The sequence below is a fragment of the Bartonella sp. AA89HNZF genome (assembly GCF_042196905.1).
Classification (GTDB): Bacteria; Pseudomonadota; Alphaproteobacteria; order Rhizobiales; family Rhizobiaceae; genus Bartonella.
The window spans coordinates 106,424-163,042 of sequence record NZ_JBHIRD010000004.1 but is presented as its reverse complement, the minus strand read 5'-3'; the positions used below and the strand labels follow the sequence as shown (position 1 = coordinate 163,042).

Below are 56,619 nucleotides of genomic sequence, written 5' to 3'. Positions count from 1 at the left end.
ATTGCCAGCACCGCGCCGGCAGATAAAAACAGCCTGACCACAGGAAGCATTAGCACCAGTGATATCAGCAACAGTGCGCATGCGCAAGCTAGCAGCCATGGGGTTAGCATTTCTGGTGGCGGTGCTTTGCAACAGGGGAAATATGGCATCATAAAAAATATTGCTAAAAATGCTTTGAGTCATGGCAAAGCTAAGGATGCAGCAGAAGGGGAAACCAAATCTGCTATCAGTGATGGGAGTATCATCCTTACTGATATAACTGGATAGAGGGCGATGGGGCAAGATGCTGGACAAATCATTGATGCACTCAACCGCAACACCGCAGCAGCCCACCAAGCAGTAGAACAGCTAGATGTCGCACCGCTTGAGGGAGCCGTGCATAATCGCGTAGGTATGATCCAATGATTTATCGGATGAAGGATTGGGATACCTTGATAAAATTTATAAAATCACAAATGTCAAAGAGCACCCAGTAGGTGAGGTTGCGCATGATGAAAATGGCAATGTCCTCTATTTAACCGATGAAAATGGAGAACCTATAAAAGGCAATGATGGAAAATATATCACTCTGTATCACTTTTTAAAGCCAGAGGAAGAAAAGCATTTACAAAAAGGCCCTAATGGTGCTGTTTATATGTTCTACAATGGCATTTTTAATTCACCAGATGATGCTGCGGGTAATGCTGTCCAATTGGCTGTTAATAAAAAAGGCCCCCTTTATTTTACATACTTCCCCCAAGCTGACGATGCGCTAGTAGAGTTAGGGATAGCGTTTTATCAGAAGTTTTTTGAAGGGAGCACTTGGGGTTTGAGTAATTCGACGAAGAAATTCCAAGACTTTATCACTCGTTATGGCAATGACAAAGCGATTATTAGCATGCATAGCCGAGGTAGCTTTACAGGGGGCAATGGATTGCGTGACCTTAAAAATCGTGGCATCCATGGTATAGGAGAAAAAACAGATATCTATCTTTTTGGACCAGCTGATAACTCTCTATCGATAGCGAATGCATTCTATTATGTGAGTGATGGTAAAAAAGATCATGTTTATTTACAAAACCATGTATTTGATCCCATTGGTATAGGAATTGGTCATAATCCACCTACTGCTTATAAGGTACCCTTGAAGTTCTCTTATGTATTATTTCCATCAGCAATTCCAATGAGAGAGCAAGGGGGAGCTCTCATTGGCCATAACCCTAGTACCCATAATTGTTATGGTGATGCAAGTAAAGAGTGTAGTGGGCGCTATGGAACATATCATACAATAGCAGTTTATGCACCTCATGCAATTTTAGATAATTTAGGTTTAGGTAATTTATGGAGAAAAAAATGAATACACGGTTTAAATTATTCAGCGGGCTTATTCTGTTAAGTATCGCTGGATGTGACTCAAAGCCTCCTTCAAGATACTTTGTTATATGGCAAAAGCCAGATGCAGATTCTACTGAAGTAGCAAAAGCATTGTTAGAGTGTGGTAAGCCAACTCCTTATAATGCCGATACAGAAAATAGTGGATTAGGTTTCGGTGAATGGGCAATAATTCATACTTTTATGCTTCAATCTGGCTTCCACTATAGAAGTGAAAATGGAAAGTGGTGTGAAAATTGTCAAGATGATAGGATTCCGGTGTATCCTCTTAGTGGTTCTATCACGCCTCAACGAAGTGTTGAGAGACGCTTAAATAGCCCTTATTGTAAAAAGCATTCAGAACAACTTGAATGCAAACCTTAGGTCTTGCTTCAGCAGAGAAAGCTTTGAATTTACACCAAATAAAGCTCCAGGTTGATGAGCTTGAGAAAGCCTTGTCCGTTCTTACGTGACAAGGTTTTCTTTTTATGCCGCGTCGTTATAACGTTGCTGTTTTGCTTGCTCGATGACATTCAAAAGATCTGATTGTAACCAACGCGATAAAAAACCAAATTTTAGGGGTTTGGGGAGAGAGCCATTAGTTACATGACGGCGGAAAGTTGAGACACTCATATGAAGCAATTTTGCACTTTCACGGTCTGTTAAAAGAATATCATTTTTTGTCATTCTAAAATCCTTTCACTATAAAAAATGGTAACAAATCATAAGTATTTATTAACCATATCTTTGAATCATTGGAAAGGTATTTTATTTATAGAAAACAATATTTTATCATATAATTTCTAATGTGATACGTGATGAATCTTATTGAGAAAGCATGAGAGAAAAGAGAGAGAAAGTTATCCACAGATATGGGGTTATGCACCCCATATCTTAAGATTGATCTGTGACATAAGCCGCCCATTTATTCATATAGACACGGCGCTGTTCTAGATAGTCAGTACGACGATAGGAGCGCTCTACTTGCCCTCCGGCCGTATGACTGAGAATGGTTTCAGCGACCTCATAAGGGACATCGGTTGTTTCTGCTAGCCAATCGCGTAAACTAGAGCGAAAACCATGCGGGCAAGCTTCAATTTTATTTTTTCTCATATACGCCGCCATCATCGTATGTGAAAGAGGACCACGACCGGTAAAGATGAAATCACTTTTAGAGATACAGCGGGCTTGTTCAATTACTTTTATTGCTTCAGATGATAAGGGCACGCGAAACTCTGTTGTGGCATCACGCTTGCCTTTCATATTCTCAGCAGGGATTGTCCAGATATCATCTTCAATCTGATCTTCACGAATATGACGCAAAGGATTGCTACGAACCCCTGTAAGGATAAGTAGACGCAAAGCTAAATGTTTTATAGTTGTTGTTTTGCAGAGAAATTGGTAAAAAGCCGGCACATCTCTCCAATCCATGGCTGATAAGCTTTGTTTTTTATGACGTTGTTTGCCTAAGAGAGCACGTGCTTTTTCTACTGCTTGTAAATCAACATCTAACCCTAATGCAGCCGCATGTTTGAGACAAAGATTAAGACGCATCAGTGCTGTTCGAGCAGTTCCAGCTTTTGTATGCCAAATAGGGGCAAGGGTATCACGTATCTCTGTTTGTGTAATCTCTGAAACGGGGAGACAGCCTAATTTAGGGAGAATATGGAGGCGTAGATGTAAAAACCAATTACAAGCCTCACCATCATTTTTTAATTCAGCTTTACGGCTTTCAAAAGCATCTAGAGCAATATCTTTTAAATAATGGAGATTGCGCATTGCCTCACGCTTTTGTTTGTTGCGTTCTTTAATAGGGTCAGGCCCCTCACGTAAAACAGCACCCCACCCAATTGCCAATTCACGGGCTTGTTTTAAAGAAACATCTCGCAAGTCACCCAAGCCCATTTCGCGGCGCCGACCATGAATGGTATAACGATAAAGCCATTGAGCACCACCATCTTTACGTTTGTGAAGAAGCAAGCCGGCACCATCATTATATTTACCAGCTCCCAATGTTGCGACAACCCTTGGCACTTAAGACGATTCATAAGAACCATTTTTACTCCTTTCTTGTACAATTTTTACCCACACATCAACCCCGCTTGTGATGTGCAAGTAAGTGGTTTTGATTGATTCAAGATAAACAGATTTGAAATGAGAGAATCCTACGTTATTCGAGACTCTCATTCAACATACAAAACAGTGAATTATCATTATAATTCAATGCGTTGTTACAATCATAGACAGCGGTAAGCACGTCAGAAGAGGCAAAGGCTCTTTCAGAACAGACAAAGGATGCGTGTGATAAAGTTAAAGCATCCGTTTCCTCTGTTAAGATAGTTGCAGAAGCTGTTCAGAAGAAATCAGAGGAAGCCGAGAGAGTTGCACAGACAAGTAAGAGAGTCTGTGGAGAAGCCAAGCAACTTGCAACAGAAGCCAAAGACGCTTCCACTAATGCGCTTACCTCAGTCAATGATGTCAAGAATATTTCAGAAGAAGTGAAAGGTATTGCAGAAACGGCATTATCGACCGCGACCATAGCTAAACAGACTGGTGATGAGATCGGGCAAAAAGCTTTAGAAGCGTTAACGAAGTCGAGTGAAGCTAAGAGTTTAGCAGAAACAGCTCATAGCACAGCAGTAAGTTCACAGCAGACAGCCGCTGATGCAAAAGCGAAAGCCGAAAGTGTAGAGACAGTTGCTAATGCAGCGAAGACCACAGCAGAAGAAGCCAAGAGTGCAGCGGATAGAGCAACAGCGACGGCTCATCAAGCTCAACAGGATGCAGAGGAGGCTACAAAATTAGCTTCTGAAGCGAAAGCGGTAGCAGAGTCTGCGGCGCGTTCAGGAGAGATGGCAGGGCAGGTGTGTGGGGAAGCGGTGAAGGGCATAGCACAAGAGGCGAAGCGTAAAGCGGAAGAAGCAGAAAGAATTGCACAAGAATCTAAAGATGCTTTGGATGATGTAAAGCAAGTAGCTGATCGTGCGAAGTCGACGGCAGAAGAGGCAAAAAAGGTTTCTGAAAGCGCCCAGAAGAAGGCAGTACAGGTAGAGACAGTAGCGGATGAAGCCGAAAAAATAGCTAAAGAAGCCAAGGAGTCTGCTGGTTATGCAAGACATGATGCGACGCAAGCGCGCAATCAGGCAGAAAATGCAGAGAAAATAGCCTCGTCTGCGAGGAGTAGGGTTATCGATATCAACCAAGTAGTTGAGAATTTTAAAGCCCCCGTAAGTTTAGCGCGAATGTACTCAGACGAAGCCAAGAAAAAAGCCGAGTCGGCAGATTCACAAGCCTATCAAGCCAAGAGCGAAGCCGAAAAAGCCAAAGAAGTAGCCGATAGAGCGAAAAGGACAGCAGAAGAAGCCAAAAAAACAGCCGATACGACGAAACAAGAGCTTGGAGGTATCAAGAGTTCCCTAGCAACGGCAACAACAGCCCATACAGTAGCTTCACAGGCAAAAGCGCTAGCGGAAGAGGTAAACAATTTACTGAAACAGTCCAATTTAACGGTTTTTTCAATTTCCACACCGTTTCTTATTGCAACAGGGAAAAAACAGCTCACATTGAAGAAAGGAACGCGTATAACCTTGGCAAGAAAAACAAACGGCAAAAGCAAACAGAGCATGCTTTAAAGACAGCAACAACCCGTTTTGAGGTAGAAAATGAAGTTAATCGAAAAAGTGATGTTGGTGTGCGCTCTGAACTTTCTCCTTGGGGGGCGCAACAAATAGGTCTATTTTTTGTGGTGGCTGGTTGCCCATTTATTTGGATAATAAGGATGTTGAGGTCATCAGTTCCAACCTTGCAAGAGATATTTTGAAGCATAACAAGCAGAGGCACATTTATGTGGTTGGAAAGATGGTCAAGAAACGAAGCAGCAAAGATAAAGATCTTATCCTTCACGAGATGATAGAGACCTATCAAGGCTTAAAGATGATGTCACGCATCATGAAGTGGTTATTACTGATTATATTTGTGTTTATTCTCGATATTGCACGCCTTATAGATGCGCTAGATAATATCTTCTCACATTTAAAACAGTGTTTTTCAAAGAATTGAAGAACAGAATACTTGACTGTCTTGCTTTTATATTCCCAATAACAGCACTTGGAGATATAACTTGTACAAATGCATTCCCCCTAGAAAGACTTTCCTAATAACATTTTCCTTCTTGAGAAAAAACTTCTATGAAATGATTTGTATCAAGCAATGTATATGCAAAATCATCATCTATTTCAGCTATTAAATATAAATATATCTCATTAACACCATATGCTTTAAGGAATCTGGCATAATTACTTAATTCTGCAACGCCTGAATTTTTGTAATCTGCCGTGGGCTTTTTTAATTCTATTAAGACAACACATTTTTTTCTTCAGAGTCGAAATAGATAGCTATATCAGATCGGCTACATAATTCTGTTTTTTTCTTTCAGAATTAATAGATAACGAATCAACATTTGAAAGAAGTTCTTGTATTGTTTTCTCACTTTGTAAATGGTTATAACTCATAAATTTATCAGCTGTTTTTCCTTGGTGAATAAATAAATAAATTATGAATGTCTTTTTCTAAAGTTTTTGGTGTTAATAATTTAGAGAATTGATTCAAAATATCATCTCGGAACTGAATGTATTGTGTTAATTCTAAACTAGCAATTTTTTGTGCTTTTTGAATATTTTTTTCCGCGTTTTCAATAAATGAATTTTCTTTGAAGACGCCCCCAATTACATCTTTTGTATCTAGGAAGTCTACTAAATAAGGATATTCTTCAGCAATTTTTTTGAGAAGAGTGCTCTTTTTTTTCTTTAATTTCCGGAAATTGGCTGTTAATATTTTATTTAAAGTGTTTTTTAACGTTTGATTAATATCATCCCAAGTTAGTTGGGTTTCTAAGTCAGGATCTATTTTATTAATTTCAAACTCATTCCTTTCGTCGTTAACATACTTATCCAAAATAGGCGATTCTAATAAAAATATCATCATCACATTGTTTATTGGATTGATATTTATAAACTTTGAAAAAGGCATAACAGTACGATTATTAGCACAATAGTAAGCCTCTACTTTAGTTTTAGAATTTGTGTTCTCTTCAAAATAATAAGAAAGGCTGAAGGGAATATTTGAAAGACCGATTTTGAGAGTTTTATTTTCTAAGTAAGGTAAATCTTGCGTATTGATTGTTCTTTTCTCTAAGCTTTCTACATTATGTACATAAAAGTTAATTTGGATATTTTCATCTTTCTTTTAAAAAAGTAAAGGAAGAAGATGATAGTAAATTTCATTATGAACTAGGTTTATATCTAACACATTTTGTTTATAAGATCCTTCAAAAGATAAATGTGTATTCCACCATTTATCTTTTTCGCCATTTTCTTTTTTAAAAGAATCTTGTGTAAACTGTTGAGTGAAATTCAGTGAAATTTGAGCATGATGTTCATCTTTGCTAAAAATAATGATTTTAACTTCTTCGAATATTTTCAAGTAAGTAATACGTCTAACCCCTTTACATCCTTCTTGAATTTTATAATCACTTTTATAAGTAGAGAAAGATTTGATATTCTCTTTTGTAAATCCATCTCCATTATCAAAAACACTTATAGAAAAAATTGGTTGATTCTCCCACAAATCTGCATTGCCATAAAGTTGGAATAAAATATCAATTTTTGTTGCATGAGCTTGTATAAAGTTAACGATAGATTCCTTAAGAACTGTAACGATATTCGTTTATGAAGAAAGATCGCGGATTATAGCATTAAGATTGACAAGCATAAGTACACCAATATATTTTATTTATATATCTCGTTGTAATATTTAAATTTTATAATGATATTAAACACACTATTCCTGATGAAAAGTTAATAATTTCTCGCCATAAGAGATATTGTATATGCTTGATAACGGTTTTTGTATAGAGATATTGGACAAGATCTCCACACACTAAAAATAAAGACTAACCAAAATTTGAAAAACTTTATTAGAATCAGAATAAAATACTTATTCTTTCTAAAGGATTTTTTAAATGTTACCCCCTTTGGTAAAACTTTATGCAAACTTCGTATTGATCACTCAGAACGCCTCTTAGATATGGCTAAGAAATTAGATATATCTGTATCATTTTTATCTTCTGTAGAAATTGGCAAAAAATCTGTTCCTGTAGGACTGGAGGAAAAGATAATTGAACTCTATGCTTTAGATTAAGAGAAGGCTTTACTCTTAAGAAAAGAAGCTTATGTTTGACGCAAAAGTTTTACAATCAAGACTTCTGATCCGTTGAGGCGTGAAGCTGTTGGTGAGTTTGTTAGAAATTTAGAGAATTTTTCACAACAAAACTTAGCAGAATTAAAAGATGTTCTTGAGAAAGTTTGCAAAAAAAGAGGCGTTCTATAGAGATAGGTTGAAAAATCCTATTCCCCTAACTTTATTTAGGCATCCCTTATCTTTAAAAAAATATATGAAGAATCAAAAACTTAATAGGAATATAAAACAGAATGGTGGGCGATGAGAGACTCGAACTCCCGACATCCTCGGTGTAAACGAGGCGCTCTACCAGCTGAGCTAATCGCCCAATGCAATGATCAGCAATTGAATGGAGACTATTTAAGGAAGAATTTTTCTAAACGCAAGAATAAAGATGAGATTTGATAATTTTTTTTAAAAATGCATAATCCTTCTTGACATAAACGCATGAACCCCTTACACGACCGCTTGTACCAAATTAATATTGGTTCGAAAAAAATGCGCGGGTGTAGCTCAGTTGGTTAGAGTGCTGGCCTGTCACGCCGGAGGTCGCGGGTTCGAGCCCCGTCACTCGCGCCATTTCATGATTCCTTATGAAATTTCCTTTATTAAAATATCCATATGCTATGAGTAATGTGGTGGAGTATTTGATTGGGGAATAAATATATTTTTTCTTTCTTTTTATATGGTTTATAAGATATAGGGCTTGCGTCTTTCTTTGCTCTGCGTTACCTATGCCGATAAGAAAAGTATCGCTCTGTATGCCTTTGAAGCAGTATGAATAGAGTTAATAGAGCGATTGTTAAATTTGTCTGTTTAGTCTCGCAATATTGAATCATTGTGTTAAACTCAGGCATTTCGTTATGATGGAAGAGGGTTATGGCTTATTTATTGAGCTCTTATTTACCGGTCTTGATCTTTATTATTGTTTCGGCAGTTATTGCTGGAGCTTTATTGATTATGCCTTACATTGTAGCATATCGTTCCCCCGATCCTGAAAAGTTATCGGCTTATGAATGTGGGTTTAATTCATTTAGTGATGCTCGCATGAAGTTTGATATTCGTTTCTATTTGGTATCAATTTTATTTATTATTTTTGATCTTGAAGTTGCTTTTCTTTTTCCTTGGGCTGTTTCATTCGAATCAATAGGTATGTTTGGCTTTTGGTCGATGATTGTGTTTTTAGCGATTTTGACTATTGGATTTATATATGAATGGAAAAAAGGAGCTCTTGAATGGAATTAAGATCTAATAATTCAACGATTGAGGCTCCAAAACCAAAAGGAATCATTGATCCAAATACTGGTGGGCTAATAGGATCTGACGATAAGTTTTTTCGTGATATCAATGCTGAATTATCAGATAAGGGGTTTTTAGTTACCTCGGCAGATGCTTTGATTACTTGGGCACGTACCGGTTCTTTAATGTGGATGAGTTTTGGTTTGGCTTGTTGTGCTATCGAAATGATGCAATGCTCAATGCCTCATTATGATAATGAGCGTTTTGGATATGCACCACGAGCTTCACCCCGCCAGTCAGATGTGATGGTGGTGGCAGGTACTCTAACAAATAAGATGGCTCCTGCTTTAAGAAAAGTGTATGATCAGATGCCAGAGCCGCGTTATGTGATTTCTATGGGATCATGTGCAAATGGTGGGGGATATTATCATTATTCCTATTCAGTGGTGCGTGGCTGTGATCGTATTGTGCCTGTCGATATTTATGTTCCAGGGTGTCCACCGACAGCAGAGGCATTATTATACGGCATATTATTGTTACAGAAAAAAATCCGTCGTACCGGATCCATAGAGCGATAGAGAGTTTTCTTGTCATGATGAATGAATCATTGGTTGAACTTGCGGCTTATTTGGAAAATAAGTTAGGAAATAAGCTTGAAGAGACTGTTCTTGCTTTTGGTGAATTGACTATTGTGGCACATCTTGATGCAATTATCGATGTCTTAATGTTTGTTCGTGATGATTCTCGCTGTCAATTTATTAATCTCACAGACATTAGTGGTGTGGATTATCCTTCCCGCGATAAGCGCTTTGATGTTTCTTACCAATTATTATCCCCTCGTGAGAATTTACGCTTACGTGTAAAAGTTCGTACGGATGAAAATACTCCCGTTGCTTCAGCTTGTACGGTTTATCCTGGTGCAGAGTGGTATGAACGTGAAACGTATGATATGTATGGGATTTTATTTTCAGGACATCCGGATTTAAGACGGATTTTAACAGATTATGGTTTTGAAGGATATCCTTTACGTAAAGACTTTCCTGTGACAGGATTTGTTGAATGCCGTTATGATAATGAAGCAAAGAGGGTGATTTATGAGCCTGTTGTTTTGCGCCAAGAGATGCGTAATTTTGATTTTCTTTCTCCTTGGGAAGGAGGACAATATATTTTACCGTGTGATGAAAAAGCAGACGGTAAAAAATGATATTGGTTTTGATAAGGCGTTCTATTAGAATAGCATATTTTTAAAATAATTAATGTTTTTAATATGATAGATTTTTTTAATATTTGATATGAAGTTTTTAAAAAAGCAAGGGGTTGATTGTGGCTGAGGTCAATGTTCGAAACTTTAATATCAATTTTGGTCCGCAGCATCCTGCCGCGCATGGGGTTTTGCGCATGGTTCTGGAGCTGGACGGTGAAGTTGTTGAGCGTGTAGATCCACATATTGGGTTGTTGCATCGCGGTACTGAAAAATTAATGGAAACAAAGACTTATCTCCAAGCGGGTCCTTATCTAGATCGTTTGGATTATGTTGCTCCTATGAATCAGGAACATGCTTTTGTTCTTGCTATTGAAAAGTTATTAGATATAAAAGTTCCTAAAAGAGGGCAATTAATACGTGTTTTGTTTTCTGAAATTGGGCGTATTCTTAATCATTTGCTTAATGTAACGACACAGGCAATGGATGTTGGTGCTTTAACACCACCGCTTTGGGGATTTGAGCAACGTGAAAGATTGATGATTTTTTATGAGCGTGCCTGTGGTGCTCGTCTTCATGCAAATTATTTTCGCCCCGGTGGCGTGCATCAAGATTTACCAGAATCTTTAGTTGAGGATATTGGTGATTTTATTGATCCATTTCTTGTTTCTCTCGGAAAACTTGATGCGCTTGTGACCCCAAATCGAATTTTTAAGCAGCGTAATGTGGATATTGGCATTGTAAGTATTGATGAAGCTTGGGCACGCGGTTTTTCTGGGGTTATGATTCGTGGAGCTGGTGTTCCATGGGATTTGCGTAAAAGTCAGCCTTATGAATGTTACGATGAAATGGAATTCGATATTCCTATAGGTAAAAATAGTGATTGTTATGATCGCTATCTTATTCGTATGGAAGAAATGCGTCAATCAGCTAAAATTATGCGTCAATGCGTAGAACGGTTACTGGGGACTGAAAAGAATGGACCAGTTTCGAGTTTGGATCGCAAAATTGTACCACCAAAGCGGAGCGAAATGAAAAGCTCAATGGAGGCACTGATTCATCACTTTAAACTCTATACGGAAGGGTTTCACACGCCCCCTGGAGAAGTGTATGTTGCTGTAGAGGCTCCAAAGGGTGAGTTTGGTGTTTATCTTGTTTCTGATGGAACCAATAAGCCTTATCGTGTCAAGTTGCGTGCTCCTGGATTTGCTCATCTCCAAGCTATGGATTTTTTAACCCGAGGCCATATGTTGGCGGATGCTACAGCTATTTTGGGTTCGATTGATATTGTTTTTGGGGAGGTTGATCGCTAATGTCCGTACGCCGTCTTGCAGATGATATCTATCAGCCCGCAGAGTTTTCTTTTACAAAAGAAAATCAAATATGGGTAAAAAATACTATAGAAAAGTATCCTGTCGGGCGTGAGCAATCAGCTGTCATTCCATTATTAATGCGTGCACAAGAGCAAGATGGTTGGGTGACACGTGCTGCAATTGAACATATCGCTCAAATTCTTTCTATGGCATATATCCGTGTCTTAGAAGTTGCTACTTTTTATACTCAGTTTCAGCTTAAGCCTGTTGGAACAAAAGCGCATATTCAAGTTTGTGGAACAACGCCTTGTATGTTACGTGGTTCTGATGAATTGATTAAAGTTTGTCAGAAAAAAATTCATCACGAACCTTTTACGACAAATCAGGATGGAACATTGTCATGGGAAGAGGTGGAGTGTCTTGGTGCTTGTGTTAATGCTCCCATGGTTATGATTTTTAAAGATACTTACGAAGATCTTACAGCTGAACGCCTTGAAGAGATTATCGATGCATTTGAGGCAGGAAAGGGTCCTGAGATAGCTGTTGGTCCGCAAAATAGTCGTAAATCGTCGGAGCCAATTAGTGGTTTAACATCTCTTCTTGATGATGAAGAAAAAAGTAAATCTCTCAAGGGATCAAAGAAAAAGGATAATAAGGGAATGGAATCTTAGTAAAATTCTTTTTTGAAAAGATATTCCATTATGTCACTCATTTATAACAACATTTGATTAAAAGTAGAAAGTTTCAAGATTTTTTTTAAATTGCATTTGAGGAAAAGCTAAAAATGCTACGGGCAATAGAAAAAAAAGGTGGGGTATGCTAGCTGATAAAGATCGTATCTTCACCAATATTTATGGTTTAAAAGACAAATCATTAAAGGCTGCGATGTCGCGTGGACATTGGAATGGTTTGAAAGGGATTATTGACAAAGGTCGTGACTGGATTATTGATGAGGTGAAGGCGTCGGGTTTACGCGGTCGTGGTGGTGCTGGTTTTCCTACCGGAATGAAATGGTCCTTTATGCCCAAGCAGAGTGATGGGCGTCCTCATTATTTGGTTGTCAATGCTGATGAATCAGAGCCTGGGACATGTAAAGACCGTGATATTTTACGGCATGATCCCCATACTTTGATTGAAGGATGTGCAATTGCTACTTTTGCTATGGGAGCCAATGTTGCTTTTATTTATATTCGTGGTGAATATATTCGTGAGCGTGAAGCGCTACAAGCTGCCGTTGATGAATGTTATGATGCAGGTTTGCTTGGCAAAAAAACAAAATATGGGCATGCTTGCGATATTATCATTCATCATGGAGCCGGTGCTTATATTTGTGGTGAAGAAACGGCCCTTCTTGAAAGTCTTGAGGGAAAAAAGGGACAACCTCGGCTTAAACCACCATTTCCTGCTAATATGGGGATTTATGGTTGTCCAACAACAGTCAACAATGTAGAGTCCATTGCCGTTGTTCCAACAATTTTGCGGCGGGGAGCTTCGTGGTTTTCATCAATTGGGCGGGCGAATAATGTTGGCACAAAATTATTTATGGTTTCAGGGCATGTTAACGCCCCTTGTACATTTGAAGACGCTCTTGGTGTTTCATTCCGTGAATTGATTGAAAAACATACGGGTGGTATTCGTGGTGGATGGAATAATCTTTTAGCAGTTATTCCAGGGGGGGCTTCTTGTCCAGTCGTCCGTGGTGAGGATATGATCGATGCGATCATGGATTTTGATGGGATGCGAGATGTCGGGTCTTCTTTTGGCACAGGGGGAATGATTGTTATGGATAAATCAACCGATATTATCAAAGCAGTTTGGCGTATAGCTGTTTTTTTTAAGCACGAGAGTTGTGGTCAGTGTACACCGTGTCGTGAGGGGACGGGTTGGATGATGCGTCTTTTAGGACGTATGGTTGAGGGAAGAGCGCAAAAACGCGAGATTGATCTTTTATTTGAGGTTTCTCAACAAGTTGAAGGGCATACTATCTGTGCTCTTGGCGATGCTGCAGCGTGGCCTGTACAAGGGCTGATTCGTAATTTCCGTCCAGAAATTGAACGTAGAATTGATGAATATACGCGAAATGTCGTCCAAAGAAAAAATATTGCTTTGGAAGTCGTGGGATAGAAAATTTTTTAAAGAGCAACCGAATGCAAATTTTAAGTGGATTATCCGCAGGTTGGATGGGTGATGATAAATATCAAAGTTGATGGCAAAGAGATTGAAGTTCCTGATTACTACACGCTGCTTCAGGCTGCCGAGGCAGCTGGGGCAGAAATACCACGTTTTTGTTTTCATGAATCTTTGTCAATTGCTGGAAATTGTCGCATGTGTTTGGTTGAGGTTAAGGGTGGTCCTCCAAAACCTCAGGCTTCTTGTGCTATGGGGGTTCGTGATTTACGGTTAGGACCTAACGGTGAAGCGCCTGAGATTTTTACCAATACGGAGATGGTAAAAAAAGCACGTGAAGGTGTTATGGAATTCCTTCTCATTAATCATCCTTTGGATTGTCCAGTGTGTGATCAAGGGGGAGAGTGTGATCTTCAAGATCAAGCAATGCTTTATGGACGAGATTGTTCTCGTTATACAGAAAATAAACGTGCTGTAGAAGATAAATATATTGGACCTCTTGTCAAAACTGTTATGACACGGTGTATTCATTGTACACGATGTGTTCGTTTTACAACGGAAGTTGCAGGTATTTCTGAGCTTGGTTTGATCGGTCGTGGTGAAGATGCTGAAATTACGACGTATCTTGAAAAAGCTATGACATCTGAATTACAGGGAAATGTTATTGATCTTTGTCCAGTGGGGGCTTTAACCTCAAAACCTTATGTATTTCATGCCCGTCCGTGGGAATTGGTCAAAACGGAATCGATTGATGTGATGGATGCGCTTGGTAGTGCTATCCGTATTGATAGCCGCGGTCGTGAAGTTATGCGGATTATGCCGCGCACGAATGAAGATGTAAATGAGGAATGGATCTCTGATAAAACGCGTTTTATTTGGGATGGATTACGGACTCAGCGGCTTGATAGGCCATATGTACGCAAAGATGGAAAGCTTCAACCTGTCAGTTGGACAGAAGCTTTTGCAAAAATTAAAATGGTGATCTCTAAAATTTTTCCAGAAAAAATTGGAGCCATTGCTGGAGATCTTGCTTCTGTTGAAGAAATGTACGCCCTTAAGGCATTATTGAGTTCGTTGGGCTCAACGCTCTTTGATTGTCGCCAAAGAGGGGTTGCTTTATCGCCTGAGTTTGGGCGTTCGAGTTATATTTTTAATCCTACAATTGCAGGTATTGAACAGGCTGATGCTCTGCTTATTGTGGGATCTAATCCACGTCATGAAGCGGCTGTTTTAAATGCACGCATTTTAAAGCGCCAACGAATAGGAAATTTTCCTATTGCATTAATTGGAGAGAAAGTTGATTTACGTTATCCTTATTCTTACCTTGGATCTGGAAGTGATACATTAACGACACTTATTCGGGGAGAGGATGCTTTTTTAAATGTCTTAAGAGAAGCAAAGAGGCCCCTTATTCTTATTGGAGAGGGAGCAATTTCAGGAAATGAAGGTTTACCTGTTTTAAAAAATCTTGCTAAATTAGCGGATGATATAGGTGCTCTTAGTGAGACATGGAATGGATTTGGAGTTCTTCATAATGCAGCATCAACTGTTGGAGGGTTGGATATAGGCTTTACTTCTAAGCTTGGGGTTGCCAATATTCTAAAAACCTGTGAAATTTTATTTCTACTTGGTGCTGATGAAGTAGAATTAGCTGATACAAAAGCTTTTATAGTTTATATTGGTAGCCATGGTGACAATGGTGCGCATGCTGCTGATGTTATTTTGCCTGCATCTGCTTATACTGAAAAATCAGGGCTTTATGTAAATACAGAAGGGCGTGTTCAAATGACAAATCGGGCTGGTTTTGCTCCAGGTGAAGCAAAAGAAGATTGGGCTATTTTACGTGCTTTATCGGATGTTTTAGGACAAAGGCTTCCTTTTGATTCTCTTTCTCAATTAAGACAATGTTTGTTTAATGATTATCCACATCTTTGTGCCGTTGATGATATAGTGCCTTCTGATATAAGTAATCTTAAGGTGCTTGGTTCAAAAATGGTTTCTCTAGAGAGTCAAACATTTACTTCTATGATTAAAGACTTTTATTTGACAAATCCGATAGCACGTGCTTCTGCCGTTATGGCTGAATGTTCATCTCTTGCAAAAAACCGTGTTACGCAAACTGTAGAGTAAAGGCAAAGGAAAAGGAATAATGATGTATGATTTCTTTATGACTTGGCTGTTGCCATTACTTATTATCGTTGGAAAAACACTGCTTCTTTTAGTCGTTCTTTTGATCTTAGTTGCTTATCTTCTTTACGCAGATAGAAAAATTTGGGCAGCGGTACAATTGCGTCGTGGACCAAACGTTGTTGGCCCATGGGGTTTGTTACAGTCTTTTGCAGATTTAATTAAATTTGTTGTTAAGGAGCCTATTATCCCTGCAGGTGCAAATAAGGGTGTTTTTCTTTTAGCTCCTTTTGTTTCAGCGACACTTGCTTTATCAACTTGGGCTGTTATTCCTGTCAATGAGGGCTGGGAGGTTGCAAAGATTAATGTTGGCTTGCTTTATATTTTAGCCATTTCATCTCTTGAAGTTTATGGTGTTATTATGGGGGGATGGGCATCAAATTCAAAATATCCTTTCTTAGGAGCTCTTCGTTCGGCGGCACAAATGGTTTCTTATGAAGTTTCCATTGGTTTTGTGCTTGTGAGTGTCATTTTAATAAGTGGTTCGTTAGATCTCACAACAATTGTTTTTAAACAAACGCACGGGCTTGGTACAACTCTTGGTCTTCCTTTTAACAGTTTTCTCGATTGGAATTGGTTGGTCCTTTTTCCAATGTTTATTATATTTTTTATTTCTGCGCTTGCAGAGACAAACCGTCCTCCGTTCGATTTGGTGGAAGCAGAATCTGAACTTGTTGCTGGTCATATGGTTGAATATTCTTCAACGCCTTACATGCTCTTCTTTCTAGGTGAATATGTTGCGATTGTTTTAATGTGCGCATTAACAACCATTCTATTTCTGGGCGGTTGGCTGCCTCCTTTAGATGTTTGGTGGCTTAATTGGGTTCCTGGTATCATTTGGTTTGTTTTAAAAGTCTGTTTTGTATTTTTTTGGTTTGCTATGGTTAAAGCTTTTGTTCCACGTTATCGCTATGATCAGCTCATGCGGCTTGGTTGGAAGGTTTTTCTTCCTCTCTCACTAGCAATGGTTGTGATAACTGCTTCTTTTTTAAAATTTACGGATTTCGTTTAAGAGGAGATTTTACGATGTCAGGTTTCATTCAGGCGGCAAAGTCACTTCTTCTATTGGAATTCGTGAGTGCTTTTTTCTTAGCTATGCGTCAATTTTTTTCACCAAAGCCCACAATTAATTATCCTTATGAAAAAGGTTTTGTATCTGGCCGTTTCCGTGGTGAGCATGCATTGCGTCGCTATCCAAATGGTGAAGAACGGTGTATTGCTTGTAAATTATGTGAAGCAATTTGCCCTGCACAAGCGATTACAATTGAGGCAGGTCCGCGGCGTAATGATGGTACACGGAGAACTGTCCGTTATGATATCGATATGGTTAAGTGTATCTACTGCGGTTTTTGTCAAGAAGCGTGTCCGGTAGAAGCTATTGTTGAGGGACCAAATTTTGAATTTGCAACAGAAACACGTGAAGAACTCTATTATGATAAAGAAAAACTTTTAATGAATGGAGATCGTTGGGAGCGAGAAATTGCTCGAAATATATTGATGGATGCACCTTATCGTTAAGTGTATCATTAAATGAGGTGTCGGATAGTTTTCCGATAAATTGTAATCTGGTATGAAGTTTATACCAATTGTTTGAATAATTAAGGAGAAGCCTATGCTAACAGATCTAGCGGCGGCATTTTTCTATTTGTTTGCTTTTATTATGCTAACAAGTGCAGTTATTGTTATTACAGCACGCAATCCAGTGCATTCTGTTTTGTTTTTAATCCTCGCATTTTTTAATGCTGCGGCTTTATTTTTACTTGCAGGAGCAGAGTTTTTAGGACTTATTCTGCTTGTTGTTTATGTTGGAGCTGTCGCTGTTTTATTTTTATTTGTCGTTATGATGCTTGATGTCGATTTTGCTGAGTTAAAGAGTGGAACTCTTCGGTATGCTCCTATTGGAGCTCTTATTGGCGTTATTATCGCTGTAGAATTGATTGTTGTTTTTGTAAGTAGCTATTTTTCTCCAGTCTTGAGAGCGCATGTTACGCAACCAATGCCTGATTTAGCGCAGCGAACAAATACACAGGCATTAGGAGATATTCTCTATACGGATTATGTTTTCTATTTTCAAATTGCTGGAATAATTTTATTGGTTGCAATGATTGGTGCTATTGTTTTAACACTTCGTCATAAATTAGGAGTAAAGAGGCAATCTATTGCAGAGCAAGTTTCTAGAACGGTAGAAAGTGCCATTGAAATCAAGCAAGTTGAATCAGGAAAAGGTATTTAAGGGGGGCTATATAGATGTATATTGATATTACGCATTATCTCACAGTTTCTGCTTTGATGTTTACAATTGGTATTGCTGGAATTTTTCTCAACAGAAAAAATGTGATTATTATCTTGATGTCTATTGAGCTTATATTACTCTCAGTTAATCTTAATTTTGTTGCATTTTCAGCGTTTCTTCATGATCTCGTTGGGCAGATATTTGCTCTATTTGTCTTAACCGTAGCAGCTGCTGAAGCTGCCATTGGTTTAGCAATTCTTGTCGTTTTTTTCCGTAATCGTGGTTCCATTGCGGTTGAAGATGTTAATGTAATGAAAGGCTAACCAGTGATGTATTATACGATTGTCTTTCTTCCGCTTTTGGGTTTTCTCATTGCTGCACTAGGTGGGAAAACGATAGGAGATCGTGCGAGTGAATTAATAACATGTAGCTTTATGGTGATTGTTGCCATATTGTCGTGGGTGGCTTTTTTTAGTATTGCACTTGGTCATACTCCAGTGATTGATGTATTGGTACTACATTGGATGACTGTTGGTGACTTAAGCTTTAACTGGGCTTTACATATTGATACATTAACAGCAGTCATGCTTATTGTTGTAAACAGTGTTTCGGCATTAGTGCATATTTATTCAATTGGTTATATGCATCATGACCCCTCAAGGTCACGTTTTTTTTCTTATCTTTCTTTGTTTACATTTATGATGCTTATGTTAGTGACCTCCAATAATTTGATCCAAATGTTTTTTGGATGGGAAGGTGTAGGACTTGCTTCTTATCTGTTAATTGGTTTTTGGTTTCAACGCGATTCTGCTAATAAGGCTGCAATGAAAGCTTTTGTCGTCAATCGTGTTGGAGACTTTGGTTTTCTTTTAGGAATATTTAGTATTTTTGTTTTATTTCAATCGGTTGATTTTAGCTCTATTTTTGCAAAAGCTGCAAACAATAGCTTTATACAAAATATGACATTTTTAGGTTGGCAGTTTGATGGACAGATGGCAATTACCATTACATGTCTTTTATTATTTATTGGTGCGATGGGAAAATCCGCACAATTTCTTTTACATACTTGGCTTCCTGATGCAATGGAAGGGCCAACCCCTGTATCAGCACTTATTCATGCAGCGACAATGGTAACGGCTGGTGTTTTTATGGTTGCACGTATGTCGCCAATTTTTGAACTTTCTTCAACTGCTTTGACAGTGATTATTATTATTGGAGCAACAACGGCATTTTTTGCAGCAACTGTGGGGTTAGTGCAGAATGATATTAAGCGTGTTATTGCTTATTCTACATGTTCTCAACTTGGTTATATGTTTGTTGCATTAGGTGTTGGAGCTTATGGAGCTGCTGTCTTTCATCTTTTTACGCATGCTTTTTTTAAAGCCTTATTGTTTCTTGGGGCGGGCTCTGTCATTCATGCTGTATCTGATGAACAAGATATGCGAAAAATGGGTGGGTTACGCAAACATATAAAGGTCACCTATTGGATGATGATGGTCGGGACCATTGCATTGACCGGTGTTGGCGTTCCTGGAACACTTTTCGGGACTGCGGGTTTTTTCTCAAAAGATGCGATTATAGAGTCTGCTTTTGCATCCCATAATATTGCTTCAGAGTATGCTTTTTATCTTCTTGTTTTTGCAGCCTTATTAACAAGCTTTTATTCATGGCGGCTTATCTTTATGACGTTCCATGGAAAACCACGAGCAACTGTTGATGTTATGCATCATGTACATGAATCGCCCCCAGTGATGTTGATCCCTCTCTTTATTTTATCTATTGGAGCAATATTTGCTGGTGTTATTTTCCAACCTTATTTTTTTGGTGATTTATACGATACTTTTTGGAAGGGAGCATTGTTTACAAGCAGCCACAATCATATCCTTCATGATGCCCACCATGTTTTTAATTGGGTAAAGTGGTCGCCTTTTATAGCAATGATTCTTGGGTTTATGTTGGCTTATTTATTTTATATTGCGGCTCCCTCTCTTCCCAAGAAAATGGCGCGTATTATGCCAGGAGTGTATCACTTTCTTTACCAAAAGTGGTATTTCGATCAATTATATAACTTTTTATTTGTTCGTCCTACCTTTAGAATTGGTTCTTTTCTTTGGAAAGTGGGAGACGGTAAGATTATTGATGGTCTAGGTCCCAATGGTATTGCAGCGCGTGTTGTTGATATTACAAATAGAGTTGTTCGAATGCAAACAGGCTATCTTTACCACTATGCATTTGCAATGCTTATCGGCGTTGCATTGCTCATTACATGGATGATGATCGGGGGCGTAAACTAATGACCGATTGGCCTATTCTTTCTACGGTTACATTTTTGCCGCTTGTTGGTGTTCTTCTGATTTTGTTTATCAAAGATGATAGTGAAGTAGCACGCCATAATATACGTAATGTTGCATTTTTTACGACTCTATTTGTTTTTATTATTTCTTTAATTATTTGGATAGGATTTGATTCTAGCAACCAAAATTTTCAAATGGTTGAAAAATCCAGTTGGTTAGGGGGTGGTATTAGCTATCATATGGGGGTCGATGGTATTTCTATTCTTTTTGTTGTTCTCTCGGCTTTTCTTTTGCCTTTCTGTATTTTAGCAAGTTGGAAGAATGTTAAAGAGAGATTAAAAGCCTATATGATTGCGTTTCTTCTTCTAGAAGTTGCGATTATTGGTGTTTTTTGTGCTCTTGATGCAATGCTATTCTATGTTTTTTTTGAAGGCAGCCTCATTCCAATGTTTATCATTATAGGTGTATGGGGAGGAGCACGTCGTGTTTATGCAAGTATAAAGTTTTTCTTATATACTTTACTTGGTTCAGTGCTTATGCTGGTTGCTCTTATGGTTATGTATTGGGAGGCTGGGACACTTGATATACCAACTTTACTCAATTATCAGTTTCCTGTTCATATGCAAATATGGTTGTGGCTTGCATTTTTTGCTTCTTTCGCAGTTAAAATGCCAATGTGGCCAGTTCATACATGGCTCCCTGATGCTCACGTAGAAGCACCGACGGCAGGTTCTGTTATTTTAGCTGGTGTCTTACTTAAATTAGGTGGGTATGGTTTTCTTCGTTTTTCTTTACCAATGTTTCCTATCGCTTCAGCAGATTTTGCGCCTTTTGTTTTCACATTATCGCTTATCGCTATTATTTATACATCACTGGTTGCACTTGTTCAAAGTGACATCAAAAAACTTATTGCATATTCCTCAATAGCGCATATGGGATATGTAACGATGGGTATTTTTGCTGCGAATGAACAGGGGATACAAGGGGCTATTTATCAGATGCTATCCCATGGAATTGTTTCAGCAGCATTGTTTCTTTGTGTTGGTGTTATCTATGATCGCTTGCATACACGTGAAATTTCAGCGTTTGGTGGTTTAGTGAATAATATGCCTAAATATGCTGTTGTTTTCTTAATTTTCACCATGGCAAATGTTGGTTTGCCTGGAAGCTCAGGGTTTTTGGGTGAATTTTTAACCTTAATAGGTGTTTTTCAAGTAAATAAATTGGTTGTTGTTTTAGCAACAACAGGTGTTATCTTATCGGCAGCCTATGCTCTTTATCTTTATCGGCGTGTGATTTTTGGTTCCTTGGATAAAGAGAATTTAAAAGTATTAATAGATCTTTCTTTAAGAGAAAAATTCCTCCTTTATCCAATGGTTATTCTTACAATATTCTTTGGTATCTATCCAACGCCTATTCTTAAGGCAACGGCGTTTTCCGTAGAAACCCTCATCAATAAACTGCACTAGATAAGGGAAGAATGCACATGCAAACTGAAATAATAGCGCAATTAGTCTTAATTCTTCCAGAGCTTTTAATTGCATTAGGAGCTGTCGTGCTGCTTATGATTGGTGTTTATTCCAATACACGTGCTTCTTTAACAGTGACAGGTTTAGCCATAGCACTTCTTGTGGCAACCATTGTTATTCTTATAGTTTTTCCGGAAAATGGCTCATTTCAAACCAATGCGCTCGTTATCGATTCCTTTAGTCGTTATATGAAAATTTTAATGCTTATTGGTGCACTCTTTTCTCTTATCATGTCTGTTGGTTTTGCCAATGCACAAAAGTTTAATATATTTGAGTTTCCAGTGCTTGTTCTTTTAGCAACCCTTGGAATGATGTTTATGATTTCAGCGGGTAATATGCTGTCGCTTTATATGGGGTTAGAATTGCAATCTTTAGCTTTATATGTTTTAGCAGCGATTAATCGTAATAATGTGAAATCTTCTGAAGCCGGTATAAAATACTTTGTTTTAGGAGCATTATCTTCAGGGTTGCTTCTTTATGGTATTTCTTTGCTTTATGGTTTTACCGGTCAAATTGGTTTTCACGAAATTGCTCTTGCTTTAAAAGGCAAGAATGTACAATTAGGGGTTATTTTGGGAATTGTCTTTATTTTAGCTGGTTTGGCTTTCAAAATTTCTGCTGTTCCGTTTCATATGTGGACACCTGATGTTTATGAAGGAGCGCCCACACCGATTACAGCATTTTTTGCTGGTGCCCCTAAAGTCGCTGCAATGGCTTTAATCATCCGTATTATTGTGGTGACCTTTATTCCCCTAGGACGTGTTGATAACGTGATGCCTGCATGGCAACAAATTTTGGTGTTCATGGCAATTGCATCAATGATACTGGGTGCTTTTGCTGCAATCGGTCAGAATAATATTAAGCGCTTAATGGCTTATTCGTCGATCAGTCATATGGGTTATGCACTTGTTGGTTTATCTGCTGGAGATATGCTTGGGATAAAAAGCGTTATCCTTTATATGACTATTTATCTTGGAATGACGCTTGGTTCATTTGCCTTTATTCTTGGAATGCGCTCTCAGAATGGAAATGTTGAAAATATTTATGATCTTTCAGGGTTAGCAAAGACGAATCCGTTTATGGCTGTTGTGATGACAATACAGCTTTTTTCTTTAGCAAGCATACCTCCTATGGCTGGTTTTTTTGGAAAGTGGTATACATTTTCTGCTGCTGTCCACGCTGGACTTACGCCACTTGCTGTCGTTGGGATGATAGCGTCTGTAGTTGGGGCTTTTTACTATTTGCGAGTCATTAAAATTATGTGGTTTGATGATGCAAAAGCGCATTTTGTTGCTTTATCGAAAGAGCTTCAATTTTGTCTTGGTCTTTCTGTATTCTTTATTTTATTTTACGCGCTTTTTGGAGTTTGGTTCGCTGAGCTAGCAGAAAAAGCAGCAACAGCATTGTTTTAACGAATATGGTTTATACTTTATCAGATTTTGCACAAAAACAGGGATACACTGTTGAAGCGTACGATAGTATTGATTCAACAAATCTCATTGCGCAACGAAAAGCGCAAACTGGTCATCAAGGTAATCTTTGGATTGTTGCACAAGAACAATTACAGGGAAGAGCGAGAAGAGGGAGAACTTGGTCTAGTCCTAAAGGGAACCTTTATTCTAGTCTTTTGTTAATTGAGGATATTGTGCATCAAACTGCTGCTCAACTTGGTTTTGTTGCTGGAGTAAGTGTAGCAGAGGCAATAAAACAATTTATAAAAGATGAAAAGCAAACAAACAATATTGTGAGCTTAAAATGGCCAAACGATATTTTGCTCAGAGGTGTGAAAAGCTCTGGAATTTTGCTCGAGATTTTAAAATTGCCATCACAACAATATGCATTGGTTATTGGTATTGGAATAAATGTGAAATATAATTATGAAAACGCACTCTATCCCACTTCAAGTTTAAAGAATATTGGTTTGCATATTGAAGCAGAACAGTTATTTACGGTTCTGACGGAGTTTTTTTCTAAAAACTATCTCCTTTGGAAACAATCAGGAGGACGCAATATAATTCGCGAAAAGTGGCTTTTATACTCTGCTCATCTTGGGCAACATGTCAAAATAATCAATGATGAAAAAGTCATCGAGGGTATTTTTGATGGTCTTGATAGTGATTTTAACTGCATCATAAAACAAAATAATGGTCAAACAGCCATTATAACAGCTGGGGATGTTCATTTTGGTTCAGCTGCTTCTGCTCATGCAAATCGTATTAATTGATAAAGTTTTATTTCATCATCAGATTATCTTAATGATTTAGGAGATGTTTATGGTTGCGGCCAACGAGAATGAATTTGTTTTTTTACCTTTAGGAGGAGTAGGTGAAATAGGGATGAATCTCGCTGCTTATGGATTTGGTCCTGAAAATTTTCGTGAATGGTTGCTTGTTGATATGGGAGTTAGTTTTGCTGGACCTGAATTACCGGGAGCAGATCTTGTTTTGCCTGATATTCGTTTTCTAGAAAGTGAAAAACACAATATTCATGGTCTTGTTTTAACACATGCTCATGAAGATCATTATGGGGCCGTTCTTGATTTATGGCCAAAGTTACAGGTTCCAATTTACTGTACGCCTTTTACGGCAGGATTATTGGAAAGTAAAAGGCAAGCAGATTTTGAATCTCAAAAAATTTCACTCAATATTTTTCAAGCTGGTGATTGTTTTCAGGTAGGTTCCTTTGCTGTAGAGGCTATAGCCGTTAACCATTCAATACCAGAAGCTGTCTCTTTAGCAATTACAACCTCTTTGGGGACTGTGATTCATACTGGTGATTGGAAAATCGATCATACCCCTTCACTCGGGGCTGTAACCGATGAAAAAAGATTTCGTGCTTTAGGCAAAAAAGGTGTTTTAGCATTACTTTGTGATTCCACAAATGCGTGTCGGGATGGTATATCTCCATCAGAGCAGCAGGTTCAAACCAGTCTTTCTGAAATTATTTTGAAAGCTAAAGGGCGCGTTGCGATAGCAACTTTTGCTTCTAATATTGGTCGGATACGTTCTATTGCTCTTGCCGCTGAAGCTTCTGGGCGTAAGGTACTTGTCATTGGGCGTTCCCTTAAGCGAAGTATTATGGTTGCACAAGAGCTTGGTTATATGAATGGTTTAGCGCCATTTGTAACAGAAGATGATTATGGTTACATCCCGCGAAAAGATCTTGTTTTAATCGTCACAGGAAGCCAAGGTGAGCCGTGTGCTGCTTTGGCTAAACTTTCACGTGATGGAATGAGGAATATTGCACTCTCCGCTGGTGATACCGTTATTTATTCATCACGAAGTATTCCAGGAAACGAAAAATCTATTCTTGAGGTACAAAATCGTTTCATTGATTTGGGTATTGAAATTATTACGAATGAAGATGCTCTTGTTCATGTTTCAGGTCATCCCCGTCGTTCAGAACTTTTACAGATGTATGATTGGATAAAGCCACAGATACTTGTTCCTGTACATGGGGAAGCAATGCATCTTAAGACTCACGCAACTTTAGCCCGTCAAGCAGGTATTCAAACTGTTATGGATATCAGAAATGGCTATATGTTACGTCTCGCACCAAAGCCTGTAAAAGTTGTTGATCAAGTTCCTGTTGGACGTATCTATAAGGATGGTTGCCTAATTGGGGATGAAGATGAATTAGGGATTCGTGAACGCCGCAAACTCAGTTATGCTGGTCATGTTACTATTTCTCTCCATATAAATAATAAGTATGAATTATTGGGGGATATCGGTCTATCAACATTCGGGTTACCTGAAAATAATGGAAAAGGGGAGAGTTTGAAAGATATTCTTTTAGATATTGTAGAAAATACAGTTTATAACATCCCACGGCTAAAACGGAACAATAATGAACTTATTCGAGAGGCAACACGACGTGCAGTAAGAGCAGCTGTTCATGAGATTTGGCAAAAAAAACCTATCTGTACAGTTTTTTTACATCGGTCAAAATAAAGAATTTTCCTATTACGTTATTTAAAGAGAAAAGCATTTTTATTTTATTGCTAAATAAGAAAAATAGAGAATAGAGCACAATAAATTTTGAAACAATAAGATCGTTATATTTGCAAGTATTCAGAATGCGGCTATAGATGAATGGAGGGTGTGTTAAATTGTTTCAATATGGTAGATCTGATTAGGAGTTAATTATTTCAATGCGTCTTTCTCAATATTTCCTTCCCCTGTTAAAAGAGAATCCTAAAGAAGCAGAAATTGTTTCTCATCGTTTTATGTTGCGTGCTGGGATGATTCGACAGCAAACATCAGGAATTTATTCTTGGCTTCCTTTGGGAAAAAAAGTGCTTGATAAAGTTTGTAAAATTATTCGTGAGGAGCAAGAACGCGCTGGTGCAATAGAAGTATTGATGCCTACAATTCAATCTGCTGATCTTTGGCGTGAAAGCGGTCGCTATGATGATTATGGTTTGGAAATGCTCCGCATTAAAGATCGTCAAAAACGTGATTTACTTTATGGTCCAACCAATGAAGAGATGGTAACAGATATTTTTCGCTCTTATGTTCGTTCTTATAAAGATCTTCCGCTTAATTTGTATCATATTCAATGGAAATTTCGTGATGAAATTCGTCCACGTTTTGGTGTGATGCGGGCACGAGAATTTTTAATGAAAGATGCTTATTCTTTTGATCTTGATTATGAAGGTTCTAAAACATCTTATAACCGTATGTTTGTTGCTTATTTACGCACTTTTTTTCGTCTTGGTTTAAAAGCAATTCCCATGCGTGCTGACACAGGTCCCATTGGGGGGGAGCTCAGTCATGAATTTATCATTTTGGCTGAAACGGGAGAGAGCGCTATCTTCTGTGATAGACAATTTCTTGAACTTACCGTTCCCCATAGTTCAATCGATTTCAGTGATAAAGCTGTTTTAGATGATATCGTTAAACAGTGGACATCTTTTTATGCAGCGACAGAAGAAATGCATGAGGAAGAGGAATGGGCTAAAATTTCTGAGAATAATCGTCTTTCAGCGCGTGGTATTGAGGTTGGGCATATTTTCCACTTTGGTACTAAATATTCCGCTCCAATGGGAGCAAAAGTTATGGGACAAGATGGAAAAGAGCATGTGGTCTCTATGGGATCTTATGGTATTGGGCCTTCGCGTCTTGTTGCGGCCGCTATTGAGGCTTCTCATGATGAAAATGGTATTATTTGGCCAAAGTCGATGGCACCGTTCGATTTTGGGATTATCAATATGAAGCCCGATGATGAAAAATGCACACAGGCATGTGAGTTTCTCTATCAGGGATTAAAGAAGGTTGGTTTTGATCCGTTATTAGATGATAGAAATGAACGTCCTGGATCAAAATTTGCAACAATGGATTTGATTGGTTTGCCAACGCAAATCATTGTTGGTCCTAACAGCATTGCACAAAATGAAGTTGAAATTAAAGATCGCAAAACAGGTGTAAAAAAATCTCTAAAGGTTGAAGATGTACTCAGCCAACTTTCTATAATTTAATAGGAAATATTATGAAGAGGCTGAAAAACAAATGCTTTTCATCTTATGAGTGGATGATCGCTTTTCGTTATATGATTCCGAATAAAAAACATGTCGTTGCCTCTGTTATTTCAATTATTTCTCTTATTGGGATTATGTTGGGCGTATTTGCTCTGGTTGTTGTTATGGCGGTGATGAATGGCTTTCGTACAGAACTTCTCAATCGTATTCTTGGTATGAATGGACATCTTATTGTTCAAACAGTTGATTCTGGTTTTTCTGATTATAAGACTCTTATTTCTTCTTTAGAAACTACAAACGGTGTGAAGTTTGCTTTACCTGTTATTGAAGGTCAAGCGCTTGTTCAAGGTGAAGTTCAAGGTGGCTCTGGCGCGTTAGTTCGTGGTATGCGCAAACAAGATCTAGAAAAGCTTAAAACAGTCTCTCAAAACATTAAATTAGGATCGATTTCTCGGTTTGATCAACAAGAAGGTGTTGCAATTGGAAGTGGCTTAGCAGAAAAATTAGGACTGACAGTTGGAAGAGATATTCGTATTATTACTCCAGATGGTGATGAGACTCCTTTTGGCGTTACTCCGCGCGTGAAAGCTTATAAAGTCGTTGCTATTTTTGAAGTTGGTATGTCTGAATATGATTCAATATTTATCTTTATGCCTCTTCATGAAGCACAAATGTTTTTTAATTTAGGAGATAAGGTTCAGTCTTTAGAGTTATTTCTAAATAATCCTGATGCAGTTGATCAAATAAAACCCGTTGTAGAAAAAGCAGTTGATCAACAGGTTTATTTAATTGATTGGCGTACACGCAATCAGGCTTTTTTTTCAGCTTTACAAATTGAACGAAATGTTATGTTTTTTATTCTTTCTCTGATCGTTCTTGTTGCTGCTTTAAATATTATTTCAGGGCTGATTATGCTTGTAAAAGATAAAAGTCATGATATTGCAATTTTACGCACGATGGGGGCGCAACAGAGTGCGATTTTGCGTATATTTATCATTACAGGAATGATGATTGGTTTTATTGGAACGATATTGGGGTTAGTTTTAGGTGTTATCGCGACCGCGAATATTAATCATATCCAAGATTTTATATCTTGGTTATTTAATGTTGACGTTTTTAATCCTCAACTTTATTTTTTAACAAAATTGCCTGCACAAATTGAGTGGAGACAGACCGTCTTGGTTGCTATGATGGCTTTATTTTTGTCGTTTCTTGCTGCTCTCATTCCGGCATGGCGTGCTGCTAAGCTAGATCCCGTACAAGCTTTGAGGTATGAATAATGACAGCTATTTTAGAGCTTGTAGAGATTGAAAGACGCTTTTTCGAGGGGCATAAGCCGCTCATTGTTTTAGATAAAGCGAATTTTATTCTTAATCGTGGAGAGCTTGTCGCACTTGTTGCACCATCTGGTGCTGGAAAATCAACACTTCTTCATATTGCTGGATTATTAGAAAAACCAACCGCTGGTGATGTGATGTTACGGGGTGTTTCTTGTGCAAAGCGTTCTGATAGTGAGCGAACAGCTATAAGACGAAATGATATTGGTTTTGTTTATCAATTTCATCATTTACTTCCAGAGTTTACGGCGTTAGAAAATGTCATGATACCGCAAATGATAGCAGGATTAAAAAAATCCATAGCAGAAGATCGTGCGCGTAAATTATTAACGTATCTGCGTATTTCTCATCGTGCTAACCATCGTCCCTCAGAGTTATCGGGAGGAGAACAACAACGTGTTGCTATTGCACGTGCAGTAGCAAATGGCCCTTCGGTTCTTTTGGCTGATGAACCTACAGGAAATCTTGATCCAGTAACTTCAGCTTATGTTTTTCAAGCTTTATCTATCCTTGTTCGTCAGTCTGGTCTTTCTGCTCTTATTGCAACACATAATTACGCTTTGGCTAAGCAAATGCATCGTCGAATTACACTTAAAGAACAAAAAATTATAGAACTTCCTTAAAGCAATGTATAAAATTTATACGAATAATTGAATAGTTTATATTACTTTATTCAAGGAGATTTTTTATGACAGTTTTTGCCGTTGACAAAAATCAATTAGATGCTCGTCGTCGTCGATTGATTTTTCGTGCATGGCATCGCGGTATTCGTGAAATGGATCTCATTTTTGGACATTATGTTGATGCTCATATCATTGAGATGAATGATAAAACGCTCTCTGAGCTTGAGTATATTATGTCTTTTGATGATCGTGATTTACTCACATGGATTACTGGAGAAATTTTGCCCCCCTCTGAAGTTGATAGTCCACTTTTCCGTGATATTGCCAATTATCGTACTTGCTTAAGTTATTAATCCCGATGCCTATATTTAAAAAAATTGTTATTCCCAAAAATAATTCTGTTCGTATGATTTTAGATGGCGTTACTGATGGATTTGAAGCCTTTGCGCTTGCTAAATTAAGTTCAGAAATTGCACAAGGTAAACCGCTCATCTATGTTATCCGTGACGGAACAAAAATTGCGCATTTACAACAAGTTTTAAATTTTATTGAACCCAATTTACCCGTACTTCAATTTCCTGCATGGGATTGTTTGCCTTATGATCGTGTGTCACCAGGAATTGCTGTTATGGCACGTCGACTATCAACATTGGCACACATAGCAAATTTACGGAAAGATCCACATCCTGCAATTATATTAACAACAGCAAATGCAATTATGCAAAAGTTGCCTCCTCGTGAAATGATAGAAGCTCAGCTTATTCACGCATGTGTTGGCCAACGCAATAACATGGGAAATCTTATTCAATTCCTAGAAACCAATGGTTTTGAACGCGTTACAGTTGTCCGTGATGTTGGTGAGTTTGCTGTAAGAGGAGGAATACTTGATATCTTTTCTCCGATGGATGTTGAACCTTTACGCCTTGATTTTTTTGGAGATACCCTGGAAAGTATCCGCGTATTTGATCCAGAAAGTCAAAGGACAACACGTCAAAAAACTGAACTTTTATTACAGGCAATGAGTGAGGTTGTTCTTACACCAGAACGAATCAGCCGATTTAAAAGCAATTATACCCGTACATTTGGTGTATCACAAAAAAATAACATGCTTTATGAAGCAATTGCTCAAGGACGGCGTTTTGCCGGTATGGAACATTGGCTTCCTTTTTTTTATGAAAACCTTGACACTTTTTTTGACCATTGTGGTAACCTACCGCTTGTTTTTGAGCATCTTATAGAAGAAGTTTTCATTGAGCGCTATCGCCTTATTGAAGACTATTATAATGCGCGTAAAGAGCGCGAAAATGATAAAGAAATTTCTACTTCTTATCATCCAATAGACCCTAGTCTTCTTTATTTAACGCTAGAGCGTGTTTTGGAATGTGTGCAACAATCTTCACAGCGTATTGATTTTTCACCTTTTAATATTCCACAAAGTTTGGAACAAACAGTTATTCACACCAATGTTAAACAGGGATATGATTTTGTAAAAGAGCGTAATGCGCAAGAAAAAAATGTTTTTTCAAATGTTATTGATCATATCGCCTCTTTACGCACTGCTGGCAAAAAAGTACTTTTAGCGTGTTGGAGTGAAGGGTCTCTCAATCGTTTGATACAAGTTCTTGATGAGCATGGATTGAAAAAAATAGATGTTGTAAAATCCTTGCAAACTGTCAAAGCAACACCACGAGATCATATATTAGCAGCTGTTATCATGATAGAACATGGTTTTGAGGCTGAAGATTTAGCTATTATAGCAGAGCAGGATATCCTAGGTGATCGCTTCATCAGATCACCAAAGCGGCGTAAGAATAATACAAATTTTATTTCTGAAATTTCTGCTTTAAATTCTGGTGATATTGTTGTGCATATCGACCATGGTATTGGCCAATTTGTTGGTCTTAAAACCATCACAACCACTGGAATTTTACGAGATTGCCTTGAAATTAAATATGCTGGAGGAGATCTCCTCTTTTTACCTGTTGAAAATATTGAGCTTCTCTCACGTTATGGCTCAGAAGGAACAGAGGTAACTTTAGATAAATTAGGGGGGGGTGCTTGGCAAGCACGTAAAGCGCGGCTTAAAAAACATTTATTGGAAATGGCAGGGCAATTAATCCGTATAGCTGCAGAGCGTATGACTCGTGCTGCGCCTGCTTTACTTCCACCAATTGGACCATTTGATGAGTTTGTTGCTTGCTTTCCCTATGAAGAAACGGAAGATCAAATGAATGCAATTGATGCTGTTCTGGATGATCTAGCCTCAGGCAAGCCGATGGATCGCTTGATATGCGGTGATGTTGGTTTTGGAAAAACTGAAGTAGCCATTCGAAGTGCTTTTGTTGCAGCATTAAATGGATATCAGGTTGCGGTTGTTGTACCAACAACTTTGCTTTCACGTCAACATTACAAAACATTTATTTCGCGTTTTCAAGGATTACCAGTTAAAATTGGACATGCTTCGAGGCTTGTAAAAGCGAAAGAACTTGCACGAGTAAAAAAAGGTGTTTCAGATGGTACAATCGATATTGTCATTGGAACCCATGCATTATTAAGTGGTGCAGTTAATTTTTTACGGTTAGGCCTTCTTATCATTGATGAAGAACAGCATTTTGGTGTCAAACACAAAGAGCGTTTAAAAGAGCTTAAAAGTGATATTCATGTTCTCACACTTTCAGCAACTCCCATACCACGCACTTTAGGGTTAGCTTTATCGGGTGTACGTGAACTTTCATTGATAACAACCCCCCCCATTGATAGAATGGCGGTTCGTACTTTTATTTCACCATTTGATGCACTTGTTATACGAGAGACCCTGCTTCGAGAATATTATCGTGGTGGACAAAGTTTCTATGTTTGTCCTCGTATTTCTGATCTGGCTTTTGTAGAAGAATATCTCAAAACACATGTGCCAGAACTGAAATTCGTTGTGGCTCATGGACAAATGCCGGCTGGACAACTTGATGATATCATGAATGCATTTTATGATGGGCAATATGATGTGCTACTCTCAACAACCATTATTGAATCGGGGCTTGATATTCCAACAGCCAATACTCTAATTGTGCATCGTGCTGAGATGTTTGGCCTTTCTGCCCTTTATCAGTTACGTGGTAGGGTAGGGCGTTCAAAACAACGTGCTTATGCTCTCTTTACATTTCCTGCTGGTAAAGTCTTAACAGCTGCTGCCGATCGCCGTCTTAAAGTTTTACAATCTCTTGACACCTTAGGGGCCGGTTTTCAATTGGCAAGCCATGACATGGATATCCGCGGTTCAGGCAATTTTTTAGGTGAAGAGCAATCGGGGCATATCAAAGAAGTTGGATTTGAACTCTATCAAAAAATGCTTGAAGAAGCTATTGCTGAATTAAAAGATGGAGAGCTAAATGAAGATAAGCAATGGTCTCCTCAAATTTCTCTTGGTACAACAGTGATGATACCAGAAAGTTTCGTGCCTGACTTATCATTACGTATGGGACTTTATCGTCGTTTAACAGAACTTGATGATTTAGAACAAATTGATGAATTTGCAGCGGAGTTAATTGATCGCTTTGGTCCTTTACCCATTGAGGTTCAACACCTTCTTAAAGTCTTTTATATCAAAACATTGTGTCGAAAAGCGCATGTAGAGAAATTAGATACAGGACCAAAGGGGATTGTTATACAGTTTCGTAATAACTATTTCGCAAATAGTGTTGCTCTTGTTCAGTGGGTTGGAAAACAAGGTTCGATGGCAAAAATTCGTCCAGATCAAAGTATCGCTCTTATTCGTGATTGGTCCACAGCGGATGAAAGGCTTGTTGGAGCAGCGAATATTATGACACAGCTTGTCGAAATGGCAGAACAACATTCTGTTTAAAAAATATCTTTATTATTTCAGAACTATTACTTATTTTTATAAAATTCTTATATAAAAACAATTATTTATTGATTTTATATAAGAATAAAATTTAAGTTTATAATAAAGAACCATTTATATATTTATTTGGTTTTTATTATACACGTATTGATATAATTAAGAAAATAGATTAGATTGTTTAACTCCAATAAATAGCACTTATCATATAATAAGCTAATAAGCTTCTGTAAATTTTTTAGAAAGAAAAAATTTGGTAAAGATAACATGCTTTCTTCATTACAAAAGTGTCTAACTATCGTTTTTTTATTACTCACTTTGATATATGGCGTAAAAAACGCTCACGCTGAGTTATCTTCTGATGAACAATACCAACATTTAAAAAACAAAAGAAAGAATATTAAAGAGAGCATACAATTTATTGAAGAAAGTATGTCTCATTTGAACATTTGGGAAAAAAATATTTCTAAAGCAGAGTACTATGAGCGTTTGCAGGAACGGAATAAGCTATACAAAAAACTGAAAACTCTGAAGAATGAATATTATAATCTTGGTTCGAAATTACAGGATCTAGCTGAAAAAAAACAAAAAATTATCTTTAGAATACATATAGCGAGAGAGTACGAAGTAGGGGAGTATGAAGAAAAGTTGATTAAAACAAAAGATTATTTAAAAAAAACTCAAATATTTAATGAATGGGGAATGAATGAGAAAAGTGGAGGTGATGATGAGATAATGAAAAATTATCTCATGTTTATTATTGCTTGCAACACGTTAGCGGATATATTGCAGAGTGATATAGGTGCTATTTTGCGCAAAGATTTTGATTGGAAAGATAAAGATTTTAGTTGGGCTAAAGGCGCAAATAATTCAATAAGTCCTAGTTTAGTCAGGGATATTAAAGAATTACTAACAGATGGCTCTTATAGTTATGAAAAACAAATATTTGACGATATAAAAAATAGTCTTACAAAAGATAATTTGTTTGTTAAAAATGCACCTGAGCTTTGTAGAACCATTAAAGAAGTACATAATATAATGCTGCCAAACAAGAAAAAGAATATTATAGATCGTATGCGTTCTCATGTTAAAGAATTATTCAATTAAAAAGTATTGTTTGATTTATGTTGAATTATATTCAAAATAGAAAAATACTTAATTTTTCTTAACAGTATAATTTAGAAAATTCATAAAAAATAATGCCATAAGAATATCCAATTAAAAATTTTCTCATATAAATACAGATAAATTAAGATTATATAATAAATAATATTTAAAATATGTTAGTAAAATATATTTTATTTTTTTGTTTTTAATATTAATTTATAATAAAGTAATTTTATGTATATAAGATATTATATATTGTTATTATCATATAATATTTAATATATATTAAATAATAAACTCATATATCTTTTTTATGTTTTCTTTTTATGCATAATTTTTTGTGTTTGTAGTTTTTTATTTTTATCTGATTAATTATTTTAATGACGATACATCTCATATCATAAATCTTGTTTCATTGATACGATAAGAGAAATATTTATAGCTCTAAGTTGTGTTATATACAGAAACAAAATGATATTTTGAATTCATTTTTTTAAAAACTTAAATCATTAACGATTTATATCTTTGATGTTGTGAAAGATGAAAAGAATTTACAATTTAGCAGCTTCTTTTATTTGAGAAATAACTTAAAATAAATTGATAAAAGCTATATTTTTATTCACGTTGTAAAGCTGAGAGATGATATTTGTACAGAGGTACAATAATGGGTGTTTAATATATGAGCATAAATTTATTATGGCTTTGGGCACGTAAAATAATTCATAGGGGGTATTTTTATTCTTTTGTTTAGTAGTTTTATCTATAAAACTAATTCCGCTTATGATGTACAAGTGGAGAAATTTTATTGATTCAATAATAAGAGAGATTCGCGCTATTAGGATCTTTCGCACAATATAGAAAAAAGATAAATTATTATTATAAATTAATATGTTATTATATTTTAAGGAAGTTTATTATAAATAAAATATTTTCAGCAGTCATAGATTTTTTCTCTAAGAAAATGTGTTGTTTAATTAAGAAAAAGCGCTTCTTTAGTAGCGTATTTTTAAACTAAACTGTTTAGTTAAACGCTATAGAATATAAAATTTTTTATTACAAAAACGTATCACCATTGTTTTGTAAACAAGGGCAGAAATTTTAGACAATCAGTGGTTTAATTCATCAAATGTTTCAATAATATCATAGATGATTTTGTTTTTGTGTATCATACAAGGCACATAAGGAAAACAGTAAAATTTATCTGATATTTTGGAGCTTCATGCATTGCAACACCTGTTTCTAAGGTTCTATGAGCTTAACACGAAGAGTAATAAATGTAAAAAGTTTAATTAGTAAGTTTTTTAGAGTAGTATTATAGTTTATTTTAATTAATATTGCAATATTGATTCGTTTGTGTAATCTTATTTTAAATGCACAGAGGTGTTTTATGGATAGATTGCATCAAATACCAATGTGATGAAGAGGGGAAATGATATGAGTGTATAAAATTAGAATGGCTCGTCGTATTTTTTCTCTAAATTTGACTTTTTTTTTTATATTGAAGTAAAAATAGTAAAATTAATTGTTATTTCATTATAAGTTAATAAATTAAGTTGGAATTATATTTAATATTTTTTTGAAGTTACTTAAAAGCGCGTTGAAAGGATTAACTTAATCATGTCGCATAAAAATGTTTATTCTGCTGTTTCAGTATTAGTTGGAGCCGCTGCCCTTTTTCTTATAGCTGGTATTTCTGCAAATGCGCAAACTTTATCACAAGGTTGGTACAAAGTTTGCAGTAAGCAGCATGATGTTGATATTTGTAATACAATGAATACTGTATTATCGAATACGGGACAACCTTTAACGGCTTTTAATCTTGTTGAAATAAAAGGGAAGCAAAATGAAAAACGTATAGGCATTCAAGTGCCGACAGGTCGTTTTTTGCCAGAAGGTGTTCATATTAAAATTGGTGATGATTTCTCTAAAAAAATCCCTTATGTGATTTGTAATGGACCAAGTTGTATTGCCAATGATGTTTTAGATGATAAGCTTATAGCAGCTATGAAAAGTGGTACAAAAATGGTTGTAACCACAGTTAATTTCCGTGGTTCAGCTAATCCTATTGAATTTTCTCTGAATGGATTTACAGCAGCCTATACCGGTCCTGGTATGGAAGAAAAAGATTTTCAACAAGAACAAATAAAGCTGCAGCAAGCTATTCAATCAAAACAAAAAGAAATTGAAGAGCGTATGCGTGCTGAGCAAGAAAAAGCAAAACAAAAGTAATAAAACCACACCATAAAATTTGGTCAAAACGTTTTCTATAATTGTTTATTTGAACCGCCACAGTTTTCTGTGGCGGTTTTTTAAAATCCTTAATTTTTCGAAAGAATTCTGCGTTTCCACCAACCAATACGTTCAGTTTTGGAAGAATCATTAGGCGTTGATGAAATAACAACGGGTTGATTAATTGTTTCTTCAATTTGGGAAGGAGAGGTTTCGATAATTTCCTCCATCTCGATTACAGTTTCTTGCTCTAATATTTTTTGTACTTGCGTTGTCTCTTTAGAAGATGATTTTTTACGTGTTCCACGTGTTGATTTTTTACTCTTTTCAAGAGCTTTATCTTCTACCTCATGAATAGATTTGTCTGCTTTTTTTGTTTTAGTTTTACGCACCGAACTGGTTGTAGGTTTTTCTTCAAGAGATTTTTCTTCTGCAATATTTTGATCATTCTCTAAAGAAAGTTGATTTTCTATTACTTTTGAAGAACGTGTTTTACGTTTTTTAGGTTTAATACTTGTATCATTTTTTTCAGATTCACTCTGTTGTTGTATACCTAGAGCTTGTGTATTATTTTTTGTTTCTTCAAGTTCAAAAGATTTAGCAGATGAAACACGACGTTTGCGATGCGCTGCTTTAATTTCTGCTAAAGCTTGCTTAGAAAAATCTCCCACTGGTTCTGCATAAGGAACGCGAATCTGATGAAAACTATTATCTTGATTGCGTCGACCACCACGACGTCCTCGACGACGTCCTCGATGATAAGAATCATCATTCAAGGTATCTTCTTTTTTATGAACGTTGGAGAGAGAATGATCAGTAATTTCACCGTGACGATTTTTGCGCCGACGCTTTTGGTTTGTTTCAATGGGAGATGGATTTTCAATAGATTCACTCTTTATGAAAACAGAATCTTCAATTTCTTGCTTATTGTCACCTTCCAATGAAGATTGAGAAATTCTCTCTGCTATTGAGCCTTTAGAAATAACAAGATGTTGTGTTCCAATACTATCATCTGCTTCAATACTAATATTAAGTTTAAAGCGAGCTTCTAAATTAACAAGAATATTGCGTTTATGATTTAATACATAAAGCGCAGTTGCTACGGGAGTGCGCACGATAATATTATGTTGCGAATTATGAAGAAGATATTCTTCAATTGAGCGCATGACATGTAACGCAATTGATGATTCAGAACGTATAGTTCCTGTTCCTGCGCAATGTGGGCATGGCTGTGTCGTACTTTCTAAAACCGATATGCGAATACGTTGACGACTCATTTCTAAAAGGCCGAAGTGTGAAATATGACCAACTTGAATACGAGCACGATCGTTTTTTAAACAATCTTTTAATTTTTTTTCGACAAGCTTCACATTACGTTCTTCAAGCATATCGATAAAATCAATCACAATTAAACCAGCAAGGTCACGCAAGCGTAATTGACGCGCGACTTCTTCAGCAGCTTCAAGGTTAGTTTGTAAGGCTGTCTTTTCGACAGAGAATTCTTTCGTAGAGCGGCCAGAATTTACGTCAATAGCAACAAGTGCTTCTGTTTGATTAATAACAAGATAACCACCAGATTTTAAAGAAACTTGTGGTTGCAACATTTTATCAAGTTGAATTTCAATATTATTTCTTGCAAAAATGGGCGTAGGATCACGGTAAGGTTGCACAACTTTTGCATGACTTGGCATGAGCATACGCATAAAGTCTTTCGCTTCACGATATCCTTGGTCTCCAGATACAAGAATTTCACTAATGTTCTTATTGTAAAGATCTCGTATAGAACGCTTGATGAGATTGCTTTCTTCATGGACAAGGCATGGCGCCGTTGACTCGAGTGTCAAAGTGCGAATAGTATCCCATAACCGCATAAGATATTCATAATCACGTTTAATTTCAGCTTTTGTTCTATTGGCACCAGCGGTTCGTAAGATAACTCCCATACCTTTTGGAACGGCTAATTCTTTTACGATTTCTTTAAGACGCTTACGGTCTTGTACGTTCGTAATTTTTCGTGAAATACCACCACCACGTGCTGTGTTGGGCATTAGAACAGAGTAACGACCAGCTAGAGATAGATATGTTGTAAGGGCAGCACCTTTATTACCACGCTCTTCTTTGATAACTTGTACCAACAAAATTTGACGTCGTTTAATGACTTCTTGAATTTTATACTGGCGCCCTTGTTTTCTTTGATAAATCGGGAGCTCTTCACGGATATCCTCAGCACCGACCATTTCAATCTCATCGTAAGAGATATTGGCATTTAATGCTTCTTCTGTATTATCAATTATTGTCGCTTCAGATGTGATATCATTTTCAATATCGGCTGCTATAACATTGTTTTTTTCACTTTTTTTTGTTCTTCTGGAGCGTTTTTTATTTTTAGTTGCTTCTTCCGTAAAGGTATCTATAGAATTTTCTCCTACAGCTTCTTTTTCTTCTTCTTCAAGAAGAGCAAGGCGATCAGCAATAGGAATTTGATAATAATCAGGATGAATTTCAGAAAATGTTAAAAAACCATGTCGGTTTCCACCATATTCAACAAAAGCTGCTTGGAGAGACGGTTCTACACGCGTAATACGTGCGAGATAAATATTCCCCTTGAGCTGTTTTCTATGTTCTGATTCAAAATCAAGTTCTTCAATTTTGTTGCCGTGAACAACAACAACACGTGTTTCCTCCGGATGGGAGGCATCTATAAGCATTTTGTTTGACATAAGTTAATATCCTGAAGGCGACATGCACAATTTTATTCAAACGAATGCTATAACTATTCGTAAACATAAAAGGCTGTCTGCCATAAAAGGGAGGTACCAGAAAAACAGGACGGAACACCACGTGCAAAGGCATGACTGCATTTACACCATTTCTCATCATTATTTCCATCTGTTTTTTATGACTCATATTTCTTAAAAGTCTCCGGTAAAATAATCTTTAAAACAGTTCGGATATCCGAACCAACGAATCTTAAGTAATGCAATCCTAATGTTACAACATAGAAATTTTTCATCCATAAAAAAGTCTCAACGCATAATAGACAAAAAACCTCTAAAGACAACTTAATATGAGTTGCAGATAATTTAGATGACTATTATCAGCTAGGAAGCATAAATATTCTTTTATGTTGATATCATGCGTTTGGCAAGTAACAATGTAAATTTGGCAAGTAACAATGTAAATCATGTATAATTATAATATCTTTATGACCTTAATTCCATTTTGAGGTGTTAATTTAGCTTTTATTGAAAAATAGAGATAAATTGGTGTATCGTTTTATGTAACCAAGATAAATTATTACAAAGGTAATGTAGAGTATTTTGCTTATGATAAAAGTTTTTTTTACCAAAAAGCTGAAAACAGCTTATGGGGATGTTATTGTGCTCGTCACATACTTTTTATTATCTTTTTTGCTACTCCAAACTAGTGTTCAAGCCGCAGATCCTCTGAGACTTATTAATTTTCGAACCATTGGTGATAGTGTTCATACGCGTATTATTGCGGTTTTTAATTCAAAACCAAATGTTCGTTTACAGATTTTGGACAGGCCCGCACGTTTGGTTATCAATTTACCTACAATTGACTTTTCGATGCAAAATACGCCTTTAAAGAAACGGAATACATTATCCGTTATGCTTTCAGATGTGCGTTATGCTTTCTCTGACATACAGACTTCACGCATTATTTTGACAAGTAAAACGGCTTTTGTGGTTGAAAAAAATGTCGTAAAAAAATTAAATAATGGTTTATGGCAGTTGCTGATTGATATTCGTAAAAGTACACAAGAAAAATTTGATGAGATATTAAAAAAACAGCAAAGAAGCAATTTTGATACAAAAACACAGTTAATGCCAGCATATAATTTCCGTGTTGTTCTTGATCCTGGTCATGGTGGTATTGATGGTGGTGCACGGGGTGTTACTGGAATTTTAGAAAAAGATGTGACTTTAGACTTTGCGCGTGCATTGCGAGACGAATTACAAAAGGATTCTCATATTACCGTTGCTTTAACACGAGATTCCAATATTTTTTTAAGACTAAGTGAAAGAGTTAAAAAAGCGCAAGAGTTTGATGCTGATCTTTTTATATCTATTCACGCGGATACGATTGATCTACATTCTCTTCGCGGTGCCACAGTGTATACCATATCAGACAAAGCCTCTGATGCCATTGCAAAATCTTTAGCTGAAAATGAAAATAAAGTTGATTTGCTTGATGGTTTGCCTGCAGATGAAACGCTCGAAGTTACAGATATTTTGATGGATCTTACACGACGTGAAACACATACATTTTCGGTTAATTTTGCAAATAGTGTTATTTCAAGTTTATCAAAGAATCATATTAACTTGATTAATAACCCACATCGGTACGCTAATTTTCAAGTTTTAAGAGCTTCAGATATACCCTCAGTCTTGATAGAGATAGGTTATTTATCCAATAAAGAGGACGAAAAGTTATTAAATGATCCTCATTGGAGAAAACAAATGGCAGCCTCTATTGCTCATTCTATTCGTCAATTTGCTGATTATAGGCAGAAAATGATACAGCCTCTTTAAATTTGTGAGAAAATAGAGTATCAATAGGGGCTTCTAGTGTACCCTAGTATAAATAAAAGATAGAAAACAATTTCTCTTGATCTCAATCTTGTGGTGTTATCCACTTGGTGTGTTTGAAGTATAACGTATTTTTTCTTTGATTAATTCTTAAGAAAGCGATAGCCGTTTTTATGATGATTTTTTTAAGATATCTTCTTCGTTTTTTTGTTGCTATTGGACTTTGTGGTGCAATAATGTGGGGTGTTATGACCAGTGGTCAAGCAAATGCGCTTCCTGATTATGAAGTTCTTTCACTTTATGAGCCGCCAGTAATGACCCGCGTCCATGCTTCTGATGGTCGTCTTATGGCAGAGTTTGCAACAAAACACCGTCTTTATTTGCCGATTCAATCAATACCAAAGCTTGTTATAGATGCTTTTGTTTCGGCTGAAGACAAGAATTTTTATCATCATTTTGGTTTAGATCCCGAAGGGCTTTCTCGCGCTTTGATCAATAATATTCGTAATATTGGTTCTGGAAGACGTCCAGAGGGTGCATCAACTATAACGCAACAAGTCGCTAAAAACTTCCTTTTAAGTTCAGAAACAACGTTAGAACGTAAATTTAAGGAAGCTATTTTAGCAATGCGTATTGAGAAAACTTATTCAAAAGATCATATTCTCGAGCTTTACCTCAATGAAATTTATCTGGGTCGTGGCACTTATGGTATAGCAGCGGCTTCTTTGACTTATTTTAATAAATCCGTTAATGATCTGACGTTAGAACAATGTGCTTATTTGGCTGCTCTTCCAAAAGGACCAGCAAATTATGATCCATTTAAGAATACACAACGTGCTATTGAACGGCGTAATTGGGTTATAGACCGTATGATTGCAAATGGATATGTAACGCGTGAACAAGGTGAAAAAGCAAAAGCTAAACCTTTAGGAGCGACAATACGTGGGAGTGATAGCTATGTTTTTGCGGCTGATTATTTTACTGAAGAAGTGCGGCGTCGTTTAATACATCGCTATGGGGCTAAAACACTTTATGAAGGTGGGCTTTCCATTCGTACAACGCTTGATCCGCATTTACAACTTATTGCACGACGTGCTTTGCACAATGGATTAATTAGATTTGATCATGCGCAAGGATGGCGTGGAGCTTATGCGCATATTGATGAGAAAGGTGATTGGGGGATAGAACTTGCAAATATCACAGGGCTAAGTGATGTTCCTGAATGGCGTTTAGCTGTTGTTCTTTCTACTAATCCCAACAAAGTAGAGATTGGTTTACAGCCACAGCACGAAGCTTCAGGTATATTATCCCAAAAACGGGAAATTGCTGTTTTATCTGAAGCTGATTCAAAATGGGCTCTCCATGTTGTAAAAGAAAATGGTTATCGAAAAACTGTTCAGAACTTATCTCATGTTCTGCAAGTTGGGGATGTCATTTTTGTTGAAAAACTATCCAATACAAACAACACTTATCGTTTACAACAAATTCCAAAGGTTGAAGGTGCAATTGTTGCTATGGAACCTCATACAGGGCGTGTTCTTGCTATGGTGGGAGGATTTTCTTTTGCCGAATCTGAATTCAATCGTGCAACCCAAGCTTACCGCCAACCGGGGTCTGCTTTTAAGCCTTTTGTTTATGCAGCAGCTCTTGATAACGGATATACACCAGCATCCGTTGTTTTAGATGGCCCCATAGAAGTTCGTCAATATAATGGTGAAGTTTGGCAACCCAAAAATTATGGTGGTACCTTTGCAGGACCTTCAACGTTGCGTTACGGTATTGAGCATTCTCGTAATCTTATGACAATACGGCTTGCCAATGATATGGGAATGCCTCTTGTCGCTGAATATGCAGAACGTTTTGGGGTGGTAGATAAATTGCAGCCTTATCTTCCCATGGCTTTAGGGGCTGGTGAAACAACAGTATTACGGATGGTTACAGCTTATTCCGTTATTGCCAATGGCGGACGCTCTATTAAACCTTCTCTGATAGACAGAATTCAAGATCGTTATGGGAAGACAATTTATCGTCATGATGATCGTATTTGCGAAAATTGTAATACGAATTCATGGAATAATCAAAGTGAGCCCACATTGATTGATGAGCGAGATCAAGTTCTTGACCCTATGACGGCTTATCAAATTACATCGATGATGGAAGGGGTTGTTCAGCGTGGTACTGCGGCACGTTTACGTTATCTTAATCGACATATTGCCGCTAAAACAGGAACAACCAATGACTCTAAGGATGTCTGGTTTATGGGATTTACTCCTGACATTGTCGTTGGTATTTTTGTCGGTTATGATCAACCAGCTCCGTTAGGATATAATGGAACAGGAAGTTCATTAGCTGCACCTATTTTTGGTGATTTTATGGTAGATGCTCTTAAAGGGAAGCCAGATGTTCCCTTTAAGATGCCCAAGGGTATGATTTTAATGCCAATTAATCGAAAAACAGGAATGCTTGCCGAAAGAGGAGATCAAGATGTCATTATAGAAGCATTTAAACCAGGGACTGGTCCTGCTGATATCTATCAAGTCATTGGGAGTACGAATTCTTTTCAAGAAGGTGTTCCTGCAGTAACCACTTCTCCACAAGTCAATAAAGCTCTTGAAAGTGGGACGGGTGGGCTGTATTAATCGATAAATTTTTTTGCCATGAGTTATGGTTTTTATCTATTTTTTACAATGTCGGTTCCGTAAATAGAATGATAAAACCCTACCATTTTCTGATAGCTGCTTTTAAATTTGTATAAAATGCTAAGAGACATAACCAGAAAGAGTATTAAAAAATACGGTGTTAAATTATGCGAGCAGAAATAGAAACATTAGTTGATGAAATCCAGAAAGCAATTCAATTGCTAAGGGGGCATCTTTGACTGGGATCAATCACTAAAACGTCTCGAATATCTTAATCAAAAAGCGGAAGATCCATCCTTATGGGATGATGCGCAACGAGCACAGGATATGATGCGTGAGCGTCAACGTCTTGATGATTCAATTAATGGCCTTTTATCATTTACAAAAACTCTTGAAGAATGCATTGAGCTTATCGCGATGGGCGAAGAAGAAAGTGATGTTGAAATTATCGCTGAAGCAGAAAATTCAATACGTAATCTTAAAAGTGAGATAGATAAAAAGCAAATTGATGTGCTTCTTTCAGGAGAGGCGGATCCAAATGATACCTATTTAGAAGTTCATGCTGGGGCAGGGGGAACTGAGAGCCAAGATTGGGCTTCTATGCTCTTACGCATGTATATGCGCTGGGCTGAACAGCATGCAATGAAGGTTGAAGTTTTAGAAATTCATGATGGAGAAGAAGCAGGAATAAAGTCAGCGACTATTCTTGTAAAAGGGCATAATGCTTATGGAATGTTAAAAACAGAATCAGGCGTTCATCGCTTAGTGCGGATTTCCCCGTTTGATTCGAATGCAAAGCGCCATACCTCTTTTGCAAGCATTTGGGTTTATCCGGTTATTGATGATAATATTGAGGTTGATGTTTCAGAGGCAGATGTGCGGATTGATACATATCGTGCATCAGGAGCAGGAGGGCAACATGTTAATACGACAGATTCTGCCGTTCGCATCACACATATAAAAACGGGTATTGTTGTTCAATGTCAAACAGAGCGTTCTCAACATAAAAATCGCGCTACGGCTTGGTCGATGTTGCGTGCACGGCTTTATGAAGAAGAGCTTAAAAAAAGAGAAGAAGAAACCAATGCTGCTGAATCTTCTAAAACAGAAATCGGATGGGGACATCAAATTAGATCTTATGTTCTTCAACCCTATCAGCTTGTCAAAGATTTGCGTACAGGAATTGAAAATACTGATCCACAATCTGTACTTAATGGTAACTTAGATGTATTTATAGAAGCAGCGCTTGCTCGACGCATTTATGGACAAGATAAAGAAATTGAAGATATTAATTAATTATATATCATCCTTCAAGGATGCAAATTTGTTTCTTAAGTTGTTCATTTTACTGAGGTTGTGATTTACGGTAGCTCTTGATACTTGAGAGGTTCAAAGAGGTATTCTCTTTTTTCCTTTCTTCAAGTTTTTTCTCACACGCCAATCCTGCTATATAAACGAATTGATTTATAATGATAATTCACTGTTTTGCCTATTGAATGAGAATCCCGCATATCGTAAGATTCTTTCATTTCAAACTTGTTTATGTTGAATCAATCAAAATCACTTACTTGCACATAACAAACGGGGTGAGTGTATGGATAAAAATTATAGAAGAAAGGATTAAAAATGGCTCTTATGAACTATCTTAAGTACTAGGGGCTATCCTCAAACACCTACGAGCTGGCAAGTGTGTGATGGTGCCGGCTTGTTTCTTCACAAGCGTAAAGATGGGGGTGCTCAATGGACTTTTTATTATTTCATGGGAGACTTATCGTTATATCATTCACGAGGTGTCGACGTGAAATGGACTTGGGAGACAGATGTCTCTTTAAAACAAGCTTGTGAATGTGCACCCTAATGGCGCTTCTGTTTTACGTGAGGGGCGTGATCCTATTAAAGAACGCAATAAACAAAAGCGTGAGACAATAAGCAATCTCCATTATTTAAAAGATATTGCTCTAGAGACTTTTGAAAGTCGTAAAACCGAATTAAAGAATGATGGCAAAGATGGCAAATGGTTTTTATCTTTACGGCTTTAATTCTCCCACAATTAGGCTGTATTTCCGTTTCAGAGATTACACAAACAGAGATACACAATATCTTGCTCTTATTTGGCATACAAAAGCTGGCGCTGCTTACAAAGCTCTCATTCCGTTTCAATCGTTGTCCCAAACATGCTGCTGCACTATGACGGATGCAAGTGAATTGATTTTGATTCATTCAAAATAAGAAGAATCCGAAATGAGAAAAATTTACGATATTCAGGAGGATAATTTAAATGTAGAATAATCAGTTGTTCTTATAAAGCAATATATTATAAAAATTGAAACCATTGGAAAAATTAATACCAATTGGGAAGGAAAACTTTTGCTTTTTAAGATAAATCAAGCATTCTCTTTACAAGTCACCATTACGATGTAAAAGTGTTGCAGCAGCTAAAACATTCTCAGCATGTCCAGATACACTTACTTTGCGCCATTCTTCTGTTATTATTCCATGTGCATCAATTAAAAAAGTGCTCCGTTCAACACCCATATATTTGCGTCCATACATACTTTTCTCCACCCAAACACCATAAGCTTCAAGGGTTCTTTTTTCTTCATCAGAAACCAAGATAACATCAAGTTCATGTTTTACTTTAAATTTATCATGTTTTTTTACATTATCTGGAGAGATTCCAATAACAACAACACCAATTTCATCAAATTTCGTCTTTAATTGTGTAAAGTCAAGCGCTTCGCTTGTGCACCCACTGGTATCATCTTTGGGATAGAAATATAAAACAACAGTTTTTCCTTTAAAGTCAGAAAGACGCACTGTCTCTCCTCCATCGCGTGGTAAATTAAAATCAGGAGCAAGAGTACCTTTCATTGAGTTTATCATTTTTTTATCTTTCTTTTTAAGCGCAAAGATCAATCACTAGCATACAGAGAAGGAATAAAGTTTCAACTCTCTAAAATAGAATTATTTTAAAGACTTTTTCGCCATCATATAAAATTATTCTGTCATAAGAATTAAATTAAAAAATGAGGGAAGAAAGCGTAAGAAAGATCAATATCATGGATATAAATATAGAATGAATGAGACATCAATAGATTATAGCGGTTTGATCAAAATATGTTTTTTCTTTCCGAAAGAAAGTTTAATGATTCCTTCTGCTGTCACATCTTTTTCAATAATAAGGTGTGTTTCATCCTTTATTATTTGATCATTAACACGTACGCCCCCACCTTGAACGTGTCGGCGTGCCTCACTATTAGATTTAGCAAGTCCTGCTTGTACTAAAAGAGTGAGCAATCCAACACCTTTTTTTAATTTTGAGGAATTAATTTCAACAGTTGGAAGATTTTCTCCCAGAGTTTTTTCTTCAAACGTTTTGCGAGCCGTTTCTGCAGCTTCATCGGCAAGAGCGCGTCCATGCAACATTGCTGTAACTTCTGTTGCAAGAATTTTTTTTGCTTCGTTAATTTCAGTTCCTTGTAATAGAGAAAGTTTAAGAATCTCATCCATCGGTAATGGAGTATAGAGCTTTAGAAATCGTGTTACATCAGCATCTTCTGTATTGCGCCAGTATTGCCAAAATTGATAAGGTGAAAGCCTATCCGCATTCAGCCATACAGCCCCATTCAATGATTTACCCATTTTGGCACCGGAAGAGGTTGTCAGCAATGGTGATGTTAACGCATATAATTGCGGTGTTCCTAAACGATGCCCTAATTCAATTCCGTTAATAATGTTGCCCCACTGATCAGAGCCGCCCATTTGCATACGCAACCCATAACGTTTATAAAGTTCAACAAAGTCATAAGCTTGCAGAATCATATAATTAAACTCTAAGAATGACAAAGAGTGCTCACGCTCAAGTCTGAGTCTGACAGAATCAAATGACAACATACGGTTGACAGAAAAATGCTTTCCTACATCACGCAAAAATTCTAAGTAGTTTAAATTGCATAACCATTCAGCATTATTCACAATACAAGCATCGGTTTCTCGGTCACCGAATGTCAAATAGTTAGCAAATACCTTTTTAATACCATCAATATTTGCAGCAATATCATCTTGTGTCAGAAGGCGTCGTGCTTCGTCTTTGAAGGAAGGATCACCAATCAATCCGGTCCCTCCACCCATTAAAGCAATGGGGCGATGACCCGTTTTTTGTAACCAATAAAGCATCATAATCTGAAGAAGACTTCCAGCATGTAAACTCGATGCTGTTGGATCAAATCCAGTATAAGCACTTACAGTTTCTTTTGAAAAAAGATCATCTAAGCCTTTTTCATCTGAAATTTGGTGGATAAAACCACGTTCGCTCATAATATGTAAAAAATCAGATTTAAAGGCAAACACAGATTTAATTTCCTAATTTAAGAGTGCATTTATTGTATATAACAGGCGATTATATAATAAGTTATTAATGTGTTATCTATCATAACTGACGCACACCTCACAAGAGAAAGAGACATATTGGTAGTATAAAGATAATAACACAGGTATTATTTCTTTTTTACGCTAAAAAAGAGCCTTCTTAGTAATAGAAAAAAGGTATTCTGTTACTCTCATTTCTATCCTGAAATAAAATTTAGAAAAGTTTTAATATAGACTGAAAAAATACTTTGTTATGATCAGGGACGATTTTTGCTAATTTTTTATAAATCTATCGTATTTTCCTAAGTTAGTGAAAGTATTTCAGAAGGAGGAGCGAGAAGTTCATTGGAGATATGGTTATCCAAATAGTGGGCACATCGCTCAATAAGTTCTTCATGACATCCACTGAAAAAGTGATTAGCCTCTTCCAATATTTCTTGTGTGATGATGATACCTTTTTGTGTTTTTAATTTATCGACAAGTATTTGAACATCTTTTGGAGGGGCAACTTTATCGATACCGCCATGAATGATAAGTCCAGAAGATGGACAAGGTGCAAGAAATGAAAAGTCATAAACATTAGGCTGAGGAGCAACTGAGATAAATCCCTCAATTTCCGGTCGGCGCATTAAAAGCTGCATACCAATCCATGCTCCAAATGAGTATCCTGCTACCCAACAATTTTTAGAGTCTGGATGTTGTGTTTGCACCCAATCCAGAGCAGCAGCAGCATCTGAAAGTTCTCCTATTCCATAATCAAATTCACCCTGACTACGACCAATACCACGAAAGTTAAAACGTAAAGTTGTAAAGCCACGTTGTTGGAACATATAAAAGAGGTCATAGACAATTTTATGATTCATAGTTCCACCAAATTGGGGATGAGGATGCAAAATGATCGCAATGGGTGCATTTTTTTGTTGTGAAGGTTGATAACGCCCTTCGAGCCGACCCGCAGGACCGTTAAAAATAATTTCTGGCATAAAATGCTCCTTAATGCAATAAAAGGCTCTCTTTGACCCTGGTCGACTTTTACCATAGAATCTCTTAAATAATTATTAGATATTCTTTTTTTAGTGCACTTTTCAAGAAAATTGCGCTATTTTTTTAATCAATTCATAAGATTAATGATTGCGATGTAAAATGGTTATAAAACGCCGATATTTTGATCATAACGCAACAACACCACTCAAAAAAGTGGCACGGATGGCGCTACTAGAATCTTTAGAGATATTTGGTAATCCATCATCGGTTCATAAGGAAGGGCGTGCGGCTAAAACTTTGTTGCAAAAGGCCCGTCGGCAAATCGCTGAAAATCTTAAAACAGATCCAGATCATGTGATATTTACCTCTGGTGCGAGTGAAGCTGCAATGACTTTGTTAACACCCTTTTACAATATTGGGAAAGCAAAAGTTAAATTTTCTCATCTTTACCTTGGAGCGACTGAACATCCCTCTGTTGCAGAGGGAGGACGTTTTTCTAAAGAGTTGATAAGCGTCATTGCTGTTGATCAAGATGGGCTCATTCAACAAGATAAATTAACATCACTCTTAGTGGCTCACGATAAAACAAAAGGTTTACCTCTTGTTGCTATTCAAGCTGCAAATAGTGAAACTGGTGTTGTTCAACCATTAAAAGAAATAGCTGCTGTTGTTCGGGATTTAGGAGGCACTCTTATTGTTGATTTGACACAATATGTAGATAAAAATTTTGTGGATATTCATCAGTTAGGAGGAGACTTTTTTATACTGTCTGCACATAAAGTTGGTGGTCTTAAAGGAATCGGTGCTTTTGTTTCATGTGGTAATCTTCTCATGCCACACCCTCTTATTATTGGGGGAGGACAAGAAAAAGGTCTCCGTGGAGGAACAGAAGCATTGCCTCTTATAGCTGCTTTTGGAGCAGCAATGGCTGATTGTTTCACACAGGAAGAAATAAAACAGTTAATATATTTACGCAATAAATTAGAAGATGGACTACAAAAAGTAAGTAAAAATGTTGAAATTTTTGGCAAAAGAGTTCAACGTTTGCCAAATACAACTTACTTTACCGTGAAAAATATAAAAGCTGAAACGATGCAAATTGCTTTTGATTTAGAAGGGTTTTCTGTATCAGCTGGCTCTGCCTGTTCTTCGGGAAAAGTAAAACAAAGCAAAGTGTTGGAGGCAATGGGGTATCATATTCCAAATGGTGCCATTCGCATTTCGCTAGGGCGTGGTACAACTTCTGAAGATATTGATGATTTTCTGTCGTTTTTTTCTCAAATTATAAGCAGGAAAAAAGGAGAAGATTTATCATCAGAAAGTTATAAAAATTAGAATTATTTTAAAAATAAAATAAGTTTGATTGAAATTTTTGCACTTTACCTATAGCCTAGGAGATAACTTGCTTACTTTAATCTTGTAAAAAACAAGACTTTAGTTACCGGTTTTTGACGCCAAAAAATGGAGAAAATTTATGCCGGCAGTACAAGAAACGATACGCCAAGTACGTGAAATAGATGTTGACCAATATAAATATGGTTTTGAAACCAATATTGAAACCGATAAAGCTCCAAAAGGCTTAAATGAGGATATTATCAAATTTATTTCCGTTAAAAAAAATGAGCCTGAATGGATGCTAACATGGCGCTTAAAAGCTTACCGCCGTTGGCTGACAATGCAAGAGCCTCATTGGGCGCGTCTTGAATATCCTAAAATTGATTTTCAGGAGCTTTATTATTATGCTGCTCCAAAAAATCATACAGGACCAAAATCTTTGGATGAAGTGGATCCTGAGTTATTAGCAACGTACGAAAAACTTGGCATTCCTCTTAAAGAACAAGAGATTTTGGCAGGAGTAAGAAAACAGTCTGATCCCTCCACTTTTGATGACAGTATGTCTGTATCGGGGCAGGTGGCTGTTGATGCAGTCTTTGATTCTGTTTCTGTTGTAACAACATTCAAAAAAGAGCTGGCACGTGCTGGTGTGATTTTTTGTTCTATTTCAGAGGCGATTATTGAACATTCTGAGCTTATTAAAGAATATTTAGGAACAGTTGTACCTATAAGTGATAATTATTATGCGGCTTTAAATGCAGCTGTCTTTACAGATGGTTCATTTGTTTATATTCCCAAAGGGGTTCGTTGTCCTATGGAGCTTTCAACTTATTTTAGGATTAATGAACGCAACACTGGCCAATTTGAACGAACATTGATTATCGCCGCTGAAGATTCCTATGTTTCTTATCTTGAAGGGTGTACAGCACCCCAACGTGATGAAAACCAACTTCATGCTGCTGTTGTTGAGCTTATTGCGCTTGAAAATGCGGAGATTAAATATTCTACAGTACAAAACTGGTATCCTGGCGATAAAGATGGAAAGGGCGGTATTTATAATTTTGTGACGAAGCGTGGAGATTGTCGAGGTGATAACTCTAAGATTTCATGGACACAAGTTGAGACCGGTTCTGCGATTACTTGGAAATATCCATCCTGCTTACTGCGCGGTGAGAACGCGCGTGGAGAATTTTATTCTATTGCTGTTGCAAACGGTCATCAACAAATTGATTCCGGTACAAAAATGATTCATTTAGGAAAAAATACATCCAGTCGTATTATTTCCAAAGGCATTTCTGCTGGTTTTTCAAATAACACGTATCGAGGACAAGTTACAGCGCATAGAAAAGCACAAAATGCGCGTAACTTTACGCAATGTGATAGTTTGTTAATCGGGAATGATTGTGGTGCGCATACAGTTCCTTATATTGAAGCAAAAAATGCAACAGCTCAGTTTGAACATGAAGCCACAACATCAAAAATTTCCGATGACCAACTTTTTTATGTTATGCAAAGAGGAATTCCTGAAGAAGAAGCTATCGCATTAATTGTAAATGGTTTTGTAAAAGAGGTCATTCAAAAACTTCCCATGGAATTTGCTGTTGAAGCGCAAAAGCTTATTGGTATTAGCCTTGAAGGTAGTGTTGGATAATTTTATTTAATGAGATAAATAGAAGACTTTATGTAACAAGGCTGTAACGGTAGCACATAATGCTAAAAATAACCTCTATGGTAATTACAAAAGTAGATGGATGCTAAGGTAAAATAATACGCATTGATATCTGAAAAACAGCCAAAACAGGATTAAATGATGTTAGAGATAAAAAATTTGCACGCCCGTATTGCTGAAACCGATACAGAAATTATTCGTGGTTTAAACTTGACAGTTCAAGACGGAGAAGTTGCCGCTATCATGGGACAAAATGGAGCCGGAAAATCAACTTTATCTTATTTGCTTGCTGGTCGTGATGATTATCAAATAACAGAAGGAGATATTCTCTATAATGGACAATCACTTTTAGAAATGGATCCAGCAGAACGTGCTGCATATGGTGTTTTTCTTGCATTTCAATATCCAATGGAAATACCAGGGGTAGCAACAATGGAATTTTTAAAAGTTGCGATGAATTCTCAACGCAAAGCGCGAGGTGACGAAGAACTTAAAATTCCTGAATTTATAAAATGTGTTAAAGAAGTTTCAGCCAAACTTGAAATAGATATGGATATGCTAAAGCGTCCATTAAATGTAGGTTTTTCAGGTGGAGAAAAAAAACGCGCTGAAATTTTACAAATGGCACTTCTTGAGCCTACACTTTGCATTTTAGATGAAACGGATTCTGGTTTAGATATTGATGCACTAAAAATTGTTGCAGATGGTGTTAATAAACTTCGCGATTCAAAACGTTCATTTTTGGTGATTACCCATTATCAACGGCTGCTTAATTATATTATTCCTGATACGGTACATGTTCTTTATAAAGGACAAATTATCAAAAGCGGTGATAAATCCTTAGCGCTTTATTTAGAGCAAAATGGGTATGCTGATCTTATTAGGGAAGCGGTTTGAGGTTATTAAATATGAATGCACAGCAAAACTTGTTAGCGGTTGAAGAAAATATACTCAGTAATTTTAATCAGTATGTAAACCACTTACCTGGTGATAAAGCTGTACAGGAAATCCGCAAGAAAACTATTGAGCAGTTTCAAACGACACGGCTTCCTTCCCGTAAAATCGAAAGTTGGCATTATACCAATCTGCGTACCTTACTGAAGTCTATTAGCAATTTTTCAAAAGTTCAAGACAATCAATTGGTTGATGCATTGCTTTCAGAAAGTGCTGTTTTCTCCATAAACAATGGAAAAACATCGATAGAGTCAAAGATAGACAATATTGCAGTAAAACGCCTTTCAGATGCATTAGAAGATAATTCTGTACAGATAAATCAAAACATTTCTGATGAAGATTTTATTGGACAGTTAAATACAGCTTTTGTTACAGATGGTTGGCTTTTTCACATCCCTGAAAATACAAAGTTAAATATCCCCATTGAGTTACAAAATATACAAATGGGGGGACAATCTCATATTTTTTCGGATATAAAAGTTGATAAAAATAGTCAAGTTATGTTTATTGAACATCAGGTTGGCAATGATAAAGATACCTTTGTCAGTTCAATATTTTCATTAAATGTTGCTGCTGATAGTGATGTTACGTGGATTCTCATTCGCAATCGTGATTTTAATTCTACACAATTTGGTCGATTTTGTGCTGTTCTTGATCAAAGAGCGAAGTTATCACTTTATGTCATTAATATAGGGAGTCAATTAAATCGCCAAGAAATCGATATTGAATTACAGGGAGAAGAATCTGACTTTCAATTACGCGTCATAAATTTATTATCAGGACAAACACATAGTGATCTTACAATGACTGTTCGTCACGTGGAAGAAAAATCAACATCAACCGAAATTATACGCAATGTGGTTACAGATAAGGCTGTTGGTGTTTTCCAAGGAATAATACGTGTTTCTCAAAAAGCGCAAAAAACAGATGCACGCATGGCTTGTAATAGCCTTATTCTTTCAGATGATGCAGAATTTAATGCAAAGCCTGAATTAGAGATTTTTGCTGATGATGTTGCATGCGGTCATGGTGCAACAGTTGCTAATATTAATCATGATTATCTTTTTTATCTCATGGCGCGCGGTATTCCATTTAAAACGGCTCGTGCACTTTTAATTAAAGGATTTATCTCTGAGCTTATTGATGACATCAAGCAAGATAATATTCAGATTATTTTGGAGAATATCATTGGTAAATGGCTTGAAAAAAATGTTTAAGGTGGAAAAAATGGAAAATAACGTACAAACATTTACTTATAATGTAGAAGAAATTCGGCGTGATTTTCCTCTTTTGCACCATCAAGTTTATGGAAAGCGATTAGCCTATCTTGATAGTGCTGCTTCTGCCCAAAAACCACAATCAGTACTCAGTGCAATGAATAATTATTATCACTATAGTTATGCTAATGTGCATAGGGGAATGTACTTTTTAGCCAATGCAGCAACGCAATCCTATGAAAATTCTCGTGAAACCGTTCGTGTTTTTCTAAATGCACAAAAAGCTGAAGAAATTGTTTTTACGAAAAATGCAACGGAAGCTATTAATACTGTTGCTTATGGTTGGGCTATGCCCAAGCTCAAGGAAGGTGATGAGATTGTTCTAACGATTATGGAACATCATTCAAATATTATTCCTTGGCATTTTCTTCGGGAACAAAAAGGTGTTAAACTTATTTTTGTTCCTGTCGATGAAAATGGTGTTCTGCACATTGAAGATTTCCAAAAGTCTTTAAGCGAAAAAACGCGGCTTGTTGCTATAACGCATATGTCCAATATATTAGGAACTGTGCCTCCTGTTAAAGAGATTATTAAGCGAGCACATCAAAATTCTATTCCGGTTCTTGTTGATGGTTCTCAAGGGGCAGTACATTTAACCGTTGATGTGCAAGATCTCGATTGTGATTGGTATGTCTTTACAGGTCATAAGCTTTATGGACCTACTGGTATTGGTGTTCTGTATGGTAAAGAAGATAGATTAGAAGAAATGCGTCCTTTTCAAGGGGGAGGGGAAATGATCGAGGAGGTAACAACCGATAAGGTTTTTTATAATGCTCCTCCTTACCGTTTTGAAGCAGGCACTCCTCCTATCGTTGAATCTATTGGATTAGCAGCGGCTATTGATTATATACAAGAGAAAGGTTGTAGCACGATTCATGCCCATGAGAGGTCCCTTTTAGCTTATGCGCAGGAAAAACTTAAAATGGTTGAGTCATTGCGTATTTATGGTCATTCTCCCAATAAAGGAGCTATTATATCATTTACAATTGAAGGGATTCACGCCCATGATATCGCTATGTTTATTGATAGAAGAGGAGTTGCAATCCGCGCCGGAACTCATTGTGCTCAGCCTTTATTACAGCGCTTTGGTCTAGCATCTATTTGCCGCGTATCGTTAGCCATGTATAACACTCAAGAGGATATAGATCAATTAGTAGAAGCATTGCAAGAAACAAGGACATTTTTTAATGGCTGAATCAATTGAAGAGCGTCATTCTACAGAATCCGTTGAAACTGTAAGCGAAAATAAAAAATCTTACATATCAGCAATTCCAGCAGACGAAATTGATCGTATGACAAATGATATTATTGCTGCTCTCAAAACAGTTTATGACCCAGAGATTCCTGCTGATATTTATGAGCTAGGACTGATTTATCGTATTGATATTGAAGATGATCGTTCAGTAAAAATTGAAATGACTCTTACAGCACCGGGATGTCCTGTTGCAGGTGAAATGCCGGGGTGGGTAGAAAATGCAGTTAGTGCAGTTGAAGGGGTTTCGTATGTTGAAGTCACTATGACTTTTGATCCACCATGGACACCTGATTGTATGTCAGAAGAAGCTCAAATTGCTGTCGGATGGTACTAAAAGTATTGTTAAGAGACTCTAATCTAGCCATTCATGAATAAGCTGTTTACTTTTCACAAGCGTTTAAATTTAAGGGCGATCGCATGAGTTATAATAAACAAAAATTAGAACTCACTTGGATTGGAAAAGAAAAACGCCCAAAACTAGAGCCTCGTATTTTATTGGAAGATCTTGAAAAATCTTATCACGCTCCGCACCAAGTATCTACCCAAGATATTTTTGATAATAAACTTATTTTTGGTGATAATTTGTTCGCGCTCAAAGCGCTGGAACAAGAATATATGGGGAAGGTAAAATGTATCTATATCGATCCGCCTTATAATACAGGCAATGTCTTTGAACATTATGAAGATGGTTTAGAGCATTCCATATGGCTCAGTCTTATGAGAGACAGGCTAGAATTGTTACATCGTTTACTGGCGGAAGATGGAAGTATTTGGATTTCCATTGATGATGATGAACAAGCCTATCTAAAAGTGATGATGGATGAAATTTTTGGTCGCCAAAATTTCATCAATAATATTATTTGGCAAAAGAAATATGCCCCACAGAATGATACAAAGTGGCTTTCCGATAACCATGATTTTATAATGGTTTATGCCAAAGATAAAACGATTTGGCGCCCTCAATTGCTTCCTCGTTCAAACGATATGGATGCGCGCTATAAAAATCCTGATAATGATCCTCGTGGTCCTTGGAAATCGGGAGATTTATCCGTGAAAAGAGTAACACCTAAGGATATTTATGAAATCATCACACCTTCTGGACGCAAGGTAATGCCTCCTAATGGTAGAAGTTGGGCTATGAATAAAAAAAAATTCTTTGAATTATTGAATGATAATCGTATTTGGTTTGGCCCCACAGGAAGCAATGTTCCTTCTTTGAAGCGTTTTTTATCAGAAGTAAAGAATGG

At 36.9% G+C, this 56,619-nt stretch carries 45 protein-coding genes, 2 tRNA genes and 4 pseudogenes; 42 read left to right on the top strand and 9 right to left on the bottom strand.

Annotated features, from left to right (window positions below):
• From ACFIN0_RS03615 to ACFIN0_RS03600, 4 genes and pseudogenes are all read left to right on the top strand, one after another.
• Positions 1–267, top strand: a pseudogene (locus ACFIN0_RS03615) (filamentous hemagglutinin); the annotation flags it as partial.
• A gap of 6 nt (positions 268–273) precedes the next feature.
• Positions 274–405 carry a hypothetical protein gene (locus ACFIN0_RS03610; RefSeq protein WP_375701933.1) on the top strand — a complete coding sequence of 44 codons (132 nt, stop codon included), beginning with the start codon at positions 274–276 and terminating at the stop codon, positions 403–405.
• A 16-nt stretch (positions 406–421) separates the two neighbouring features.
• A complete protein-coding gene (locus ACFIN0_RS03605; protein ID WP_375701932.1) occupies positions 422–1,336 on the top strand; it encodes a hypothetical protein in 915 nt (304 codons plus the stop codon).
• On the top strand, positions 1,333–1,734 hold the full coding sequence (locus ACFIN0_RS03600; protein WP_375611048.1) for a hypothetical protein: 402 nt from the start codon (positions 1,333–1,335) through the stop codon (positions 1,732–1,734). The genes ACFIN0_RS03605 and ACFIN0_RS03600 overlap by 4 nt, the downstream gene beginning before the upstream one ends.
• A gap of 102 nt (positions 1,735–1,836) precedes the next feature.
• Here the strand turns inward: ACFIN0_RS03600 and ACFIN0_RS03595 are convergent, their stop codons facing one another.
• On the bottom strand, positions 1,837–2,037 hold the full coding sequence (locus tag ACFIN0_RS03595; RefSeq protein WP_375606826.1) for a helix-turn-helix transcriptional regulator: 201 nt from the start codon (positions 2,035–2,037) through the stop codon (positions 1,837–1,839).
• A gap of 207 nt (positions 2,038–2,244) precedes the next feature.
• Positions 2,245–3,407 (bottom strand): annotated as a pseudogene (locus ACFIN0_RS03590) (tyrosine-type recombinase/integrase).
• Positions 3,408–3,848: 441 nt separating this feature from the next.
• Here ACFIN0_RS03590 and ACFIN0_RS03585 point away from each other — a divergent pair.
• Positions 3,849–4,982 (top strand): alanine-zipper protein, encoded by a 1,134-nt coding sequence (locus ACFIN0_RS03585; RefSeq protein ID WP_375701931.1) that lies wholly within the window; start codon positions 3,849–3,851, stop codon positions 4,980–4,982.
• A 214-nt stretch (positions 4,983–5,196) separates the two neighbouring features.
• The gene (locus ACFIN0_RS03580) at positions 5,197–5,409 is read left to right on the top strand and encodes a hypothetical protein (RefSeq protein ID WP_375606919.1); all 213 of its coding nucleotides are present in this window, start codon (positions 5,197–5,199) and stop codon (positions 5,407–5,409) included.
• Positions 5,410–5,868: 459 nt separating this feature from the next.
• Here the strand turns inward: ACFIN0_RS03580 and ACFIN0_RS03575 are convergent, their stop codons facing one another.
• A complete protein-coding gene (locus ACFIN0_RS03575) occupies positions 5,869–6,378 on the bottom strand; it encodes a hypothetical protein (protein ID WP_375701930.1) in 510 nt (169 codons plus the stop codon).
• Between the two features lie 216 nt (positions 6,379–6,594).
• A complete protein-coding gene (locus tag ACFIN0_RS03570) occupies positions 6,595–7,068 on the bottom strand; it encodes an ATP-binding protein (RefSeq protein ID WP_375701935.1) in 474 nt (157 codons plus the stop codon).
• Positions 7,069–7,335: 267 nt separating this feature from the next.
• On the opposite strand from ACFIN0_RS03570, the pseudogene ACFIN0_RS03565 reads away from it, so the two are divergent.
• Positions 7,336–7,737, top strand: a pseudogene (locus ACFIN0_RS03565) (XRE family transcriptional regulator).
• 102 nt (positions 7,738–7,839) lie between these two features.
• On the opposite strand, the gene ACFIN0_RS03560 reads toward ACFIN0_RS03565, so the two are convergent.
• Positions 7,840–7,915, bottom strand: a tRNA-Val gene (locus ACFIN0_RS03560).
• A gap of 174 nt (positions 7,916–8,089) precedes the next feature.
• On the opposite strand from ACFIN0_RS03560, the gene ACFIN0_RS03555 reads away from it, so the two are divergent.
• The 24 genes from ACFIN0_RS03555 to ACFIN0_RS03440 all read left to right on the top strand — a co-directional run bounded on the left by ACFIN0_RS03555 (position 8,090) and on the right by ACFIN0_RS03440 (position 36,338).
• Positions 8,090–8,166 (top strand) — tRNA-Asp (locus tag ACFIN0_RS03555).
• 300 nt (positions 8,167–8,466) lie between these two features.
• A complete protein-coding gene (locus ACFIN0_RS03550) occupies positions 8,467–8,832 on the top strand; it encodes an NADH-quinone oxidoreductase subunit A (protein WP_375606830.1) in 366 nt (121 codons plus the stop codon).
• A complete protein-coding gene (locus ACFIN0_RS03545) occupies positions 8,823–9,404 on the top strand; it encodes a NuoB/complex I 20 kDa subunit family protein (protein ID WP_375606831.1) in 582 nt (193 codons plus the stop codon). Before ACFIN0_RS03550 ends, ACFIN0_RS03545 begins: the two co-directional genes overlap by 10 nt.
• A 17-nt stretch (positions 9,405–9,421) precedes the next feature.
• Positions 9,422–10,030, top strand: coding sequence for an NADH-quinone oxidoreductase subunit C (locus tag ACFIN0_RS03540; RefSeq protein WP_375701934.1), 609 nt, complete (start codon positions 9,422–9,424; stop codon positions 10,028–10,030).
• A gap of 119 nt (positions 10,031–10,149) precedes the next feature.
• Positions 10,150–11,340 (top strand): NADH-quinone oxidoreductase subunit D, encoded by a 1,191-nt coding sequence (locus ACFIN0_RS03535; RefSeq protein WP_375610344.1) that lies wholly within the window; start codon positions 10,150–10,152, stop codon positions 11,338–11,340.
• Positions 11,340–12,011: an NADH-quinone oxidoreductase subunit NuoE gene (nuoE, locus tag ACFIN0_RS03530; protein ID WP_375606833.1), complete on the top strand. Its 672-nt coding sequence runs from the start codon at positions 11,340–11,342 to the stop codon at positions 12,009–12,011. The genes ACFIN0_RS03535 and nuoE overlap by 1 nt, the downstream gene beginning before the upstream one ends.
• 145 nt (positions 12,012–12,156) lie before the next feature.
• On the top strand, positions 12,157–13,464 hold the full coding sequence (gene nuoF / locus ACFIN0_RS03525) for an NADH-quinone oxidoreductase subunit NuoF (RefSeq protein WP_375701929.1): 1,308 nt from the start codon (positions 12,157–12,159) through the stop codon (positions 13,462–13,464).
• Between the two features lie 63 nt (positions 13,465–13,527).
• Complete coding sequence (gene nuoG, locus ACFIN0_RS03520; protein ID WP_375701928.1) at positions 13,528–15,597, top strand: NADH-quinone oxidoreductase subunit NuoG; 2,070 nt, start codon at positions 13,528–13,530, stop codon at positions 15,595–15,597.
• Positions 15,598–15,619: 22 nt separating this feature from the next.
• Positions 15,620–16,666: an NADH-quinone oxidoreductase subunit NuoH gene (gene nuoH, locus ACFIN0_RS03515; protein ID WP_375606922.1), complete on the top strand. Its 1,047-nt coding sequence runs from the start codon at positions 15,620–15,622 to the stop codon at positions 16,664–16,666.
• Between the two features lie 14 nt (positions 16,667–16,680).
• Complete coding sequence (nuoI, locus tag ACFIN0_RS03510; RefSeq protein WP_375606836.1) at positions 16,681–17,172, top strand: NADH-quinone oxidoreductase subunit NuoI; 492 nt, start codon at positions 16,681–16,683, stop codon at positions 17,170–17,172.
• Positions 17,173–17,266: 94 nt separating this feature from the next.
• Entirely contained in the window at positions 17,267–17,887 is a 621-nt protein-coding gene (locus tag ACFIN0_RS03505; RefSeq protein ID WP_375608285.1) for an NADH-quinone oxidoreductase subunit J, read from the top strand.
• A gap of 14 nt (positions 17,888–17,901) precedes the next feature.
• On the top strand, positions 17,902–18,210 hold the full coding sequence (nuoK, locus tag ACFIN0_RS03500) for an NADH-quinone oxidoreductase subunit NuoK (RefSeq protein ID WP_015856359.1): 309 nt from the start codon (positions 17,902–17,904) through the stop codon (positions 18,208–18,210).
• Between the two features lie 6 nt (positions 18,211–18,216).
• Positions 18,217–20,181: an NADH-quinone oxidoreductase subunit L gene (nuoL, locus tag ACFIN0_RS03495; RefSeq protein ID WP_375610345.1), complete on the top strand. Its 1,965-nt coding sequence runs from the start codon at positions 18,217–18,219 to the stop codon at positions 20,179–20,181.
• Positions 20,181–21,650: an NADH-quinone oxidoreductase subunit M gene (locus ACFIN0_RS03490; protein ID WP_375701927.1), complete on the top strand. Its 1,470-nt coding sequence runs from the start codon at positions 20,181–20,183 to the stop codon at positions 21,648–21,650. Before nuoL ends, ACFIN0_RS03490 begins: the two co-directional genes overlap by 1 nt.
• Positions 21,651–21,667: 17 nt before the next feature.
• Entirely contained in the window at positions 21,668–23,122 is a 1,455-nt protein-coding gene (nuoN, locus tag ACFIN0_RS03485) for an NADH-quinone oxidoreductase subunit NuoN (RefSeq protein WP_375701926.1), read from the top strand.
• A gap of 5 nt (positions 23,123–23,127) precedes the next feature.
• The gene (locus ACFIN0_RS03480) at positions 23,128–23,934 is read left to right on the top strand and encodes a biotin--[acetyl-CoA-carboxylase] ligase (RefSeq protein WP_375615195.1); all 807 of its coding nucleotides are present in this window, start codon (positions 23,128–23,130) and stop codon (positions 23,932–23,934) included.
• A 49-nt stretch (positions 23,935–23,983) separates the two neighbouring features.
• Complete coding sequence (locus ACFIN0_RS03475) at positions 23,984–25,660, top strand: ribonuclease J (RefSeq protein WP_375606841.1); 1,677 nt, start codon at positions 23,984–23,986, stop codon at positions 25,658–25,660.
• Between the two features lie 200 nt (positions 25,661–25,860).
• Complete coding sequence (gene proS / locus ACFIN0_RS03470) at positions 25,861–27,186, top strand: proline--tRNA ligase (protein WP_375606842.1); 1,326 nt, start codon at positions 25,861–25,863, stop codon at positions 27,184–27,186.
• 11 nt (positions 27,187–27,197) lie between these two features.
• The gene (locus tag ACFIN0_RS03465; RefSeq protein ID WP_375614586.1) at positions 27,198–28,466 is read left to right on the top strand and encodes a lipoprotein-releasing ABC transporter permease subunit; all 1,269 of its coding nucleotides are present in this window, start codon (positions 27,198–27,200) and stop codon (positions 28,464–28,466) included.
• Positions 28,466–29,146: an ABC transporter ATP-binding protein gene (locus tag ACFIN0_RS03460; RefSeq protein WP_375606844.1), complete on the top strand. Its 681-nt coding sequence runs from the start codon at positions 28,466–28,468 to the stop codon at positions 29,144–29,146. Before ACFIN0_RS03465 ends, ACFIN0_RS03460 begins: the two co-directional genes overlap by 1 nt.
• A gap of 65 nt (positions 29,147–29,211) precedes the next feature.
• The gene (locus ACFIN0_RS03455; protein ID WP_375606845.1) at positions 29,212–29,499 is read left to right on the top strand and encodes a succinate dehydrogenase assembly factor 2; all 288 of its coding nucleotides are present in this window, start codon (positions 29,212–29,214) and stop codon (positions 29,497–29,499) included.
• Positions 29,500–29,504: 5 nt separating this feature from the next.
• Complete coding sequence (gene mfd / locus ACFIN0_RS03450) at positions 29,505–33,005, top strand: transcription-repair coupling factor (RefSeq protein WP_375701925.1); 3,501 nt, start codon at positions 29,505–29,507, stop codon at positions 33,003–33,005.
• A 264-nt stretch (positions 33,006–33,269) separates the two neighbouring features.
• Positions 33,270–34,109: a hypothetical protein gene (locus tag ACFIN0_RS03445; protein WP_375610351.1), complete on the top strand. Its 840-nt coding sequence runs from the start codon at positions 33,270–33,272 to the stop codon at positions 34,107–34,109.
• 1,617 nt (positions 34,110–35,726) lie between these two features.
• The gene (locus ACFIN0_RS03440) at positions 35,727–36,338 is read left to right on the top strand and encodes an invasion associated locus B family protein (protein WP_375610352.1); all 612 of its coding nucleotides are present in this window, start codon (positions 35,727–35,729) and stop codon (positions 36,336–36,338) included.
• 89 nt (positions 36,339–36,427) lie between these two features.
• On the opposite strand, the gene ACFIN0_RS03435 is transcribed toward ACFIN0_RS03440, so the two are convergent.
• Entirely contained in the window at positions 36,428–39,058 is a 2,631-nt protein-coding gene (locus ACFIN0_RS03435) for an Rne/Rng family ribonuclease (protein ID WP_375701924.1), read from the bottom strand.
• A 606-nt stretch (positions 39,059–39,664) separates the two neighbouring features.
• Here ACFIN0_RS03435 and ACFIN0_RS03430 point away from each other — a divergent pair.
• The 4 genes and pseudogenes from ACFIN0_RS03430 to ACFIN0_RS03415 all read left to right on the top strand — a co-directional run.
• Complete coding sequence (locus ACFIN0_RS03430; RefSeq protein ID WP_375606850.1) at positions 39,665–40,894, top strand: N-acetylmuramoyl-L-alanine amidase; 1,230 nt, start codon at positions 39,665–39,667, stop codon at positions 40,892–40,894.
• Between the two features lie 170 nt (positions 40,895–41,064).
• On the top strand, positions 41,065–43,530 hold the full coding sequence (locus ACFIN0_RS03425; RefSeq protein WP_375701923.1) for a penicillin-binding protein 1A: 2,466 nt from the start codon (positions 41,065–41,067) through the stop codon (positions 43,528–43,530).
• Between the two features lie 167 nt (positions 43,531–43,697).
• Positions 43,698–44,826, top strand: a protein-coding gene (gene prfB, locus ACFIN0_RS03420) for a peptide chain release factor 2 (RefSeq protein ID WP_375606852.1) whose coding sequence is annotated in 2 segments (ribosomal slippage) — positions 43,698–43,766 and positions 43,768–44,826 — 1,128 coding nt in all. Because the reading frame shifts where the segments join, the coding sequence is not laid out codon by codon here.
• A 463-nt stretch (positions 44,827–45,289) separates the two neighbouring features.
• Positions 45,290–45,718, top strand: a pseudogene (locus ACFIN0_RS03415) (integrase); the annotation flags it as partial.
• 209 nt (positions 45,719–45,927) lie between these two features.
• Here the strand turns inward: ACFIN0_RS03415 and ACFIN0_RS03410 are convergent.
• The 3 genes from ACFIN0_RS03410 to ACFIN0_RS03400 all read right to left on the bottom strand — a co-directional run bounded on the left by ACFIN0_RS03410 (position 45,928) and on the right by ACFIN0_RS03400 (position 48,881).
• The gene (locus tag ACFIN0_RS03410) at positions 45,928–46,413 is read right to left on the bottom strand and encodes a peroxiredoxin (RefSeq protein ID WP_375610354.1); all 486 of its coding nucleotides are present in this window, start codon (positions 46,411–46,413) and stop codon (positions 45,928–45,930) included.
• 213 nt (positions 46,414–46,626) lie between these two features.
• Positions 46,627–47,880 (bottom strand): tyrosine--tRNA ligase, encoded by a 1,254-nt coding sequence (gene tyrS / locus ACFIN0_RS03405; protein WP_375701922.1) that lies wholly within the window; start codon positions 47,878–47,880, stop codon positions 46,627–46,629.
• Between the two features lie 320 nt (positions 47,881–48,200).
• The gene (locus ACFIN0_RS03400; RefSeq protein ID WP_375610356.1) at positions 48,201–48,881 is read right to left on the bottom strand and encodes an alpha/beta hydrolase; all 681 of its coding nucleotides are present in this window, start codon (positions 48,879–48,881) and stop codon (positions 48,201–48,203) included.
• Between the two features lie 160 nt (positions 48,882–49,041).
• On the opposite strand from ACFIN0_RS03400, the gene ACFIN0_RS03395 reads away from it, so the two are divergent.
• The 7 genes from ACFIN0_RS03395 to ACFIN0_RS03365 all read left to right on the top strand — a co-directional run.
• Complete coding sequence (locus ACFIN0_RS03395) at positions 49,042–50,217, top strand: cysteine desulfurase family protein (RefSeq protein ID WP_375701921.1); 1,176 nt, start codon at positions 49,042–49,044, stop codon at positions 50,215–50,217.
• A 139-nt stretch (positions 50,218–50,356) separates the two neighbouring features.
• Positions 50,357–51,868, top strand: a complete 1,512-nt coding sequence (gene sufB / locus ACFIN0_RS03390) for a Fe-S cluster assembly protein SufB (RefSeq protein ID WP_375606857.1) — start codon at positions 50,357–50,359, stop codon at positions 51,866–51,868.
• Between the two features lie 159 nt (positions 51,869–52,027).
• Positions 52,028–52,783, top strand: coding sequence for a Fe-S cluster assembly ATPase SufC (gene sufC / locus ACFIN0_RS03385; RefSeq protein ID WP_375606924.1), 756 nt, complete (start codon positions 52,028–52,030; stop codon positions 52,781–52,783).
• Positions 52,784–52,794: 11 nt separating this feature from the next.
• Positions 52,795–54,057 carry a Fe-S cluster assembly protein SufD gene (sufD, locus tag ACFIN0_RS03380; RefSeq protein ID WP_375608371.1) on the top strand — a complete coding sequence of 421 codons (1,263 nt, stop codon included), beginning with the start codon at positions 52,795–52,797 and terminating at the stop codon, positions 54,055–54,057.
• A 10-nt stretch (positions 54,058–54,067) separates the two neighbouring features.
• Positions 54,068–55,312 (top strand): cysteine desulfurase, encoded by a 1,245-nt coding sequence (locus ACFIN0_RS03375; protein WP_375606859.1) that lies wholly within the window; start codon positions 54,068–54,070, stop codon positions 55,310–55,312.
• Positions 55,305–55,706, top strand: a complete 402-nt coding sequence (locus ACFIN0_RS03370; protein WP_273787976.1) for an SUF system Fe-S cluster assembly protein — start codon at positions 55,305–55,307, stop codon at positions 55,704–55,706. The genes ACFIN0_RS03375 and ACFIN0_RS03370 overlap by 8 nt, the downstream gene beginning before the upstream one ends.
• An 83-nt stretch (positions 55,707–55,789) precedes the next feature.
• Positions 55,790–56,619 (top strand): site-specific DNA-methyltransferase (locus tag ACFIN0_RS03365; protein ID WP_375701920.1); only part of this gene is annotated, 830 nt, incomplete at its 3' end.

Coding starts and splice junctions, on each gene's coding strand:
- ACFIN0_RS03610 (WP_375701933.1), top strand. CDS start 274: ATGGGGCAAGATGCTGGACAAATCATTGATGCACTCAACCGCAACACC.
- ACFIN0_RS03600 (WP_375611048.1), top strand. CDS start 1,333: ATGAATACACGGTTTAAATTATTCAGCGGGCTTATTCTGTTAAGTATC.
- ACFIN0_RS03595 (WP_375606826.1), bottom strand. CDS start 2,037: ATGACAAAAAATGATATTCTTTTAACAGACCGTGAAAGTGCAAAATTG.
- ACFIN0_RS03575 (WP_375701930.1), bottom strand. CDS start 6,378: ATGCCTTTTTCAAAGTTTATAAATATCAATCCAATAAACAATGTGATG.
- ACFIN0_RS03550 (WP_375606830.1), top strand. CDS start 8,467: ATGGCTTATTTATTGAGCTCTTATTTACCGGTCTTGATCTTTATTATT.
- ACFIN0_RS03545 (WP_375606831.1), top strand. CDS start 8,823: ATGGAATTAAGATCTAATAATTCAACGATTGAGGCTCCAAAACCAAAA.
- ACFIN0_RS03540 (WP_375701934.1), top strand. CDS start 9,422: ATGAATGAATCATTGGTTGAACTTGCGGCTTATTTGGAAAATAAGTTA.
- nuoE (WP_375606833.1), top strand. CDS start 11,340: ATGTCCGTACGCCGTCTTGCAGATGATATCTATCAGCCCGCAGAGTTT.
- nuoF (WP_375701929.1), top strand. CDS start 12,157: ATGCTAGCTGATAAAGATCGTATCTTCACCAATATTTATGGTTTAAAA.
- nuoG (WP_375701928.1), top strand. CDS start 13,528: ATGATAAATATCAAAGTTGATGGCAAAGAGATTGAAGTTCCTGATTAC.
- nuoH (WP_375606922.1), top strand. CDS start 15,620: ATGTATGATTTCTTTATGACTTGGCTGTTGCCATTACTTATTATCGTT.
- nuoI (WP_375606836.1), top strand. CDS start 16,681: ATGTCAGGTTTCATTCAGGCGGCAAAGTCACTTCTTCTATTGGAATTC.
- ACFIN0_RS03505 (WP_375608285.1), top strand. CDS start 17,267: ATGCTAACAGATCTAGCGGCGGCATTTTTCTATTTGTTTGCTTTTATT.
- nuoK (WP_015856359.1), top strand. CDS start 17,902: ATGTATATTGATATTACGCATTATCTCACAGTTTCTGCTTTGATGTTT.
- nuoL (WP_375610345.1), top strand. CDS start 18,217: ATGTATTATACGATTGTCTTTCTTCCGCTTTTGGGTTTTCTCATTGCT.
- ACFIN0_RS03490 (WP_375701927.1), top strand. CDS start 20,181: ATGACCGATTGGCCTATTCTTTCTACGGTTACATTTTTGCCGCTTGTT.
- nuoN (WP_375701926.1), top strand. CDS start 21,668: ATGCAAACTGAAATAATAGCGCAATTAGTCTTAATTCTTCCAGAGCTT.
- ACFIN0_RS03480 (WP_375615195.1), top strand. CDS start 23,128: ATGGTTTATACTTTATCAGATTTTGCACAAAAACAGGGATACACTGTT.
- ACFIN0_RS03475 (WP_375606841.1), top strand. CDS start 23,984: ATGGTTGCGGCCAACGAGAATGAATTTGTTTTTTTACCTTTAGGAGGA.
- proS (WP_375606842.1), top strand. CDS start 25,861: ATGCGTCTTTCTCAATATTTCCTTCCCCTGTTAAAAGAGAATCCTAAA.
- ACFIN0_RS03465 (WP_375614586.1), top strand. CDS start 27,198: ATGAAGAGGCTGAAAAACAAATGCTTTTCATCTTATGAGTGGATGATC.
- ACFIN0_RS03460 (WP_375606844.1), top strand. CDS start 28,466: ATGACAGCTATTTTAGAGCTTGTAGAGATTGAAAGACGCTTTTTCGAG.
- ACFIN0_RS03455 (WP_375606845.1), top strand. CDS start 29,212: ATGACAGTTTTTGCCGTTGACAAAAATCAATTAGATGCTCGTCGTCGT.
- mfd (WP_375701925.1), top strand. CDS start 29,505: ATGCCTATATTTAAAAAAATTGTTATTCCCAAAAATAATTCTGTTCGT.
- ACFIN0_RS03445 (WP_375610351.1), top strand. CDS start 33,270: ATGCTTTCTTCATTACAAAAGTGTCTAACTATCGTTTTTTTATTACTC.
- ACFIN0_RS03440 (WP_375610352.1), top strand. CDS start 35,727: ATGTCGCATAAAAATGTTTATTCTGCTGTTTCAGTATTAGTTGGAGCC.
- ACFIN0_RS03435 (WP_375701924.1), bottom strand. CDS start 39,058: ATGTCAAACAAAATGCTTATAGATGCCTCCCATCCGGAGGAAACACGT.
- ACFIN0_RS03430 (WP_375606850.1), top strand. CDS start 39,665: ATGATAAAAGTTTTTTTTACCAAAAAGCTGAAAACAGCTTATGGGGAT.
- ACFIN0_RS03425 (WP_375701923.1), top strand. CDS start 41,065: ATGATGATTTTTTTAAGATATCTTCTTCGTTTTTTTGTTGCTATTGGA.
- ACFIN0_RS03410 (WP_375610354.1), bottom strand. CDS start 46,413: ATGATAAACTCAATGAAAGGTACTCTTGCTCCTGATTTTAATTTACCA.
- ACFIN0_RS03400 (WP_375610356.1), bottom strand. CDS start 48,881: ATGCCAGAAATTATTTTTAACGGTCCTGCGGGTCGGCTCGAAGGGCGT.
- ACFIN0_RS03395 (WP_375701921.1), top strand. CDS start 49,042: ATGGTTATAAAACGCCGATATTTTGATCATAACGCAACAACACCACTC.
- sufB (WP_375606857.1), top strand. CDS start 50,357: ATGCCGGCAGTACAAGAAACGATACGCCAAGTACGTGAAATAGATGTT.
- sufC (WP_375606924.1), top strand. CDS start 52,028: ATGTTAGAGATAAAAAATTTGCACGCCCGTATTGCTGAAACCGATACA.
- sufD (WP_375608371.1), top strand. CDS start 52,795: ATGAATGCACAGCAAAACTTGTTAGCGGTTGAAGAAAATATACTCAGT.
- ACFIN0_RS03375 (WP_375606859.1), top strand. CDS start 54,068: ATGGAAAATAACGTACAAACATTTACTTATAATGTAGAAGAAATTCGG.
- ACFIN0_RS03370 (WP_273787976.1), top strand. CDS start 55,305: ATGGCTGAATCAATTGAAGAGCGTCATTCTACAGAATCCGTTGAAACT.